Raw genomic sequence first — 54,545 nt, 5'->3', positions numbered from 1 at the left:
TGTCAAACAGGAAGACGACGATCAGGATCAGGATGACCATATAAGCGACGTTCTCCCAGTTGGAGTTCGTACGCATGGCTTCCCAAAGCTTCAGGCCGATGCCGCCGGCACCGACGGCGCCGATGATCGTCGCGCCGCGGACATTCGACTCCCACTGGTAGAGCGTCTGGCTGACGATGACGGGGACGATCTGCGGGATGATTCCGTAGCGATGTACGAGCATGGTCGAGGCACCCGTCGATTTGATGCCTTCGCGCGGCTTGTTGTCGATATTCTCGAGGCCTTCCGAATAGAGCTTTCCCAGCGTTCCCGTCTCCGTCAGGAAGATGGCGCCGGAACCGGCAAGCGGCCCGGGGCCGAAAGCACGCGTTAGGAACAGCGCCCAGATCAGCATGTCGACCGAGCGCAGGAAGTCGAAGAAGCGCTTCAGCATCTGGTTCAGCAAGCGGTTCGGCGTGATGTTGCGCGCCGCCAGGAAAGCCAGCGGGAACGCCACGAGCGAGCCGAGCAGCGTGCCGAGGAAGGCCATGACGATGGTCTGGAAAAGCTTGGTCCAGACGTCGCCGTGCTGCCAGGCCGAGTTGTTCCAGATATTGTCGAAGGCAAGCGAGATGTTCGACTGGCTGGGGTCGAGACGCGGGCCCGAAACGATCAGGCTCAGAACTTCGCCGGCCGGCTTGTCGAAGAAGGGCGAATGCGTGTCGAAGACGAAATTCGCCCAGCCGAGGAAGCGCTTGCGTACCTTCACGCGGTCGGAGGCGATGCTGACGTCACCGGCAAAGCCGAGATCGGCAAGCACGTTGTCGTCATAGACGGTCATCCACGGCGGCACTTCGCCGACGACCTTCGGGGCGCCGGATGAGAGATCGACGGGAACGCTGATGCCATGGGCGTTGACTGTCGTCATCGCCTTGGTGACCACGACCGTGCGGTTCGTGCCGCTGACGAAAACCGTGACGCTGCCGGGTTCGTTCTTCACCCAATCAGGATGCGGATCGTCGCCGAGCGGCGAGAAGCGCGGGTAGCGCGTCTCGATCGAGCCGTCCTCTTGAATGCGGAATTCGGGCTGTACGTCATAGCTCACCCATTGGCTCATGTAGATGCCGACGCGCTCCCAATGGGCTTCCGCCAGCAGTTTCGGCAGGTCGAAGAACCAGACGGCATAGAGACCATAGAGCAGCGTTGCGATTACGATCAGCAGGGCACCGAACCGCTGGCGGAACGAGCGGTGGAAATATTCGGGATAGCGCGCCTCGATCTCGTGCATCCGGTTTGCGTCGATCACCGTCATGGCGGGCCTCAATGTTGCAAAAGGAAAGCATGCTCGCCGACAAGACGGCGGCGTAGCCATGCGGAGAACTGATCGACGGCAACGATCGTTACGAAGAGTAACAGCACGAGAGCCACCGTCTTGGCGCCGAAGCCGCGGGAGATGGAAAGCTTCAGCTCCTCGCCGATACCGCCGCCGCCGACTGCGCCGATGATGGTCGAGGCGCGCACGTTGATCTCAAGGCGCAGCAGCGCATAGGAGGCGAAGTTCGGCATGACCTGCGGCATGGCGGCGAAACGGACGCGCTCCAGCCAGTTGGCGCCGACGGCCTTCATGCCTTCATCCGGTTTCATGTCGATATTCTCGACGACTTCGTAGAACAGCTTGCCGAGCGCGCCGATCGTGTGCAGCGACACGGCAATAATCGCGGCCACCGGACCGATCGACAGGATCGCGGAAAACAGGCCGGCGATGACGATCTCCGGAAAGGCGCGCAGGAATTCCATCACCCGCTTCGAAAACACCCGCAGCGGCCAGTTCCTGGTCAGATTGCGGGCGGCAAAGAAGCTCAGCGGCACCGCGAAGATGAAGCCGATGATCGTCGAAACGAGCGCGACGTTGATCGTGATGATCATCAGCTCGAAATATTCAGGAATGTAATAGTCGCCGAAAACATAGACCCGGCCCTTGGCGAAGTTGAACTCCTCGCCGCCCTTGTCGTTCGGGCTCGCCAAATCGAACAGCGCGCGCCAGACGTCGTGCCAGTCCTTCGGGATCAGCCAGCTCAGGAAGTCGAAGAGATGCGGAAGGCGGTCGAAGAAGTGACCGGCGTTGCTTTCGTCGGCGAAGCGCACCGAGCTGACGAAGGCGATCAGAAGCAGGATCAGGCCGATGCCGGTATAGAGGCGGCGGCGCGCCACCATGCGGCCCCAGGCATCGCCAATCTCTCGGCTGCTCTGCTGGGTTTCGTGCGCGTGGATCCGGGAATCGGCAAGGGTCATGGCGTGTCCGCTTCTTCGCAGGAAAAAGGGCGGCCAGTGACGGCCGCCCCCAATGAATGCCGGTCGATCAGCCGCCGATGGCAGCCTTACGAACGTCTACAACGGCGTTGTAGAATTCGTGCGTGACAGGCGCGTAGCCCTTGTAGTCGCCGCCTTCGATGGCGGTGAAGCACTTGTGGTCCTTCTCCGGCAGAGCCGTGAAGAAGGCAGCCAGCTTCTTCTGCCACTCTTCGCCGAGCTCGTTGCGAACGACGAGCGGGCCGTTCGGGATCAGCGGCGAGCGCCAGACTTCAACCAGCTTGTTCGGGTCGACAGCACCCTTGTCGACTTCCTTGCGGAAAGTGCCCGAGGTGTAGCCGTCCTTGAAATCGCCGAGGCCCGAGGAGTCGTCGACAGCAACATCGACCTTGCCGTCATAGGCGGCGAGAAGGTTGTTCTCGTGGCCGCCGTTGAACTGCGTGGAGGCGAAGAACTGGTCGTTCGGCATGCCCGTGTCCTTCGGGATCTGCGTCAGCGGAACGAGATAGCCCGAGGTGGAGTCCGGATCGGCGTAGCCGAGCTTCTTGCCCTTGGCGTCGGCGATCGTCTTGATGCCGGAGGACTTCAGGGCGAGACCGATCGAGTAGTAGCCGGTCGAGCCGTCCTTCTGCTGCGTCGTCAGGATCGGGGTAACGGCCTTTGCGTCCTTCAGGTAGACAGCTGCATAGCCGGAAGCGCCGAGTTCTGCGAAGTCGAGCGTACCGCCGAGCAGGCCCTGGATAACGCCGTCATAGTCGGCGGCCGGGAACAGCGAAACCTTTTCGAAGCCGAACTCGGTCTTCAGGTGGTCGGCGAGGCAGGCGTAGTTACGCAGGCGGTCGGTTTCGTTTTCGCCACCGAGAATGCCGACGCGGAATTCCTTGAGGTCTGCAGCATGCGAAACGCCGGAAAGCGCGAAAAGCGCCGTCGCGGCAAAGAGTGCTTTCTTCAACATGGTACTCTCCTGATTGACCGGTGTCCCCGGTGGTCTCTCTTGATACGAAGAACTGTGCCCTTGACGCGGGCTCTCGATCGCAGCCGTCTCGCTCAGAGACCGGCCAGCGCCAGCGGTTGCAGGCCGGCGGATTGATGGGCGGCAGCTGCCGCCGAAATGTTGATCGATGTCGACGTCATAGTTTCGTCGATACCGGCGCCGTCCTTGTCGGTGCCGTAGATTTCCTTGACAGCAGACGCATCGAGGTCACCGGGCTTGCCGTCGAAGACCACGCGGCCGCCGGCCATGCCGACGATCCGTTCGCAATAGCTGCGGGCGGTGTCGAGCGTGTGCAGGTTGGTGATGACGGTGATGCCTTCGCGCTCGTTGATGTCGCGTAGCGCGTCCATGACGATCTTGGCGTTCAGCGGGTCGAGCGAGGCGATCGGCTCATCGGCGAGAACCATCTTCGGCTTCTGCATCAGCGCGCGGGCAATCGCCACGCGCTGCTGCTGGCCACCCGAAAGCGTGCCCGCAAGCTGCAGCGCCGTCTGCTCGATACCAAGGCGTTCCAGAGCGGCAATCGCATGGATGCGCTCTTCGCGGCTGAAGATGCTGAGCAGCGAGAGCATCGTCGGACGATGGTTCAGGCGGCCGAGCATCACATTCGTCAGCACATCGAGACGCGGCACCAGATTGAACTGCTGGAAGATCATCGCGCAGTCGCGCTGCCAGTTGCGAAGCGCCTCGCCACGAAGCGACGAGACTTCCACACCGCCGAAACGGATGGAGCCGGAGGTCGGCTCCTGCAGGCGGTTGATCATGCGAAGAAGAGTGGACTTGCCGGCGCCCGAACGGCCGATAATGCCGACCATCTGTCCTTGCGGAATATCGAGCGTGACGGAATCCACTGCCAGCTTTTTGCCAAAACGGCGGGTGACATTCTTCAGCTCGAACATCATGCTCTTCCTTGCAATCCAGGACCTTCGTCTCGCAGTGCATTAGTCCCGCTTGATGAACCTCCAATGTCAGTTTTATGTAATGACTGTCACAAACGGCCCAGGCGATGGCGCTTCACGCGCCATGCCGGCTAAGGAAATCTTCTGCCGAAAGCGCGCGGAAATCGTCGAGCGCCGAACGCAGCTTCGAATGCTCCCAATCCCACCAGGCAAGCTTGTCCATGCGCTCGCCGACACCCTTGCCAAACCGCTCGCGGATGAGCTTTGCCGGCACGCCGCCGACGATAGTATAGGGGACGACATCCTTGGAGACGACGGCACCCGCGCCGATCACGGCGCCGTTGCCGACCGTCACGCCGGGAAGGATCGTCGCACCATGGCCGATCCACACGTCATGGCCGATGGTGACGCGATTGGACCGGCGCCACTCGAAGAAATCGGTTTCCATATCCGCATCCGGCCAGTAGTCGGTGGCGCGGTAGGTGAAGTGGTGTAACGTTGCGCGCCAGGTCGGATGGTTGGTGGCGTTGATGCGCACCGCGGCGGCGATATTGACGAACTTGCCGATCGTCGCGCACCAGATCGAGCCGTCCTGCATGATGTAGGAATAGTCGCCGAACTCGACCTCGCTGATCCGGCACCGTTCCGAAACCTCGGTATAGCGGCCAAGCGTGGTGTCACTGACCGATGCCGTCTCGTGGATATAGGGCTTTTCGCCGATCTGCCGGGTCATGCCGCAATGGCCTTTCTGGGAGAGAATTTCTGGACGTCGAGAATGCGGTCGGCGGCGGCTTCGCGCACTTCTTCGTCGTGGAAGATGCCAAGCAGGGCAACGCCGGCCTTCTTCTTGTCGGCGATCATGCCGACGACGACAGCGCGGTTGGTGGCGTCAAGCGATGCCGTCGGCTCGTCGAGAAGCAGGATGGTATGATCGGTGATGAAGCCGCGGGCGATGTTGACGCGCTGTTGCTCGCCGCCCGAGAAAGTCGCGGGCGGCAACTGCCAGAGTGCCTCGGGCAGGTTGAGCTTGGTCAGCAGGACGGCAGCCCGCTCGCGCGCCTCGCTCGCCGCTACGCCGCGGGCAAGCAGCGGCTCGGCAACGACGTCGAGGGCTGCAACGCGCGGCACGGTGCGCAGAAACTGGCTGACATAGCCAAGCGATTGCTTGCGCACCTCGATGATCGTGCGCGGATCGGCCGAGGCGAGATCGACGACCTTGCCCTGGTGATTGACCAGGATCTGGCCGGTATCGACGGCATAGTTGCCGTAGATCATCTTCAGGAGCGAGCTCTTGCCGATGCCCGAGGGGCCGCCGAGCACGACGCATTCGCCTGCGGCAACCGAGAAGGAGACATCCGAGACGACGGGCAGCTTGATGCCGTCGCGCAGATGCATGGTGAAGCTCTTTGCGACTTCCGAAACGACGAGTGGCGTTGCCATGGTCACACCTGCAGGATGGAGGAAACGAGAAGCTGGGTATAGGGCTCGCGCGGATCGTCGAGCACGCGGTCGGTGAGACCATGCTCGATGACATTGCCGTCCTTCATCACCATCATCCGGTGAGACAGCAGGCGCGCGACCGCGAGATCGTGGGTGACGACGATCGCCGCAAGCCCGAGATCGTTGACGAGACCGCGGACGAGATCGAGCAGGCGGGCCTGCACCGAGACGTCGAGGCCGCCGGTCGGCTCGTCCATGAAGACGAGGCGAGGGCCAGTCACCAGATTGCGGGCAATCTGCAGGCGCTGACGCATCCCGCCCGAGAAGGCGCGCGGTTGGTCGTCGATGCGCTCGGCATTGATCTCGACGCGCTCCAGCCAGTCGATGGCCGTCGAGCGGATCTTGCCGTAGTGCCTGTCGCCGATCGCCATCAGCCGTTCGCCGACATTGGCGCCGGCCGAGACCGTCATGCGTAGGCCGTCAGCCGGGTTCTGGTGCACGAAGCCCCAGTCGGTGCGCATCAGGAAGCGGCGCTCGGCCTCGTTCATGCGGTAGAGATCACGGTAGCTGCCGTCGCGCATGTGATACTCAACGCTGCCGGTGGTCGGCATCAGGCGGGTCGAGATGCAGTTGAGCAGCGTCGTCTTGCCCGAACCGGATTCGCCGACGATGGCAAGCACTTCACCGGGCCAGAGATCGAAGGACACGTTCCGGCAGCCGATGCGATTGCCGTAGAATTTAGAGACGTCGTTGACTTTGAGAAGCGGTGTGTCGGTCATTCCGCAGCCTCCTTGGGCGCAAGCATTTCGCCGGCATGGCCGTGCTCGCGGCGGTCTTCGCAATGGTCGGTATCGGAGCAGACGAACATCCGCCCGCCCTTATCGTCGAGGATGACCTCGTCGAGATAGACTTCCTCTGCACCGCAGAGCGCGCAGGGTTTGCCGAAGCGCTGGATCTCGAAGGGATAGTCCTCGAAGTCGAGGCTGACGACGTCGGTATAGGGCGGCACGGCGTAGATGCGCTTTTCGCGACCGGCGCCGAAGAGCTGCAGCGCATCGGACATGTGCATTTTCGGATTATCGAACTTCGGGGTCGGCGACGGGTCCATGACATAGCGCCCGGCAACCTTCACCGGATAGGCGTAGGTCTTCGAGATCCGGCCGTTATGGGCGATGTCCTCGTAGAGTTTCACATGCATGAGGCCGTATTCCTCAAGCGCATGCATCTTGCGGGTCTCGGTCTCGCGCGGTTCGAGGAAACGCAGAGGCTCCGGGATCGGCACCTGGTAAACCAGCACCTGATTGACGCCGAGCTTCTCTTCCGGAATGCGGTGACGCGTCTGGATGATCGTCGCATCCTTGGTATGCGTGGTGACCGCCACATTGGCGACCTTCTGGAAGAAGGCGCGGATCGAGACGGCATTGGTCGTGTCGTCGGCGCCCTGGTCGATGACCTTGAGTACATCGTCGGGGCCGATGATCGAGGCGGTGACCTGCACGCCGCCGGTGCCCCAGCCATAGGGCATCGGCATTTCGCGGCTGGCGAAGGGCACCTGATAGCCGGGGATGGCGATCGCCTTCAGGATCGCGCGGCGGATCATCCGCTTCGTCTGCTCGTCGAGATAGGCGAAGTTGTAGGTGGCGAGATCGGTCATTCGGCTGCTTCCTTCATTGCTTCGCCGTTGCGCCGGCTTGCCTCGAAGTCGCGGCGCATACGGCGCACGAGATCGAGTTCGGCCTGGAAGTCGACGTAATGCGGCAGTTTCAGATGCTCGACGAAGCCGGTCGATTGCACGTTGTCGGCATGCGAGATGACGAATTCCTCGTCCTGTGCCGGTGCCGTGACGTCTTCGCCGAGTTCACCGGCGCGCAGCGCACGATCGACCAGCGACATCGACATCGCCTTGCGCTCGCTCTGGCCGAAGACCAGGCCGTAGCCGCGGGTAAACTGCGGCGGCGCCTTGGCCGAGCCCTTGAACTGGTTGACCATCTGGCACTCAGTCACCTGGATGGTGCCGAGCGAGACGGCAAAGCCGAGTTCGGGAACATCGAATTCGACTTCCGCCTCGCCGATGCGGATTTCACCGGTGAAGGGATGGTTGCGTCCGTAGCCGCGCTGGGTCGAATAGCCGAGGGCCAAGAGGAAGCCCTCGTCGCCACGGGCCAGCGCCTGCAGCCGCAGATCCCGGCTCATCGGGAATTCCATCGGCTCGCGCGTCAGGTCGCCGATCTCGTGATCCTCGGGCATATCCCCGTCACCCTCGATCAGACCTTCCTGTCCTAGGATTTCGGAGACGCGGATGACGCGGCCGCTTTCGGCCTGGCGCTGAGCAGGCTCTTCGACGGCTTCGTCGGTCAGGAGCGACGGGTCAAGCAGGCGGTGCGTATAGTCGAAGGTCGGGCCGAGCAGCTGGCCGCCCGGGAGGTCCTTGTAGGTTGCCGAGATGCGGCGTTCGATTGTCATGCGGCTGGTGTCGAGCGGCTGTGAATAACCGAAGCGCGGCAGCGTCGTACGGTAGGCGCGCAGCAGGAAGATCGCCTCGATCATGTCGCCGCGCGACTGGCGTACGGCGAGAGCCGCCAGCGTCCGATCGTAGAGCGAGGCCTCGGCCATGACGCGATCGACCGCGAGAGCCAGCTGGGCAACGATCTGCTCTATGCCGATGGCCGGAAGCGAGCGGTCGCCGCGGCGCCGGTCGGCGAGCAGGCGGTGAGCATTGGCGATGGCGGCTTCGCCACCTTTGACTGCAACATACATGGCTCACATCTCCGTTGCGGTAATTTTGGTGGTGCGCGGCAGGCAGAGGAAACTGCTGCCCGCCGTCAGAACGATGTCGATGCCCCTCGGGAAGAGGGTGCGGTTCTCGTTCCAGAGGCGGATGAACGTCTCCGGCAATCCCGAAGGCGCGATTTCCGTCACGGTCTTGATCCCCGGTCCCATCAGCGCCAGCGTCTTGCCGCCCTCGAGCGAAGCGATCTCGATAACAACCGTTGTCGAGCGGTCGGGATATTCCTGCGTGCCCGGTGCAAAGAGGCCGAAAGACGAAACTGCCATGCCGCTGTCGACGAAGGCGAAGCGCGCTTCGGCCTTCTCGGTCGTGACGGTCGCACCGGTATGAAAGCTCAGCCAGCCCGGCACCGCAGATTTGTTGAGCGCAGGCGAAAGCCAGACGGGCGTGTCGTGATCGCAGAGCGTCAATGCAATTGCACCGGCCGCGACGCCAAGCGGGGCCGGCGGCGCAGCATCGGGCGCCAGCGTCTGGATAGAGCCGGGGCGGGCCATAGCATCCATCATCGCCTTGAAGACGCTCTGGGCCTGGAAAACCGGCTCGGCAAAGCCGCCGGTCAAAGTATCGGTCTTGAGTTCCATCAGTCTTCTCCCCGCACCATGGTGAAGAAATCGACGCGGGTTGCGGCCGTCTCGTCGGCCTTCTGCTGCGCTGCGGCGGCAATGTGGCGGGCGATCGGCTGAAGCAGCTTTTCCTCGACGAAAGCCCTGCTTGCCTCTTCCTGCCAGAGAGCATCGAAGATAGCGGCAAGCCGTGCCTTCTTCCGATCGGTGCCGAGCGACTGGCCGTGGCCGACGGTCCCGCTTGCCAGCCGGATCGTTGCACGGGTGACCGTCACTTCGCCAAGATTGAAGGGCGATCCACCGCCGCCAATACGGCCGCGAACCATCACCAGCCCGGTTTCGGGGCCGCGCACCGCCTGCACTTCCGGTTTGTCCGCAAGCGCCTCCCAGGCGTCATTTAATTCGGCAAGGTCGGAGCGGGCGAGGAGATCGACCACTCTTTTCCTGCTGTCGGCTGCCTCGATTTTCTCTGCTGCTCTCATCGCCACATCCTTCGAAATGTCTATTGATATAGACAACCATACAAGATATGGTTACGCTTAAATCGGGGACGTGACAAGCGTGTGACACGGCAGGGGTGAAATGGCTGGGCTGAAGCAGGTGCAAAGGCAGACGGGGGTGGCGCTATGGCGTCAGATAGCGGATCGAATCCGCGAGGCAATCACCCGCGGTGCCTATGATGAAACGGGCATGGTGCCACCGGAAACGATGCTCGCCGAGCAGTTCGGCGTCAACCGGCATACGGTTCGAAGTGCCCTTGCCGCGCTGGCGCAGGAAGGGATCGTCCGCGCCGTGCAGGGCCGCGGCACGCTGATCGAGCGCCGGGAGCGGCTGAACTTCCCGATCAGCAAGCGCACCCGTTTCACGGCGGGTATCAGCGGCCAGGCGAGAGAAACGCGCGGTTTCCTGCTGGCGGCTGCCGCAGAACCCGCTGATGCGGAGGTCGCCCGCTGGCTGAAGATGCGCGCGGGCGACGCGGTCATCAGGCTGGAGACAACAAGGGAGGCGGACAAGCGCCCGGTGTCACGGGCGACGAGCTGGTTTCCGGCCACGCGCTTCGGCGATATCGCAGAAACCTATCGCAAGACGGAATCGATCACCAAGGCCTTCGCGCTGCTTGGCTTGCAGGACTATGTGCGCGCAACGACGGAGATCACCGCCGCGCATGCCGACGCCGGGGATATCGCCGATCTTGAGCTCACACCGGGCGCGATCCTGCTGATCACCAAGGCGATGAATACCGATCTCGACGGCGTTCCCGTGCAATATTCCATCACCCGCTTCGCTGCCGACAGGGTACAGTTCACAATCGAAAACTAAAAAAGCCGGGCGCTTGGCCCGGCTTTTCTGATCGATATGAATCCGGCTCAGTGTGCGGCAGACATGTCGCCCAGCACTTCCTTGGAAGCGACGGTGGAATCGGCCTTCAGCTTGTAGACCATCGGAACGCCGGTCGCGAGATTGAGGTCCAGAACCTGCTCGCGGGTCAGGTGGTCGAGCACCATGACCAGCGAACGCAGCGAGTTGCCGTGAGCCGCAACGAGAACCTTCTCGCCACGCAGAACGCGCGGCAGGATTTCCGTCAGGTAGTAAGGCCAGACGCGGGCGCCGGTGTCGCGCAGGCTTTCGCCGCCGGGAGGGGGGACGTCGTAGGAGCGGCGCCAGATATGAACCTGCTCCTCGCCCCACTTGGCCCGGGCATCGTCCTTGTTGAGGCCGGAAAGATCGCCGTAGTCACGTTCGTTGAGAGCCTGATCCTTGATCGTCTGCAGGCCGGGCTGGCCAACCTTGTCGAGGATGAGCTTCAGCGTGTGCTGCGCGCGGGTCAGCGCAGACGTGTAGGCGACGTCGAACTTGATGCCGTAGTCTGCCAGCGCCTGGCCACCGGTCGTGGCTTCCTGAATGCCGAGCTCGGTCAGGTCGGGATCCTTCCAGCCGGTGAAGAGGTTCTTCAGGTTCCAGTCGCTCTGGCCATGCCGAACGAGAACGAGTGTGCCGCTCATAAAAGTCTGCCTCCGTAGGGATTATTGTGAAGAGAGCCCGAGAACATCGAGCATGGAATAGAAACCCGGCTTCTTGTCGCGCGCCCAGAGCGCCGCCTTGATGGCGCCGCGTCCGAAGATCGAACGGTCCGCTGCGCTATGTGACATTGAGACGATCTCGCCTTCGCCGGCAAATAGAACCGAATGTTCGCCGATCACGGACCCGCCGCGCAACGTCGCGAAACCGATCGTACCCGCTTCGCGGGCGCCGGTATGGCCGTCACGAACGCGGACAGACTGGGTCTTCAGGTCGACAGCGCGGCCCTTTGCAGCGGCTTCCCCGAGCAACAGCGCGGTGCCTGAGGGCGCATCGACCTTGCGCTTGTGGTGCATTTCGAGAACTTCGATATCCCAGTCTTCTGGCGAAAGTGCCCGCGCTGCCTGTTCGATGAAAACGCTGAGAAGATTGACGCCGAGGCTCATATTGCCCGACTTGACGATGCGCGCATGGCGCCCGGCCGCCTGGATCTTTGCATCATCGGCATCCGAGCATCCGGTCGTACCGACGACATGGACGATGCGCGCCTGCGCGGCCAATCCGGCAAATTCGACGCTCGCGGTCGGCGAGGTGAAATCGAGTACGCCCTCGGCATGCAGGAAGGCGGAAAGCGGATCATCGCCGATGATCACGCCGTTTGGCCCAAGTCCGGCAAGTTCGCCCGCGTCGCGCCCGACGAAGGGCGAGCCGGCGCGTTCGATGGCCGCATGCAACGTCACGCCGTCGATGGAATCGATCAGCCGGATCAGCGTCTGGCCCATGCGCCCTGCTGCTCCAACCACAACCAGTTTCATAGCAGCGTCGCTCATATCAGTCGTATTCCCGTATCAGATGGAATTCGAGGCCGCCGGCCTCTGGAGATTGTTGAGGCGAGCGTAAAGTCCGTCTTCGAGCTTCGCAAGCGTCTCGTGATTGCCTTCCTCGACGACGCGGCCCTGCTGCATGACAACGATCTTGTCGGCGCGCACCACGGTCGATAGCCGGTGTGCGATGACGACGACGGTTCGTCCGGTCATCGCTTCATCGAGCGCCTTCTGCACGGCAGCTTCCGATTCCGTATCGAGCGCTGAAGTCGCCTCGTCGAGAAGCAGGATCGGCGCATTGCGCACCAGCGCACGGGCGATCGAAAGGCGCTGCCGCTGACCACCGGAAAGCGTCACGCCATTCTCGCCGACCGCTGTGTCGTAGCCGTCGGGCTGGGCCATGATGAAGTCGTGGGCATAAGCGAGGCGGGCTGCTTCCTCGATCTCCGCATCCGTCGCATCCGGACGGCCATAACGGATATTGTCGCGGATCGAACCCTCGAACAGGTAAGGCTGCTGCGAGACATAAGCGAGCTGCTCACGCAGCGACTGCTTCGTCACATGGGCGATGTCCTGCCCATCGACGATGATCTCACCGCTTTTCGGATCGTAGAAGCGCGGGATCAGATTGATGATAGTCGATTTGCCGGCACCCGATGGCCCCACAAGAGCCGTGGTCTTGCCGCCTTCTGCGACAAAGCTCACATCGCTCAGCACCGGGTCGTTGCCATAGGCAAAGGAAACATTGCGGAATTCGATGCGGGCCTCTGTCGCCGTCAGCGGCTTCGCATCCGGCAGATCGCGCTGCCGCGGCTCCATGTCGAGCAGTTCATAGATCATCCGCGCGTTGACGGCGGCGCGCTCCATCTGCACCTGAAGCTTGGCAAGGCGGCGCAGCGGATCGTAGGCAAGCAGCAACGCGGTGATAAACGAGAAGAACGCGCCAGGCGGGACGTTGTAATAGATCGAGCGGTAAGCGGCGTAGGCCAGGACACCGGCCACGGCCAGACCCGCAAAGCTCTCGGTCATCGGCGCATTGCGTTCGGAGAGGCGGGCGATCTTGTTGGCGCGCTGCTCGGCGACCCCGATGATCTGATTGACCCGTTTCTCAAGCTCGCGTTCCATGGTGAACGCCTTGACGATCGCGATGCCCTGGATCGATTCCTGCATTGCCCCGAAAGCACGGCTGTTCAGGTGGATCGATTCTTTTGTGACATCCCGAAGGCGTTTGGAAAGATAGCGAAGTCCTAGAAGCAGCGGCGGCGCCATTACGAAAATGATGACGCTCAGGATCGGATCCTGATAAACCATGACCGCGACCAGCGAGACGAAGGAGAGCAGGTCGCGTGCCGTCGAGGTGATTGTCAGGTTCATTACATCGCGGATACCGCTGACATTCTGGCTGACCTGGGCGGCGATCTGCGCCGAGCGCGTGTCGTTGTAGTAGCCGACCGACAGCGTCATCAGATGCGCATAGATCCGCCGCTGGTAACGCGCGACGATATTATTGCCAACCTTCGACAACGCCACCGCCTGGCCATAACTGGCGAAACCACGCGCCACGAAGGCGATGAAGATTGACAGACAGATGACCCACACGATGTCGGCCCGCCTGTTGGCAAAAGCCTCGTCGATGATCGCGCGCATGATCCAGGCGGTATAGGCCGTCGAGAGCGCGACGATGATCAGGCAGACGATCGCGAAGACGTAGCCCATGACGTGCTCACGGCCGTTCTCGGCGATGATGCGCTTCAGTACGCTTGCGACCGTATCGCTATTCACGCTCTTGTTTGCGGGCGATTCCAAAAATTGCGCTTCCCGTTTCAGATCGTGTGCGTGGCAAGCCCGCGCACTCGCGGGGCTCTATAAAGATTTGCCAGCGGCTTGGCTAGACTGGCGCTAGCTCCGCCAGCGCCGCCCATCCGTCGAAACGCCGAAGGTCTCCGGCGCACGGGCGTAGAAGGAAAGGCCGGCGAGTGCCGCCAGCGGGTGCGTGACGACGAAAGTCGGGATGTCGCGCAGCCAGTGCGAGTGCGGCGCTTTGTCCTCGAAGGCGGCGCGGAATTCCGGTTTGCGGAGCGCCGGCAGGATCTTCTGCGAAATGCCGCCGGAGAGATAGACGCCGCCTTTCGCCATGAAAAGCATGGCGATATCGCCGGCCAGCCGACCGAGATAGGTCGCAAACAGCGAAATGGTTTCGGCAGCAACGGGATCGGTTGCCGCAAGCGCGTGCGACGTCACATCGGCCGGATCGCTGTATTTCGGCTCGATACCATCGGCAATGCAGATGGCGCGATAGAGATGCACGATCCCGCGGCCGCAAAGAATCTGCTCTGCCGAAACACGCCCCTCGATCTGTTCGATATAGGGGAAAATCTGCAGGTCTCGCTCCGAGCGCGGACCGAGATCGACATGGCCGCCTTCGCCGGGAACCGGGATCCACGAGCCGCGCGCATGGACCAGGCCGCCAACGCCAAGACCCGTACCCGGCCCGAGAACGGCACGTGAAGCGATCAGGTCGCCCGAGGCTGGGCCGATCTGTTCACGTTCATCCGGCGCGAGCGCCGAAATCGCCAACGCCTGCGCCTCGAAGTCGTTGACGACGAGAACATCCTCGATGCCGAGGCCTGAGATCATCGTATGCGGACGCACGACCCAGTCGCAGTTGGTGAGCGGGATCTCGTCGCCGTTGATCGGTCCGGCAACGGCGAGAATGGCCGAGCGTGGACGTAGGTCCGTCTTGGCGAAAACACCAGCCTTGATGGCATCGTCGATCGTCTCGAAATCGGCCGTCCGGACATTCGGAAAATTGATCGCTTCGGCGGAGGCGTCGGCGAGGATGGAGAAGCGCGCATTCGTGCCGCCGATATCGCCGATCAGGATCGGAAAGGGCATATGGGCATCGCTGGCATCAAGCATGGATTGGGCCTCTTCCATTCAGGCTTTCAGGGTCGGGATGAGTTTGTCGGCGGTCGCTTCGTTCAGCGCCATCGGAATGTCATAGACGATCGCCAGCCGCATCAGCGCCTTCACATCGACATCATGCGGCATCGGCGTCAGCGGGTCGACGAAGAAGATCAAGGCGCCGATTTCGCCGGTCGAGATCAGCGCGCCGATCTGCTGGTCGCCGCCGAGCGGGCCGCTCTTCAGGCGCGTCACGTCGAGATCGGGCACGGCATCGAGAACGCGGCCGCCAGTCGTGCCTGTCGCGACGATCTTCCACTGTGCGAGAAGGTCGCGGTTGCGGCGGGCAAATTCCGCCATGTCGTCTTTCTTCTGGTCATGCGCAATCAATGCGAGGCATTTGCCGCCGGCCATCAAGAAGGACCTCCATCACGGGTTTCAATCGATTTGGCCGTTTCTATACCAAGCGTGCGATTTGAAACACAAGCCTGCGCTGTGATCATTGCATCGGCTTGTCGGCGGGAACCGGACCAGTGGGCGGCAGACCCTGATCCGAAACGGCAGGCGCCGCAGCTGGTGTCGCCGTCAGCGCGCTTGCCGCCGAAGGGCCACCATAGGTCGCTGCCGCCACCGAGGCTACGGAAGGTGTATCGAGCACGGCCGCACAGGCCTTAGGTAGATCCGAAACTTGGCCCTCGCGCGGCGGCTTCGGCGGCGGTGTGCCGGGCTTCCGCGGTGCGGGTTTTGCCCACGGTTCCTTGGTAAACCACCAGGCGAGCGACTTGTCGCAGCCGTCTCCGGCTGCAACAGGCGCCTGCGGCTTGCAGGCGGTGGCACCCGGCGGGCACTTGATACGGATATGGAAATGCGAGTCGTGGCCATATTCCGGGCGCAGCTTGCCGAGATTGGTGCGGTCGCCGGTCCAGGTGTCGCACATCTTCTTCTTGATCGCGGGATTGACGAAAATCCGCTCGACCTGCGGGTAGCTGGCGGCAAGCATCAGAAGTTCGGCGTGCGACTGCGTCCAGATCTTCGGATCGACGGTCAGGAACTTGCCCTTCTGCAGCATCGTCGTGAAAGGCAGGTTCTCACGCTCCTCGGCATTCATCCGCCGGGACGGCATCGGCGTCAGCCACACATCGGCATCGAGACCAACCTGATGCGAGGCGTGCCCATTGAACATCGGCCCGCCGCGCGGCTGCGCGATATCGCCGACAAGCAGGCCCGGCCAGCCGGCCTGCCGCTGCGCATCATGGGAGAGGCGCTCAAGAAGCGCAATCATTGCCGGATTGCCCCAGCGCCGGTTGCGCGACAGCCGCATGGCCTGCCAGGTCGGGCCGTCGGCCGGAAGCGCAACGGCACCCGACATGCAGCCCTTGGCATAGAAACCGATCGGCTGCGCCGGCCCCTGAGAGGGAAGCGAAACCGACCCGAAGATCGCTTTTGCACTCCCCGGGCTCGGTTGTTTCTGCTGCGCATCGGCTTCAGCCGATATGAGGCCGGCGCTCAATGTGCCCGCCAGGGCGAGTTTGCCGAAAATCTTGGACGAAGCGAGGCGGAGCGTCATGCGGGGTCCCGAAATTGACAGGTGATTTGCGGTTGAATTTACCGTGAAAAACAATTCTGGTGAATCGATGTTTTCATCACGCTTCGCGCGAAAGGCGGGCCGCTTCTGCTTAGAGATTGGCGAGGATATCGGCGGTCTTTCTGACGCGCGACAGCCGCGGCAAGATTTTCTCACACGCAAATCCGTGCATCTCCGCGGTGAAACTCGCCATCGCGTCTTCGGCGGCAATGACCGCGTAGTTATGCGCATAGGCATCGCGAATGGTCGATTCGACGCCGAAATTGGTTGCGATCCCCGCGAGGATGACGGTCCTGATGCCGCGGCGGCGAAGCTGAAGATCGAGATCGGTGCCGTAGAACGCGCTCCATTGACGCTTGACGACATGGGCATCGACAGTCAGTGCCGCAATCTCCGGCGGCGCTTCGAGTGCGGCGGCGGGCAGTCCGCCTTTGGGGAAGCTCGCTGGTTCGTCGGCCGGCTGATTGACGGCATCGGCATAGTCCGCAGAGAACCCGACGGTGACGAGTATGACGGTGCCGCCTTGTGATTTCAGCTGTCTGGCAATCGCCGCGGTGTTTTCAATGACGTGCTGAGCATTGTGAGGAGCAACCGGCCGGCTGGTAATAAAGGCCTGCAGGTCGATCGAGATAAGTGCGGTGGTCTTGGGATCGTAAAGGGACATGGGGGCTCCTAACGGCAGGTCAAAATTTCGCGAGATCGGCAAAAACCAAACTCTCACCTGTTTTTCGCCGCCATTTTCCTTATTCTCGCCCGAACCGAAACAATAGGGGTTGGCGAATGGCGTTTGTGGGGTCGAAGAAAAGTCTGGTTGTTGCTCTCGTGGCACTGAGCGCGCTGGCCTTGCCCGTCAAAGCCCAGGAGCAGAACTTCCAGATCGGCACGTCGACTATCGGCGAACTCAAATACAAGCCGGGCTTCAAGCGCTTTGACTATGTCAATCCGGATGCGCCGAAGGGCGGCACGCTCAATCTGTCGACGACAGGCACTTTCGACACCTTCAATCCCTTGCTTTCGAAGGGCGAACTGGCGGACGGTTCGCCGTTGGTGTTCGAGACGCTGACGAAATCGGCCGACGATGAGCTGCTCGCCAGCTACGGCTTGCTGGCGGAAGGCATTTCCTACCCCGCCGATTTCTCCAGCGCGACCTTCAGGCTGCGTGCGGAAGCGAAATGGGCCGACGGTCAGCCGGTGACGCCTGATGATGTCATCTTCAGCCTGGACAAGGCAAAGGAGCTCAATCCACTCCTCTCGAATTACTACAAGCATGTCACGAAGGCCGAGAAGACCGGCGAACGCGATGTGACCTTCACGTTTGACGAGAAGGGCAACAAGGAGCTTCCGAATATTCTCGGCCAGTTGTCGATCCTGCCGAAGCATTGGTGGGAAGGGACTGGCGCTGACGGCAAGCCGCGCGACATAACCAAGACGACGCTTGAGACGCCCATGGGCTCCGGACCCTATAAGATCGCCGCCTTCACCGCCGGTTCCACAGTGCGCTATGAACTGCGCGACGACTATTGGGGCAAGGACGTCAACGTCAATGTCGGGCAGAACAACTTCCGCAACATCACCTATACGTTTTTCGGAGATCGTGACGTCGAATTCGAGGCATTCCGGGCGGGCAATGTGGATTACCGCCAGGAAAACCAGGCAAGCCGCTGGGCGACCGCCTACGATTTTCCGGCCGTCAAGGATGGCCGGGTAATCCGTGCTGAAGTGCCGAACGCTCTGCGTTCCGTCGGCATCATGCAGGCGCTGACCCCCAATACGCGCCGCGACCAGTTCAAGGATCCACGCGTCCGCGAAGCGCTCAATTACGCTTTCGACTTCGAGGATTTGAACAAGAACCTGGCCTATGGCGCCTTCAAGCGGATCGACAGCTACTTCTGGGGAACGGATCTTGCCTCTTCGGCGCTGCCGCAGGGCCGTGAGCTTGAAATCCTGCAGGGACTGAAGGATCAGGTGCCGCCGGAGGTGTTCACCACGCCTTACACGAACCCTGTCGCGGGCGATCCGCAGAAGCTGCGCGACAACCTCAAGACAGCGATCGGGCTGTTCAAGGAAGCCGGTTACGAGCTGAAGGGCAACAAGATGGTCAACAGCAAGACCGGCCAGCCGATGAGCTTCGAGATCCTACTCTCGAACTCGTCTTTCGAGCGCTCGGTCATGCCCTTCGCCAACAATCTCAAGAAGATCGGTATCGACGCCCGCCTGCGCACGGTTGATGCCTCGCAATACACAAACCGCGTCCGGAGCTTCGACTACGACATGATCTGGTCGATCTGGGGCGAGACGATGAATCCGGGCAATGAGCAGATGGACTATTGGGGTTCCCAAGCCGCCGCCCAACAGGGCTCGCGCAACTATGCCGGTATCACCAATCCGGCGATCGACACGCTGATCAAGATGATCATTTTCGCGCCCAATCGCGACGAGCAGGTGGCGGCGATCAAGGCGATGGACCGGGTGCTGCTCGCCAACCATTATGTCGTGCCGCTCTTCTACAGCAACAACTCGCGTCTCGCCTATTGGGACAAGATCGCTCACCCGGCGGAGCTGCCGGAATATTCCATCGGCTTCCCCGATGTCTGGTGGTCGAAGGACGCGAAATAGCGGACTTGCATTGGCTGGGCCGCTGAGGTCCAAATGGTCCATTCGAATCACCATGAAAAAGCCGGGCTAACCGGTGAAAGGCCCAGCGATTGACGACTTCTGACAGGATGCGCATCCCGGCGAAATTCAAGACCTGGAAGGCCGCGCGCTGATGGGGGCCTATATCCTTCGCCGCCTGCTTCTGATGATACCGACGATCATCGGCATCATGGCGATTTCGTTCACCGTCATCCAGTTCGCGCCGGGTGGTCCGGTCGAGCAGGTGATCGCGCAGCTCACCGGCCAGGCCGACAGCGCCGACCAGCGTCTTTCCGGCGGTGGCGGTGATCTTCTGGGGCAGGGTGGTGACGAGGGATCGCGATATCGCGGCGCCCAGGGCCTCGACCCGGAGCTGATCGCCAAGCTTGAGAAGCAGTTCGGTTTCGACAAGCCGCCGCTCACCCGCTTCGGCGAGATGATGTGGAATTATATCCGCTTCGATTTCGGCGAAAGCTTCTTCCGCAACACGTCGGTTCTCGATCTGATCAAGGACAAGCTGCCGGTGTCGATCTCGCTCGGCGTCTGGATCATGATCTTCTCCTACACGATCTCCATCCCGCTCGGCATCCGCAAGGCGGTCAAGGACGGATCGACCTTCGACGTCTGGACGTCTGGCGTCATCATCGTCGGCTATGCAGTGCCGAGCTTCCTCTTCGGCATCTTGTTGATCGTGCTCTTTGCCGGCGGATCCTTCTACGACTGGTTCCCGCTCCGTGGCCTGGTTTCCGACAATTTCGATCAGCTCGCCTGGTGGCAGAAGCCGCTCGATTACTTCTGGCATCTGGCGCTGCCGCTGATCTCGCTGTCGCTGGCCGCCTTCGCGACGACGACGCTGCTGACCAAGAATTCGTTCATCGATGAGATCAAGAAGCAGTATGTCACGACCGCCCGTGCCAAGGGGCTCAATGAGCGCCAGGTTCTCTACGGGCATGTGTTCCGCAATGCCATGCTGATCGTCATCGCCGGCTTTCCCGGCGCCTTCATCTCGGCCTTCTTCACCGGCTCGCTGCTGATCGAGAATATCTTCTCGCTCGATGGCCTCGGCCGTCTTGGCTACCTCTCGGTGGTCAACCGCGACTACCCGATCGTCTTTGCAACGCTCTACATCTTCTCGTTGCTTGGCCTCTTCGTCGGCCTGATATCGGATCTGATCTATACCTGGATCGACCCGCGTATCGATTTCGAGCGGAGGGATGTGTGATGGATACCGCCGCCAATCCCGCCACCGCCACGCCCGTCAAGCCGCCACGCAAGGGGCTGCTGTCGCCGACCAATATCCGCCGCTGGCGGAATTTCCGCGCCAATGGCCGCGGCTACTGGTCCTTGTGGCTGTTCATGGTGCTGTTCATCCTCAGCCTGTTTGCCGAATTCATCGCCAACGACAAGCCGATCATCGCCTCCTACAAGGGCGAGATTCTCTTTCCTGTCGTCGTCGATTATCCGGAAGAGAAGTTCGGCGGCTTCCTCGCCGAGACCGATTACCGCTCGGATGTCATCACCGATGAGATCAATGCCAATGGCTGGATGATCTGGCCGCCGATCCGCTATTCCTACCGCTCGGTCAATTCGAACATCCCGCATTCCGCCCCGACCGCGCCCTTCTGGCTGATGGGCACCGAGGAACGCTGCGCCGGCTATCCGCAGGGCGTCAACGACCCGAACTGCAACTACGGCAATCTCAACTGGCTGGGCACCGACGATCAGGCGCGCGATGTGCTGGCCCGCGTCATATACGGTTTCCGCATCTCGGTGCTCTTCGGCCTGGCACTGACCATCTGCTCAGCCGTCGTCGGCGTCACCGCTGGCGCGGTGCAAGGCTATTTCGGCGGCTGGACCGACCTGCTCTTGCAGCGCTTCATCGAGATATGGTCGTCGATGCCGGTCCTCTATATCCTGCTGATCATCGCCGCGATCCTGCCGCCCGGCTTCTTCGTGCTGCTTGGCATCATGCTGCTGTTCTCCTGGGTCGGCTTTGTCGGCATTGTCCGCGCCGAATTCCTGCGCGCCAGAAACTTCGAATATGTGCGTGCCGCCCGCGCACTCGGCGTCAACAACCGCACCATCATGTGGCGCCACCTGCTGCCGAACGCCATGGTCGCGACCCTGACCTTCCTGCCCTTCATCCTCTCGGGCTCGATCACCACGCTGACCTCGCTGGACTTCTTGGGCTTCGGCATGCCGCCCGGCTCGCCGTCGCTGGGTGAGATGATCGCCCAGGGCAAGTCCAATCTGCAGGCGCCATGGCTGGGGCTCACCGCCTTCTTCGCCATGTCGATCATGCTCTCGCTGCTGATCTTCATCGGCGAGGCGGTCCGCGATGCCTTCGACCCAAGAAAGACGTTCCAATGAGCGAGAGCCCCGAAACCCTCCTCTCGGTCCGCGATCTCTCGGTTGCCTTTCATCAGGGCGGCGAAACATCGCTGGCTGTGGATCGCATTTCCTTCGATATCCGCAAGGGCGAAGTCGTGGCGCTCGTCGGTGAGTCCGGCTCCGGCAAATCGGTCTCGGCCAACTCCGTCCTGCGGCTGCTTCCCTATCCAACGGCAAGCCACCCGACCGGGCAGATCCTGTTCAAAGGCAGGGACCTGCTGAAGGCATCGGACAAGGAGCTGCGCCAGGTGCGCGGCAACGACATCACGATGATCTTCCAGGAGCCGATGACATCGCTCAATCCGCTCCACTCGATCGAAAAGCAGATTGCCGAAATCCTCGACCTGCATCAGGGCGTGACGGGTGCCGCAGCGCGCAAGCGCGTGCTGGAGCTTCTCAACCAGGTCGGTATCCGCGAGCCGGAAAAGCGTCTCAAGGCCTATCCGCACGAGCTGTCGGGCGGCCAGCGCCAGCGCGTCATGATCGCCATGGCGCTCGCCAACCGCCCGGAACTGCTGATCGCCGACGAGCCGACGACGGCGCTCGACGTCACGGTGCAGGCGCAGATCCTCGAACTGCTGCGCAAGCTGAAGGGCGAGCATGGCATGTCCATGCTGTTCATCACCCATGACCTCGGCATCGTCCGCAAGTTCGCCGACCGTGTCTGCGTCATGACCAAGGGCAAGATCGTCGAGACCGGTACGGTCGAGGAAGTCTTCACCCGGCCGCAGCACGAATATACCCGCCACCTCTTGGCCTCCGAACCGCGCGGCGAGCCGCCGCTGGCCGACCTTACGAAACCTGTCGTCATGGAAGGCTCGGATATCCGCGTCTGGTTCCCGATCAAGGCAGGGCTGATGCGCAGCGTGGTCGATCACGTCAAGGCCGTCGATGGCATCGATCTATCGCTGCGGGCCGGCCAGACGCTCGGCGTCGTCGGCGAATCCGGTTCGGGCAAGACAACGCTCGGTCTGGCGCTGACCCGGCTGATTTCGTCCAAAGGCCGCATCAGCTTCGTCGGCAAGGATATAGCAAGCTACTCGTTCACGCAGATGCGGCCGCTGCGCAATCAGCTGCAGGTGGTCTTCCAGGATCCCTATGGCTCGCTCAGCCCTCGTATGTCGGTAGGCGATATCATCGCCGAAGGACTGAAGGTGCACGAGCGTTCGCTGTCGCATGAGGATCGCGACCAGCGCGTCTGCTGGGCGCTGGAAGAGGTCGGCCTCGATCCGTTGACCCGCTGGCGGTACCCGCACGAGTTCTCTGGCGGCCAGCGCCAGCGCATCGCGATTGCCCGCGCCATGGTGCTGAAGCCGCGCTTCGTCATGCTTGATGAGCCGACATCGGCGCTCGATATGAGCGTGCAGGCCCAGGTGGTCGATCTGCTGCGCGATCTCCAGAAAAAGCATGACCTCGCCTATCTCTTCATCAGCCACGACCTGAAGGTCGTCAAAGCGCTCGCCAACGATGTCATCGTCATGCGCTTCGGCAAGGTGGTGGAGCAGGGGCCGTCTGCAGAGATATTCCAGGCGCCGAAGGACGACTATACCAAAGCGCTGATGGCTGCCGCATTCAACATCGAGGCAGTGCCGACGCCTGCCGTTCAGCAGTAAAGAAGACCATGTCCGCAAGACCGCCCGTTCTCGTCGATCTCAAGTTTAATCCTGAGGGTATCGCCCGCATCTTGAAAACCGCCTTTGCGGGCCGCGGCAGCATCAGCATTGCCGATCCCACGAGCAAGGGCAGGGATCTCAGCGCCTGCGAATACGCGCTGCTCTGGAAGCCGGATGCCGATCTTTTCGACCGGGCGCCAAACCTGAAGATCATTTTTTCCGGTGGTGCCGGCGTCGACAGCATCATGACGCTTCCCGGTCTGCCCGACGTGCCGATCGTCCGCTTCGTCGATCGCAGCCTGACGGTGCGGATGAGCGAATGGGTGGTGATGCAGTGCCTCATGCATCTGCGCGATCAGCGGGGACACGACCAGCATCAGCGTGATCGCGTCTGGGGCAAGATGGCGCCGCCAGAAGCTGCCGAAATCACCGTCGGCGTGATGGGCCTCGGCGTGCTCGGCCAGGATGCCGTCCGCAAGCTCAAGGTCATGGGTTTCGACGTCATCGGCTGGTCGCGCACCAGAAAAGACCTCGACGGCGTCGAGACATTCGATGCAGCCGAACTCGATGTCTTTCTGTCGAAGACCGATATTCTCGTCGGCCTTCTGCCGCTGACGCCCGAAACGATGGGTTTCTATAACGCCGGCCTGTTCAGGAAGCTGCGCCAGGGCGGCGCGCTCGGCAAACCTGTTTTCATCAATGCCGGGCGCGGCAAGAGCCAGATCCAGAGCGATATCGTCGCGGCCATCGAAGGCGGCATACTCGGCGGCGCCTCGCTTGATGTTTTCGAAGTCGAGCCGCTGCCGGCTGACGATCCGCTCTGGGGTCTCGACAGCGTCTTCATCACGCCACACGACGCCGCGATCTCGGAAGAAAACGCGCTCTTCCGGCATGTCGAGCAGCAGATCGTCCGCTTCGAAAAGGGCGAGCCGCTGCAGTTCCTCGTCGATCGCCGCGCGGGATACTGACCGGCCCGGCCGGGAACATTCGCCGTTTCTCTTCGTTGTTCTCACCGGAAGCTTTCGGGCAGGCCGCATTCCGGCTGTCCGCTTACCGGAAGGAGACAGGAATGGCGCATCAGATGGAAACCCGTTGGGAAAAATCCGATGGCAAGCTGCACGAGGAAGAACAGATTTCTCCGGTCAAGGCCAAACAGGGCCGGACCGGCCGCCGTGTCCTGACGGTTCTGATCGTCGCTCTGGTGCTCGCATTCATCGTCTGGATTCCAGTGGAGATCTGGGGCGGGCGTGAGGCGAGCGAGGTCTCTCCGCAGCAGCCCGGCCAGCAGATGCAGTCGCAGCAACCCGCAGCGCCGGCATCGCCATCGCTGCAGAACGGCACCGCGGTGCCGACGGAAACGCCCCCTGCAGGTAGCGCGCAGCCCAACGCACCGGCAACACCTTCCGCGCAATAACCGCATATGGGTCTGGCGGTCATCGCAAGCCCTGTCGTCCCGGACGGCAGGGCTTTGTATTTGCACTGGACTTTAGCCGCTGATTTTTCGATAAGAAGGCGCACGAGCCGGTCGTCGTGTGCCGGCCGCAGCGGTGGCCCCCGACCGGATTGGTATGGGGTGGAGCATGGCCAAGACCGATATCGCAAGACGGGTTTACAACCACGCCTGGAAACTGGACCCCATCGTCCGCAGTCTGATCGACACGGACTTCTACAAGCTTTTGATGTTGCAGATGATCTGGAAGCTCTATCCGGATGTGAATGCGACATTCACGCTGATCAACCGCACCAAGCGCGTGCATCTCGCCGAGGAGATCGATGAGGGCGAGTTGCGCGAGCAGCTGGATCATGCGCGCACGCTGCGTCTCTCCAAGAAGGAGATGATCTGGCTCGCCGGTAACAGCTTCTATGGCCGCGCACAGATCTTCGAGCCTGAATTCCTCGCCTGGTTCTCGCATTTCCAGCTGCCTGAATACGAGCTCTCGAAGAAGGATGGCCAATACGTGCTGGATTTCCACGGCTCCTGGAAAGAGACCACGATGTGGGAAATTCCGGCGCTCGCCATCATCAACGAGCTGCGGTCGCGCTCGGCGATGAAGGCGCTTGGACCGTTCACGCTGGATGTTCTCTATGCCCGCGCCAAGGCGCGGATGTGGTCGAAGGTCGAGCGACTGAAGGAACTGCCCGGATTGCGCATCTCCGATTTCGGCACGCGCCGCCGTCACAGCTTCCTGTGGCAGCGCTGGTGCGTTGAAGCCCTGAAGGAAGGCATCGGCCCGGCCTTCACCGGCACCAGCAACGTTCTGCTTGCCATGGATTCCGATCTCGAAGCGGTCGGTACGAATGCTCATGAACTGCCGATGGTGGCCGCGGCCCTCGCGGAGACCGACGACGACCTGCGCAAGGCGCCCTACAAGGTTCTGCGCGATTGGAACCGGCTTTATGGCGGCAATCTTCTGATCGTTCTGCCGGATGCTTTCGGCACCGCCGCTTTCCTGCGTGATGCGCCGGAATGGGTTGCCGACTGGACGGGTTTCCGCCCGGACAGCGCGCCGCCGGTCGAAGGCGGCGAGAAGATCATCGAATGGTGGAAGAAGATGGGCCGCGATCCGCGCCAGAAGCTTCTGATTTTTTCGGATGGCATGGATGTCGATGCGATTATCGACACCTACAAGCATTTCGAGGGCCGTGTTCGCATGAGCTTCGGTTGGGGGACGAACCTCACTAACGATTTCGTGGGCTGCGCGCCCATCGATATGTCCGGCCTCGATCCGATCTCGATTGTCTGCAAGGTCAGCGACGCGAATGGCCGGCCGGCCGTCAAACTCTCCGACAATCCTCAAAAAGCCACCGGTGAACCGGGCGAGGTTGAGCGGTATCTGAAGATCTTCGGCAGCGAAGATCGCGTTGATCAGGCGGTCTTCGTTTAAGCCTGCGGTTTGCGGTTATTCTCTTCGTCCTCGCGGATCGCATCCTGATGATACCAGCTGTCGAAAGCGGCATCGCAAATATCCGGATCGATATCCAGCGGCTGACGGGCGCCGAAGCGTTCGCCGGCGCGGCGCAATTTCACCGGAAACTGGTAGATCTTGGCGGTTTCGCCATGAACGTTTGTCGGCATCCTATTTGCCTTCCCTTATCGACATTCGTCGTTTAGTCGGACCGTCACAATAGCAGATTGCACATGAATTATGCAAATTGCACAAAATAGCGCCAATTGCTGTGCTCTTCGTAAGCGATTGATAAAGTGCGCGAAATACGATGGTGCTCCTGCATCTTTTTCAGGCGTTTGCACTTTCAAAAGAAAAACGCGCCGTTACCGGCCCGGTTCCCGTCTAACCCCAAGCTTTTATTGAAAGTTAACGCCTTGCGCCGCGGTCTCCCTGCCTGCGCGTTTTGACGCACCCTCAGGCGCATCCGCCAAACTGGCACGCCACGTGCTTGGTACTGTGCATCCGCTGGTGAAACGCACCCTCAGGATTTGTGACACGCACACGTTTGAGAGACTGGCCAATGACAAAGTATAAGCTCGAGTACATCTGGCTCGATGGGTACACTCCGGTACCGAATCTGCGCGGCAAGACGCAGGTCAAGGAATTTGCTGAATTTCCGACCCTGGAACAGCTTCCGCTCTGGGGCTTCGATGGCTCCTCGACAATGCAGGCTGAAGGCCGCAGCTCGGATTGCGTGCTGAAGCCTGTCGCTATCTATCCTGACCCGGCCCGTACCAACGGCGTCCTCGTCATGTGCGAAGTCATGATGCCCGACGGCGTCACCCCGCATCCTTCCAACAGCCGCGCAACCATCCTTGACGACGAAGATGCGTGGTTCGGTTTCGAGCAGGAATATTTCTTCTACGAGAACGGCCGTCCGCTCGGCTTCCCTGAGCAGGGCTACCCGGCTCCGCAGGGTCCGTATTATTGCGGCGTCGGTTCCTCTAACGTTGGCCCGGTCGCTCGCGAAATCGTCGAAGAGCATCTCGACCAGTGCCTTGCTGCCGGCATCAACCATGAAGGCATCAACGCTGAAGTTGCCAAGGGCCAGTGGGAATTCCAGATTTTCGGCAAGGGCTCCAAGCGCGCTGCTGACCAGATCTGGATGGCTCGCTACCTGCTGCAGCGCCTGACTGAACAGTACGGCATCGATATCGAATATCACTGCAAGCCGCTCGGCGACACCGACTGGAACGGCTCGGGCATGCACTGCAACTTCTCGACCAAGTTCATGCGCGAAGTTGGCGGCAAGGCCTATTTCGAGGCTCTGATGGGTCAGTTCGAAAAGAACCTCGAAGCTCATATCGCCGTTTACGGTCCGGACAACGACAAGCGCCTGACCGGCAAGCACGAAACTGCTCCGTGGAACAAGTTCTCCTACGGCGTTGCTGACCGTGGCGCATCGATCCGCGTGCCGCACTCCTTCGTCAAGAACGATTACAAGGGCTACCTGGAAGATCGCCGCCCGAACTCGCAGGGCTGCCCTTACCAGATCGCTTCCCAGGTTCTGAAGACGATTTCGGAAGTGCCGACCGAAAGCTACGCTTCGGCTGCTGCATAATCCAAAGAGGTTTTCCTCCCAAGGGCGCCGGCTGCTTGCAGCCGGCGTTTTCTTTTTGAAGGACCGGTTTCCTTCGGCCGCGCGACGCAGCTATAATTGCGTCCATGGCTCAAAGAGCAGGCAGCGCCGATCTTCCCCTGCATGGCGGCAGGGTTCCCAAATGGCTGGGCGACCGGATGACGAAGCTCGGTGCGGTGATCACCGAAGCGATCGTGCATCACTACGGCCGCGATGAATTCCTGCGCCGCCTCGCACATCCTTTCTGGTTCCAGTCCTTCGGCGCCGTCATGGGCATGGACTGGCATTCATCGGGCATCACCACCAGTGTGCTCGGCGCGCTGAAGCGTGGGCTGACGCCGCTCTCCGGTGAGCTCGGCCTGCATGTCTGCGGCGGTCGTGGCGCGCAATCGCGGCGCACGCCGGATGAGCTTGCCGCGATCGGCAACCGTGTCGGCATCGACGGAATCTCGCTGGCGCAGACAAGCCGCCTTGTCGCCAAGGTCGATAGCGCTGCCCTGCAGGATGGTTTCGATCTCTATCTGCACGGCTTCATCGTCACCGACGACGGCAAATGGGTGGTGGTTCAGCAGGGGATGAACGGCGACAACAGGCAGGCTCGCCGCTACCACTGGCTATCCGAGGGGCTGGAAAGCTTTGTCAACTCGCCGCACGCGGCGATCGAGGGCCGCAGCCAGGGCAATATCGTCAATCTCGCCGACAAGCGGGCGGAACGCTCGCGTGCCGGACAGCTCGATCTCCTCGCAACGCTCGGCCCCGACCGAATCGTCCGCGAAGCCGCCGCGCTGGCGCTCGGCACGGCAAAGCCCGCCCCGCTGCCCGACCAGATGCTCTTGCCGCACCTGATCATGCCCGCGCATCACGATGTCCGCGAAAAGGACGTCAACATGAAGCGGCTGCACGGCAATCTGGCTGCCGCCGCCGATCGTGGCCCTGAAGATTTCGAGCAGCTTCTCCTCGTTCCCGGCGTCGGCGCCCGCACCGTCCAGGCGCTCGCCATGGTCGCCGAAGTGGTGCACGGGGCTCCCTACCGCTTTTCAGACCCCGCCCGCTTCTCGATCGCCCACGGCGGCAAGGACCGGCATCCGTTCCCGGTGCCACTGAAGGTCTATGACGAAACGATCAAGGTCATGAAATCGGCGGTTCACAAGGGCCGCCTCGGGCGCGAGGAAGAGCTTGAGGCCCTCAAGCGCCTTGACGACCAGTCCCGCCAGCTGGAGCGCTACGTGACCGGGCCTGATCTCAAGGAGATCGTTGCCGGAGAATTCAGGAACTCGCCGGAATGGGGCGGCCGCAGTGTGTTCGGCTGGGAGGGTGAGGAGAGGTAATCTGCCTCTCATGCCCCTTCATCGGGAATGTTCAGGATATGGCCGCAGGCCTTGCAATGCACTGCATCGGCATCATGCCGCTGCAACCCGCATTGCGGGCAGGGGAACGTCACTTTGAACGGACGTACGACAGCCTGAGCCAGGCGCACGAACAGAGAGATGCCGATGATCATCGTCACGATCGACGTCAGCTTGCCGAGTGTTCCCGGCAGGGTGATGTCCCCGAAACCCGTTGTCGTTACCGTCGCAACCGTAAAATAAAGAGCATCGACGAGGCCGGTGATGCCGGGAAGGCCGCGGAAAAAGAACGTGTAGACGAAGCCCGTGACGAGAAACAGAAAGACGATGACGTTGATCGAAGCCCGCATCACATCTTCCAGATGCCTCAAACCGCAATAACGAAGCAGAACTTTGAGAAGCGCGCTCTGGCCGATCGTCCAGATGCGGATTGCCCGCAGGAAGGCGAAGTTGAACAGCAACTCCGGCAACAGCAGCGTCAGTAGCACGAATATGTCGATCCAGGTGATCGGCCTCTTCAGCCAGTCGCCGAGATTGCGTTCGATCAGCGCCCGCGCGCAAAGCTCGAGCCCGATCCAGACGGCAATCGAATAGTCGATGATCGGGTAGGATGGGCCTGAGCGCAGATAAGGACCAAGAACGAAGAAGGCGAGGATTGCGAGATCGACGACAGCCAGAACGGCCTGAAACGTGATCGCCTTCTGTTCGCGCCCCAGATAGAGCACGCGCAGTCTCTGGCGAAGGTTGGTGGGCCCTGATGTCTCAGGCGGTCGCGTCCCGTCATTCATCCGCAGGAACATATGCGGCGCAGCACCTGCTTCAAGCACACGTCGAGGAAACGAAAAGGAAAATGGCGGACAAGGTGGGATTCGAACCCACGGTACGCTTTCACGCACACACGCGTTCCAGGCGTGCGCCTTAAACCACTCGGCCACCTGTCCTGCTATTTCGATCCGCATCGTCAAACGCAAATCGTTGGAACGGCGCGATATATACCGATGAATTTTCGGGGATCAACCTAAATCTAACAGTTTTTTGACTTCTTCGGATAAAACTCCGCTCGCGTCATCCATTGCACTTTAGAAGGCTCGGATTTATCCTGCCTTTGAGGGTGGAAAATGGCGTGGCTGGCCGGGGTTTTCGGCATGAGTGCGCCGGAGGGTTTTATGCGTTTCTTGTTGCGTTTGAGTAGTCTTGTCGCGCTTGCCGTTGCGGTGATCGCGGGAACCATCGATTCCATCCAGTCGGTCGCAGCCTCAGCTGTGGTGATGACGCCCATGGGGGATGCCTGGCAGGATGTCAGCCCCGCTTCGCTGGTGGCTCTGCAATCGTCGATCGCCTATTATGTTCATCCGCGCTTCTACACCTTCATTTTCCAGTGGCTGATGTTGCAGCCCGCTTTCGGCGTGTTTCTGGTGCTGGCGCTGCTTCTCTGGATGGTCGGATATAAGAAGCCCCCGGTTGCAGGCCGGTTCACGGCCTGATCACCGAAAAAGCAGTTTGTTGGCGGCTTTTGCGCAGAAATCAGCCTGATTGAACTGTTTTTCGGCATCCCCGGCAAATTTTTACCACCCGAAAAATTTCTCGTGAAATTTTCATTCAGCCATGCAAGGATGCGCGAAGCCAGGTCTCCGGGGGGAGGCCGGTGGTTCCGCAGACATGCCTCGAAGAAGGCTTGCGGGAGGACCCCAAACAAATAGCAACAACAGGGCTGCAACTCATGAAAAAAACCCTCCTTTCGCTTTTGGCCGTGGCCGCGATGTCCACGACGGCGCTCGCCGCCGACGTCAAGCCGGCTCTGGTTTACGGCACCGGCGGAAAGTTCGACAAGTCCTTCAACGAAGCTGCCTACAATGGCGCTGAGAAGTTCAAGAAGGAAACCGGTATCGCTTACCGCGACTTCGAACCAACAGGCGATACGCAAGGCGAGCAGGCAATCCGCAACTTCGCAAGCCGCGGCTTCAATCCGGTTGTCGCCGTTTCCTTCGCCTGGACCTCGGCCGTAGAAAAGGTCGCTGCAGAATTCCCGGACACGAAGTTCATCATCGTTGACGCCGTCGTCGACAAGCCGAACGTCCGCTCGGTCGTCTACAAGGAAGAAGAAGGCTCCTTCCTCGTTGGCGTTCTCGCCGGCCTGGCATCGAAGACCGGCAAGGTCGGCTTCGTTGGCGGCATGGACATCCCGCTGATCCGCAAGTTCGAATGCGGCTATGAGCAGGGCGCGCGCTCGGTCAAGGCCGACGTCGAAGTGTTCCAGAACATGACCGGCACCACCGGTGCTGCATGGAACGACCCGGTTCGCGGTGGCGAGCTCACCAAGAACCAGATCGACCAGGGCGCTGACGTCGTTTACGCGGCAGCTGGCGCAACCGGTCTCGGCGTTCTCCAGACCGCTGCCGACAACAAGAAGCTGTCGATCGGCGTCGATTCCAACCAGAACTACCTGCATCCGGGCTCCGTCCTGACCTCGATGGTCAAGCGCGTCGACCTGGCTGTATACAACGCTTATGCCGACACCAAGGCTGACAAGTTCACCGGTGGCGTTCAGGCTCTCGGCGTCAAGGAAGACGGCGTTGCTGCTGCGATCGACGACAACAACAAGGCGTTGATCACCCCGGAAATGCAGGCTGCTGTCGACAAGGCAAAGGCTGACATCATCGCAGGAACCATCAAGGTTCACGACTACACCACGGACAACGCTTGCCCGAAGTGATCCGCGATTGAGATGGGCGTATGGCGTGTTGATTTTACCGCCATACGCCCTTTTCTTATTTGGAGCCTGCTGTGACAGACACGCCCGCAATCGAACTCGTGGGCATCGATAAGAAATTCGGTGCCGTCCACGCGAACAAGGACATCAATCTTACCGTTGCCAAGGGGTCCATCCATGGCATCATCGGCGAAAACGGTGCCGGTAAGTCGACTTTGATGTCGATCATCTACGGTTTCTATCATGCCGACGCCGGTGAAATCCGCGTCAACGGCACGCCGATCTCGATCCGCGACAGCCAGACGGCGATCGCCGCCGGTATTGGCATGGTGCACCAGCACTTCATGCTGGTCGATAATTTCACGGTGCTCGAGAACATCATGCTCGGCGCTGAAGGCGGAGCGCTGCTCGCCCGTGGCGTTGCTGCGGCGCGCGCCGAGCTGAAGCGGCTGGAAAAGGAATACGGCCTGGAGGTCAACCCGGATGCGCTGATCGAGCAGCTTCCCGTCGGCCTGCAGCAGCGCGTCGAAATCCTGAAAGCGATGTATAGAGGTGCCGAGATCCTGATTCTCGACGAGCCGACGGGCGTGTTGACGCCTGCCGAGGCCGATCACCTTTTCCGCATCCTCAAGGTGCTGCGCGACCAGGGCAAGACCGTTATTCTCATAACCCATAAGCTGCGCGAGATCATGGCGATTACCGATACGGTGTCGGTCATGCGCCGCGGCGAGATGGTGGCGACCCGTAAGACCTCGGAAACGACGGTCGAGGAACTCGCCGAGCTGATGGTCGGACGCCGTGTCCTGCTGCGCGTCCAGAAGGGCGAGGCCAATCCGGGCAAGGTCATCCTGTCGGTCAAGAATCTGACGGTGAAGGACAACCGAGGCGTCACCATGGTCGATAACGTCTCCTTCGACGTCCGCGCCGGAGAAATCGTCGGCATTGCCGGCGTCGCCGGCAACGGCCAGTCGGAATTGCTGGAAGCGATCGCCGGTATCCGCAAGCCCGCCTCGGGAGAAATTCTGCTCGATGGCCAGTCGATCGAAAAGGCAGATCCCGCGCGTCTGCGCGAACTCGGTCTCGCCCATATTCCCGAAGACCGCCATCACATGGGTCTGGTTTTGAAGTTCGAGGAATACGAAAACTCGGTCCTCGGCTATCACCGCAATCCGGCCTACAGCAAAGGTCCGATTCTCGATCTCGATGCGATCCGCAAGGACGCCATGGAAAAGATCGAAAAATACGACATCCGGCCGCCGAATCCGCGGCTGAAGACCGCAAATTTCTCCGGCGGCAACCAGCAGAAGATCGTCGTTGCCCGTGAAATCGAGCGTGATCCGACGGCCCTGATCATTGGTCAGCCGACCCGCGGCGTCGATATCGGCGCCATCGAATTCATCCACCGCCGGATCATAGAAATGCGCGACGCGGGCAAGGCGATCCTGCTCGTCTCCGTCGAGCTCGATGAAATCCGCTCCCTTTCAGACCGTATCCTTGTCATGTTTGCCGGCCATGTCGTCGGTGAGAAGACGCCCGATGCCGGTGAACAGACCCTCGGCCTGATGATGGCCGGCATTGCCGCGTGAGGCCTTTATGAGCACTGCTTCAGTCCCACTGCCCAAATGGATCAATTACGGCCTGATCCCGATCTTGAATCTTCTCGTCGCCTTCCTGATCTCCGGCTTCGTTGTCTGGCTGATCGGCGAGAGCCCGCTCGACGCGCTGTCGCTGCTGATCGAGGGTGCGCTCGGGAGCGGCGAAGGCATCGGCTTCACGCTGTTCTATGCGACGAGCTTCATCTTCACCGGTCTTTCTGTCGCCGTCGCCATCCATGCGGGCCTCTTCAATATCGGCTCCGAAGGACAGGCCTATCTCGGCGGTCTCGGCTGTGCGCTGGTGGCACTCGCCCTTGATAAGTACGTGCCCTGGTACGTGACGATGCCGCTCGCCGTCATCGGCGCTGGCATCTTCGGTGCAGCATGGGCTCTGGTGCCAGCCTATTTGCAGGCCAAGCGCGGCAGCCACATCGTCATCACCACCATCATGTTCAACTATATCGGCGCTGCGCTGATGGTTTACCTGCTGGTGCATGTATTGATCGTGCCGGGCAAGATGGCCCCTGAAACCCGCACCTTCCTCGATGGCGGGCAGCTGCCGAAGCTCGGCTGGGTCATGGAAATGTTCGGCGGCAAGCTCGGCGCGGCCCCGTTCAACGTCTCCTTTGTTATCGCGCTTGTCGTTGCCTGGCTGGTCTGGCTGCTGATCTGGCGCACCAAGCTCGGCTTCGAGATGCGCACGCTCGGCGTCAGCCCGACGGCTGCCGCCTATGCCGGTATTCCCTATGCCCGCACCGTCATGATCGCCATGCTGCTCTCAGGTGCCCTGGCTGGCATGATGGCATTGAACCCGGTCATGGGCGCGTCCGCGCGCCTGCAGGTCGAATTCGTGGGCGGCGCAGGCTTCGTCGGTATCGCCGTATCGCTGATGGGCCGAAACCACCCCGTCGGCATCATTCTGGCGGCAATCCTGTTCGGCATCCTCTATCAGGGCGGCGACTGGATCTCCTTCGAGATGCCGAACATCACCCGCGAGATGATCCTGGTCATCCAGGGTCTGGTCATCCTGTTTGCCGGTGCGCTCGAATATATGTTCCGCCCGGCGCTGGTCCGCATCTATCAGCAGTTCAAGGGCAAGTGAGGGCGCACGATGGATTACTATGACATCTTCATCAGCGTTCTCAGCTCAACGATCCGCCTGTCGATCCCGCTGATTTTCACCGCACTCGCCGGCCTCTTTTCCGAACGCGCCGGCGTCTTCGATATCGGCCTCGAAGGTAAGATGCTGGGCTCGGCCTTCGCCGCTGCCTGTGTTGCCTACATCACGGACTCGGCATGGCTCGGTCTCGTCGCGGGCGTGCTCTGCTCCGTGGCGCTCAGCCTAGTCCACGGTTTTGCCTCGATCACCAATCGCGGCAACCAGATCATCTCGGGCGTCGCCATCAACTTCTTCGTCGCAGGCATCACCATCGTGCTCGGTCAGGCTTGGTTCGGGCAGGGCGGACGTACGCCGCAGCTGGCGGGCGACGCCCGTTTCACGCCGATCACGCTGCCCGGCGCCGATGCGATGCGCGAAGTGCCGGTCATCGGTCCGCTCTATGCCAATGTCATCTCCGGCAACAACATCCTGACCTATCTGGCCTTCGTCGCCGTGCCGCTGTCCTGGTGGGTCCTCTACCGCACGCGTTTCGGCCTTCGCCTGCGCGCCGTCGGTGAAAACCCGGGCGCGGTCGATACTGCCGGCATTTCGGTCACCTGGCTGCGCTACCGCGCCGTGATGTGCGCCGGTATTCTCTGCGGCTTCTCCGGCACCTATCTGGCCATCGCCCAGTCGGCGGCCTTCATCAAGGACATGTCGGCCGGTAAAGGCTATATCGCCCTGGCAGCACTTGTCTTCGCCAAGTGGAAGCCGGTCCCCGTCATGTTCGCCTGCCTGCTTTTCGGCTTCCTCGATGCGCTGGCAAACTTCATGCAGGGCAAGGAAGTGCCGCTGATCGGCGAAGTGCCGGTGCAGATTTTCCAGGCGCTGCCCTATATTCTCACCTGCGTGCTGCTTGCCGGTTTCATCGGCGTTGCAACCCCGCCGAAGGCCGGCGGCGTGCCCTATACGAAAGAACGTTAAACCATGTCCCACGATCTGTTCGAAGCCGCACGCGGCGCCATGGCCTTCGCCCACGCACCATACTCGAAATTTCCCGTCGGCGCGGCGATCCGCGCCGAGGACGGCAAGGTCTATACCGGCGCCAACATCGAGAACCTGTCCTTCCCGCAGGGCTGGTGTGCCGAACCGACGGCAATCAGTGCCATGATCATGGGCGGCGCCAAGAAGATCGTCGAAATGGCCGTCATCGCCGAGAAGCTGCCGCTCTGCCCGCCCTGCGGCGGCTGCCGCCAGAAGATCTCGGAATTTGCCTCGAAGGACACGAAGATCTACCTCTGCGACGAGGTGGGCGTGAAGAAGACCATGACCATGGAGGAGCTTCTGCCCTTCAGCTTCGAGACCGAACTCGGATGAACGCGGCGATCGACCAGCTCGCTGGCAAGCTCGGCGGGCTCGTGCCGCGGCACGGGATCATTCTCGGTTCCGGCCTCGGTTCGCTCGTCGGCGAGCTGGAGAACCCGGTTCGCATTGCCTACAAGGATCTGCCCGGTTTCCCAGTGAGCGCCGTATCCGGCCATGCAGGCGAGGTTGTTGCCGGCCGCCTCGGCGGCGTCCCCGTCATCATGTTGTCCGGCCGCGTGCACTTCTATGAGAAGGGCGATGCCAATGCCATGCGGCTGCCGATCGAGGTGCTGAAAGGCCTAGGCGTCCAGTCGCTGTTTCTGACCAATTCCGCCGGTTCGCTGCGCGAGGACATGCCGCCAGGATCAGTGATGCAGATTACTGACCACATCAACTATTCCGGCATGAATCCGCTGATCGGCGAGGAGAGCGATCACCGCTTCGTCGGCATGACCAATGCCTATGATGCGCAACTCTCCATCTCGATGCGCAAGGCCGCCGAAAAGCTCGGCATCACGCTGTCGCAGGGCGTCTATATGTGGTTCTCCGGGCCGAGCTTCGAAACGCCGGCCGAAATCCGTATGGCGCGCATTCTCGGTGCCGATGCTGTCGGCATGTCGACCGTGCCGGAAGTGATCATCGCCCGAATGTTGGGCCTCAGGGTTGCGGCAGCTTCTGTAATCACCAATTATGGGGCCGGCATGACCGGTGCCGAACTCAGCCACGACGAAACGAAAGACATGGCGCCCGTTGGCGGCGCGCGTCTCGCAGCCGTCCTCAAGGAAATGGTCGCGGGTGGAGGAAGCAACAATGACTAATCATACGCACAAGGAGACAGCGGCTGTCGCGCTCTCCCTGCTCGACCTGACGAACCTCAAGGACGATTGCACCGAAGCGCAGATCGATGCGCTCTGCGAACGCGCGCAAACGCCTTATGGCAATAGCGCTGCGATCTGCATCTGGCCGCGTTTCGTTGCGCGTGCTCGCACAGTACTCGGCAAGGGTCACAAGGTCAGGATCGCAACGGTCGTCAATTTCCCTTCGGGTGACATGGAAATTGCCGATGTCGCGGCCGAAACGCGCGAAGCGATCGCCGATGGCGCCGACGAGATCGATCTGGTCATTCCCTATAAGAAGTTCCTCGTGGGCAACGAAGAAGCCGTGACCCACATGGTCGCGGCGATCCGTGCCGAATGCGGCAGCGCGCTGCTGAAGGTGATCCTCGAGACGGGCGAGATCAAGGATCCCGCACTGATCCGCCGTGCCTCCGAACTGGCGATCGAGGCCGGGGCGGATTTCATCAAGACATCGACAGGTAAAGTCGCTGTCAACGCCACCCTCGAGGCTGCCGATATTATGCTTCGCGCCATTCGCCAGAGCGGCCGGAAGGTCGGTTTCAAGCCTGCCGGTGGCATCGGCTCTGTCGCCGACGCAGCACTCTATCTGAGCCTGGCTGAAACAATCATGACGCCGGACTGGCCGATGCCGTCGACCTTCCGGTTCGGCGCTTCTGGCGTTCTCGACGATATCCTGGCGGTGCTTGGTGGTACGCAGCCGGCGCCCGCCAAGGCCTCGAGCTACTGAGCATGATTCCGCAGGAGATCATCCGGCGCAAGCGCAACGGTGAGACGCTCTCCACCGAAGAGATCGAGGCGTTCATCGCAGCCCTCGCGGCCGGACGTCTATCGGAAGGCCAGATCGGCGCTTTTGCCATGGCCGTCTGGTTCAAGGGCATGACCCGCGCCGAGACGGTGGCGCTGACGCTCTCCATGGCGCGGTCGGGCGATATGCTCGATTGGAGAGACATCGAGCGGCCGATCGCCGACAAGCATTCCACAGGCGGTGTCGGCGATAACGTCTCGCTGATGCTGGCACCGATCGCCGCCGCCTGCGGCCTCGCCGTTCCAATGATATCGGGCCGCGGTCTCGGCCATACCGGTGGAACGCTCGACAAGCTGGAATCCATTCCCGGCTATGGAATTACACCTGATGCAGTCCTGTTCCGAAAAGCCGTCAAGGATGTCGGTTGCGCCATCATCGGCCAGACCGGATCCTTGGCGCCTGCGGATGGCAGGCTTTACGCCGTGCGCGATGTGACCGCGACCGTCGATTCCGTTCCGCTGATCACCGCGTCCATTCTCTCCAAGAAGCTGGCGGCTGGACTGCAGACCCTGGTGCTCGACGTCAAGACCGGAAACGGCGCCTTCATGACCGATCATGAGGAAGCGATGATCCTCGCCGCCGCGCTGGTCGAAGTTGCCAACGGCGCCGGGGTCAAGACATCGGCACTGATCACCGACATGAACCAGCCTCTGGCCGATGCCGCCGGTAATGCCGTCGAAATCTGGAACTGCCTCGATTTTCTCGCCGGCAAGAAGTCCGGCACGCGTTTGGAAGAGATCGTGCTTGCCTTTGCCGCAGAGATCTTGGTGAGCAGCGGCGTTTCCACCTCGTTGCCGGAAGGCGAGGCAATGGCGCGCAGCGCGCTCTCCTCGGGACGCGCCGCCGAAATATTTGGGCGCATGGTGAGCGTGCTCGGCGGCCCAGCTGACTTCGTCGAGAAACCATCCAAGTATCTGAAGGCCGCCGCTGTCCAGAAAACGGTCCTGGCGCCCGAGAGCGGCTGGCTTTCCAGTTGCAACGCCAGAGACGTTGGAATGGCCGTCATCGATCTCGGCGGCGGGCGCAGACACCCTTCGGACAAGATCGACCACAGTGTCGGCTTCTCCGATCTCATGCCGCTTGGAACGCAGGTCGAAAAGGGGCAACCGGTTGCAACAGTTCACGCAGCAGATGAAACTGCGGCCGCAAAGGCTGCAGCCGGTATTCTCGCCACCTATCGCATAGCCAGCGGCAAACCGGATCTGTCTGCCGTCATCTCAGGCCGCGTCTGATTACTGCTTGAGGCTTAGCGAGCCATCGGCGACCGAGTAGGACTGCAGCTTCTTCAGGAAGCTCATGCCGACAAGCGTCTGGGACAGCGCATCGTCCTTCAGCACGAAAGCTTCAACGCCCTGAACGCGAATGCCGCCGATTTCGACGCGGTCGAGCGTCACATGCGCTGCCTTCGTCTGGCCGTTGGCAGTATTGACCGCATAGCGGAAATCGAGCTGGTTGCCGCCGTAGCCGAGACGGCGCGCCAGGCTCTCGTTCAGCGCCACATAGGTGGCGCCTGTATCGATCATGCCCTGCACCGGCTTGCCATTGATCTTGAAGTCGCCATTGAAATGGCCCTGTGCGTCAGCCGGAAGGCGCATGGTGCCGCTGCCGTAAGCGGGCGCAGCAGGGGACGCGGCATCAGGCGCGGCTGAAACGTAATTGGCTGAAATGGGCTGGTTCGCGGGTTCCGGGCTTGTCGCCGTAAACAACGATGGCACCTGGGTCGCCAGCGCCGCAGCAATGCTCGCGAAAATGACCGTACGCATGAGCATGAAACAGAAATCCTTCCTGTATAAACCGCGCATCATGCGAGGCCTCATGCTTCAAGCAGCTACGCCATAATTGCTGACAAGTTGCTAACGCCTGATATCAAAAGGCCCGGATCGACTATCCGGGCCTTGTTTCTGCACTGATTTGGTAAATTCGGCGTTGAAATCACTTCGTTCCGTACATGCGGTCGCCGGCATCGCCGAGGCCAGGCATGATGTAGCCCTGCTCATTGAGATGGCTGTCGATCGAAGCGGTGAAGACCGGCACATCGGGATGCTCATCGCGGAAATTCTTCAGGCCCTCGGGGGCAGCCAGCAGGCAGAGGAAACGGATGTTGCGCGCACCGCGTTCCTTCAGCTTGTCGATCGCCGCGATTGCCGAATTGCCGGTGGCCAGCATAGGATCGACGACGATGATCAGGCGCTCGGAAATGTCTTCGGGTGCCTTGAAGAAATACTCGACAGGCTGCAGCGTTTCGTGATCGCGATAAACGCCGATATGCGAGACGCGAGCCGAGGGCACCAGGTCGAGCATGCCTTCGAGCAGGCCATTGCCGGCGCGCAGGATCGAGGCGAAAACCAGCTTCTTGCCTTCGAGCACCGGAGACTCGATCGTCTGCAGCGGTGTCTCGATGGTTTCCATCGTCAGCTCGAGATCGCGCGTGACCTCGTAGCAGAGCAGGGTGGAAATTTCGCGCAGCAACCGGCGGAAGCTGCCCGTCGATGTCTCCTTGCGCCGCATGATGGTCAGTTTGTGCTGAACAAGCGGGTGATCGATGACGGTGACGCCTTCCATGGCCAAGCCTTCCTCTGATTATCGTTATCGGACGTTTCTTCCATGGAAATCGCCCGGACTGCAAGAGTGCAGGCGATTTTCAGGGGATGATCCCCAGTCCGGCGGCCTCAGAGCTTCTCAAGCAGTGCCCGTCGAGTCTCCTCATCGACAAAGGCCGCCTCGATACCCGTCCGGGTCAGATCGTTGATTTCACTGTCGCTAAAGCCGAAGGCCTCCGAGGCCAGCTCGTATTCCCGCTTCAGCGACGTGTGGAAGAACGGCGGATCGTCGGAGCTGATGGTCACGCGTACGCCCGCTTCCTTCAGCTTTCGCAGAGGATGCGAGGCGAAATCGGGGAAAACCTTGAGCGCGATGTTCGATCCGGGGCAGACTTCCAGAACAGTGCCTTGATCGGCAAGCCGCTTGACGAGGTCGGGGTTCTCGATTGCGCGAACGCCATGGCCGATCCGTGAGGCGCGCACATCATTGAGTGCATCCTCGACGCTGAAGGCGCCGCAGACTTCACCGGCATGGATCGTCAGGCCAAGACCGGCATCGCGCGCAATATCGAAGGCGCGGGCATAATCCGCAACGCGGCCCATCCGCTCTTCGCCGGCGAGGTTGAAGCCTGTAATCAGCGGGTTCCTCGCTTCGGCGGCATATTCTGCTGCCCCGATCACGCTCTCAGGGCCGAAGTGGCGCTCGCCGGTGACGATCAGCCGTGCCTCGATGCCGTGAGTGGCTTTCGCCCGCCGGATACCTTCGCAAACACCGGCAATATAAGCGTCGGCCCCGAGGCCGATGCGCTTGCCATGATCGGGTGACACGATCAGCTCGCTATAGATCGTGCCGATACCGGCAAGTTCTTCGAGATAGGTTTCGGTCAGAAGCGCGTAGTCTTCCTCGGTCTTGTAGACCTCGGAGACCTTGTCATAGCACTCAAGGAAGCTGGCAAAATCATGCCAGACATAGGTGCCGTCGCGCAGATAAGGCGAGATATCGATATTGTATTTGCGCGCTTGCGCCAGCGTCAGCGCCGGTGGTGCCGCCCCTTCCAGGTGGCAGTGCAGTTCGACCTTCTTCAAATGCGATGTCATAGAAAACTTCTCCCATGCGACCCGGCGGCAATACCGAGATGCCGGGCAACCGTCTCGCCGATATCGGCATATGTTCTGCGGATCCCGATATCGCGCGAGCGCAGACCGGGGCCATAGGCAAGGATCGGCACGCGTTCGCGGGTATGGTCGGTTCCCCGCCATGTCGGATCGCAGCCATGATCGGCCGTCAGGATCACGAGATCGCCGGGCGCCAGCTTGCGATGTACATCGGGAAGGCGGGCGTCGAAGGCCTCGAGCGCGGCGGCATAACCCGGCACGTCGCGGCGGTGACCATAGACCATGTCGAAATCGACGAAATTGGTGAAGACCAGGTCGCCATCCTTCGCCTCGTCCATCGCTGCCAGTGACGCGTCCATCAGCGCATCGTTGCCGTTTGCCTTGATGACGCGGGAAACGCCTTGGTGGGCGAAGATATCGCCGATCTTGCCGACGGCGTGCACCTTGCGCTCGGCCTTCACCAGTCGGTCAAGCAGCGTCGGCTCCGGCGGCGGAACCGAGAAATCGCGGCGATTGCCGGTGCGCTCGAATGTCGAGACGGTTTCACCGATGAAGGGGCGGGCGATGACCCGGCCGATATTGTAGCTGTCGAGCAGAGCCCGGGCGATTCGGCAGAAACCAAGCAGGCGCTCGAGCCCGAAATGCTTCTCGTGCGCGGCAACCTGAAACACCGAATCTGCCGACGTGTAGCAGATCGGTTTGCCACTGCGGATATGCTCTTCGCCATACCGCGCGATGATGTCTGTGCCGGACGCGTGGCAATTGCCGAGAATACCGGGCACATCAGCGGCGCCGCAAAGAGCCTCGACGAGATGCGGCGGAAAGGCATCGCCCCCTGTTGGAAAGTAACCCCAGTCGAAAGTGACGGGCGTTCCGGCGATTTCCCAATGACCTGACGGCGTATCCTTGCCGCGGGAAACTTCGTTGGCGCAGCCGTGAATACCATAAACCTTTTCCGGTATCGGCATGCCCGCCGGCAGGCGTCCCGTGGCGGTCTTGGCGATGTCGAACAGACCGAGCGCCGACATGTTCGGCAGAAGCAGCGGCCCTGACCGCAAACCGGCGCGATCTGCAGCACCTGCCGCGCAGAATTCCGCAATATGGCCGAGCGTATCGGCACCCTCGTCGCCATAGCTGGCAGCATCAGGGGCGCCGCCGACACCGAAGGAATCAAGTACGAAGAGAAATGCACGTGCCATCATCAAACCAATCGCTATGCGGCCCGCGGGCCGTGATGGCGCTCAGGCATATAACGGTGTGGCGGGCTTGGCAAATTGCGAAGCAGCGGGCTCAGCAGTCGCTGCAGGCGATACTGTCGTTCTGACGCTGGCGATAATAATAGGTTCGCTGGATTGTCAGCGTCTGCAGATTACCCGGCAGGAAGGCGGGACTGAAGGCAAAGAGCTGGTATGGTATGCTCAACTCGGCGCGAACAAGAAAACTGCTGGCCTTTTGCATATCGGCGGGAACGCCCGTTACGGCCGAGTTCGTTGCATAAGGTGCCGATGTTGTCGAATTTCCCCATGACCAGAGCACTTTCGCATTGGCGCTGGCGTCCATCGTGATGCCGGTCAGCTTGACCTGCATCTGAGACGTATTGTACGGCGCGAAGATCGCGTTGGCGACAGTAGTGATCTGCTGAAGCGAGGTCTTCGTGACACCCTGCTGCTGAGTAACGATGTCGGCGACCGAACCCGCGGCACGCGCTGCCCGTTTGCTCACGCTCAGCCCGACAGTGATCTCGAAGGCACCGATATAGAGCATCACGAGAATTGGAAAGAGGATCGCGAATTCAATAGCACCAACGCCGCTGCGATCGCCGAAAAGTCCGGCCAACTTGGACTTGATTCTGAATTGGAGCGCGCTGGCCATCACGGGTATTGCTCGTTTTGGAAGGCTGCGGTGGCAACGATCAGGAATTCATTGAGGTGGGCGCCGGTCGAACTGCGATAGGGCGTAATATAGGGGCGGACCAGATCGGTAATGACCTGCCATTTGTAATAGGCACGTATCATATTCTTCGTACCTGAGCCGCCAGGGCTATACTGGATCCCGGTTGTATCGAGGCCCGTTGCGTTCATCGGAATGGTCACCGGCATGTCCGAAAAATTCGTGAACGTCCGCACGTCGAGCCAGAGCTTGTTCGGCGTTGCTACCTCGGCAGCGGAGCAATTGATGAGGATGGAAACCTCATTGCAGAACCGCTGCCTGAAGTCCTTCACGTCAGCCACGTCCGTGGCCCGGCCCAAGCTGAATGTGATCTGGCCGGTGCGCATACGGCGGGCCATCGTATCGACGCCGTTGGATACCAACTCTTCGGCCGCGAAGGCGACGAAGGTTTCGATGATCGCGAAGATCACCATGAAATAGGGAATGGCGAGCAGGGCAAATTCGATCGCTGCAGAGCCGTCCTTGGAACGCGCGAACGCTCTAAACCGCCCGCGCTTCTTCGTGCCGGGCATGGCAGGCTGGTCCTGCGGGCAGGGAATTGCGCTTTGGGGCGAGTTTGTCATGCACCGATCCTAGGGCGCGATCGTTGATTTTCCGTTTCAGAGCGAAGCAACAATTTAACGGATGGCGACCGAGGCCGATATGCTAGCCGCCTGTTGCTTCGGTCGCGGCCTGTTGCGTGTGCTGTTCGCAGGCCGGTGAGCAGGATAGAACCGAGCGATCGGTCTGGCGATAAACCCGGACGGTGTTGCCTTCGTCGATCGACACCAGAATTGTCTGGTCGAGGATAGCGTTTCCATCGATGTCCAGCAGAACGATGTTGGTCGTTCCGAAGCTACGTCCCGTCAGCACGATCGTTTTGGAATCGGCGACCGTCGCGTCGGCAACCTTGGCATTGCCGACGATGACCTTGCTGACCGCCCGGTCGAGCTTCAGCACGCGCGCGTGATCCATGTAAACCCGCAGCATGTCTTCTTCCGCTGACGCGGGTTGCAAAAGAGCGAACCACGGCAAGGCAGCGATGCAGGCGACCAATACACTCTTGCCGCGTGATGACATGGAACTCTCTCTTGAATTTCTGCAGAATTTCTCATCAGCATGGAAAAAATTGGTGAATGAAGACTTAAAAGTCTCTGATTTCGCCAAATCGCGGCGTCTGGCATCCCGAAACAGGACGTTTCCGCCAGCATCAACGGGAAGCGTACCATTCCGGGACTGGCTGTTGTATTGAAATGTAACGCCGTGAATGCTTGGCGGCGAACGTCTTTCATGCATAGATAAAATGATAATATATCCGCTAAGAAACTGATTACCATGAGCGGCTCTACTTTAGCATTAACAGTCTGGTAACCCTCTTCTTTAAGCCGATTGAAACAGCGCCTCGCTAGGTTGAGCCAATCCGATCAACGGCAAACAGTTGGCGGACGTGCTGAACATCAACTGGAGTAGGAGTTAGACATGACCAAGCTTGTAAGCCGTTTCCTGAAGGACGAATCTGGTGCGACCGCAATCGAATACGGCCTGATCGCAGCGCTCATCTCTGTAGCGCTCATCGCCGGTGCAACCAGCCTCGGTACCAACATCAACAACGTGTTCCAGAACCTGAGCACGAAGATGAGCAACGCCGCTACGGCCGCTTCCAAGTAAGCTGCTTGATAGGCGATCTTCAAAAGATATGCCGTGCGAAGGCTCACCTGAGACGTGAGCCTTTTCCTTTTCGGGGGTGAAACATGATTGCTGCAGCCGTGTTCGTGATTTTTCCGTTCTGCCTGGCCGTCGCGGCACTCTCCGATCTGTTTACGATGACGATCCCGAACCGGGTGTCGCTCGTTCTCGTTGGCAGCTTCCTGATCGCCGCACCGCTGACCGGTATGCCCTTTGATGCAATCGGGCTTTCACTGCTTGCCGGTGCCGCTGTGTTTCTCGCCTGTTTTGCGATGTTCGCCGTGAACGTCATGGGTGGAGGCGATGCGAAGCTTCTTTCTGCCGCCGCACTGTGGTTCGGCTTCACGCCCTCGCTTGTCATGTTCATCGCCGCTGTTGGCCTGTTTGGCGGACTGCTAACCTTCGCCATCCTCTTGCTGAGAACGCAGTCCAACACCATCCTGGCGATCGGCGTGCCGGTTCCGAATTCGCTGATTCTCGCCAAGAAGATTCCATATGGTATTGCGATCGCAGCGGGAGGTTTTATTGCATTCCCGTCTTCGCCAATCTTTGTGGCAACCCTGGAAGCCCTGAAATAGCGGCGTTTTAATCGCCCGTTAACTTAAAATGTAAGGCTTCCGTTAACTATAATTATACCAATTCCTGACCATTCTGCGGGACGAATATGCATCGTTTCGAGGAATGATCGATGAAGCCCGCGCGTCTTCTCATACTTTCAGTGGCCGTTGTCGCCGCCGGCCTCGCCGGCCTTTTGGCGATGAAGCTCGCTGGACGCGGTGGTGTCGTCACCCAGGTTCAGTCGGTCGTCGAGAAAGAGCCGACGGTCAATGTTCTCGTCTCCAGCTCAAATCTTCCCGTTGGCGCCCGCATCGATGACAAGGCCGCGCACTGGATGCCTTGGCCACAGGGCGGCGTCGTGCAGGGCTTCATCACAGAAACGGACAAGCCCGATGCTCTGAAGGAGCTGCAGGGCGCCGTCGTCCGCCTGCCGATATTCGAAGGCGAACCGATCCGGCCTGAAAAGGTCGCCGATTCCAATAGCCGCATTCTCTCGGCTCTTCTGCCTGCCGGCAAGCGCGCCGTTGCGACTGAAATCTCGGTTGCAACAGGAGCGGGCGGCTTCATCCTCCCCAATGACCGCGTCGACGTGATCATGGTCCGCAAGGGCACGGGTACCGAGAAGTTCATCACCGAGACGGTTCTGAGCAATGTTCGGGTTCTCGCGATCGACCAGCAGATTCAGGAGAAGGACGATGGCTCAAAGGCCGTCGTTGGCACGACTGCCACACTTGAGCTCACCCCTGATCAGACGAAGGTCCTCGTCGTTGCGCAGCAGATGGCGGACCGGCTGTCGCTGGCGTTGCGCTCGATTGCCGACGCGCAGGATCAGGATACGAGCGCCGCTGACTATCTCCTGAGCGGCGACAACGGAAACGCCTTGGTTCAGGTCATCAAGTCTGGATCGATCGTTACCGACAGCAGTGCGCCCAAGGCAGAATGAGGACGTTGAGATGACCAAGACAATGCGGCGCACCAGACTTCTGCTCACCGGCTTCCTGTCGCTGACCACAGCCGTCACGGGCCTGACGCCAGGTTTCATGGCACCAATTCTTGGCGCTTCAAGCGCATTTGCTGATTCCGATGGTATTGTCCGTATCTCGCAAACGGGGCCCGGCGCACATCGCCGTCTCAAGATCGGCCTCAACAAGGCGGTCGTCATCGACCTGCCGGAGGATGCGCACGATATCCTCGTCTCCGATCCCTCGATGGCCGATGCCGTGACGCGGACGTCGCGCCGTATCTATCTGTTCGGCAAGAAGGTTGGCCAGACCAACATCTTCATTTTCGGCGGCGACGGTCAGGAAGTCGTCAGCCTCGACATCGAGATCGAGCGCGATGTCTCCGGTCTTGAAGCCAATCTCAAGCGCTTCATTCAGGACTCGAATATCAATGTCGAGATCGTCTCGGACAACATCGTCCTGACGGGGACGGTCCGTACGCCGCAGGACGCGACCCAGGCTGCCGATCTGGCGCAAGCCTTCTTGAAGGGCGGTGAAGCGACCACGCGCACGGAAACCGCCTCCAGCACCGCACAGCAGGGCGACGTCGCATTGTTCGCTGAAGCCCGGCAGCAGTCGCAAGTGGTCAACCTGCTGCAGATCCAGGGTGAGGATCAAGTCACGCTGAAGGTGACGATTGCCGAAGTGCGCCGTGAGATCCTAAAGCAGATCGGCTTTGACAATCTCATCTCGAACTCTTCGGGGCTGAACGTCGCACAGTTGGGTTCGCCGACTGCCAATTCATCCTCGGCTACGCTTGGCGGCGGCCTCGCGGCTCTCTTCAAGTCGTCGATCGGCCGCTATGATATTTCGACCTATTTGAGCGCCCTCGAACAGGCCAAGGTGGTTCGTACACTGGCCGAGCCGACATTGACGGCGATCTCAGGTCAGGCGGCAACCTTCAACTCCGGCGGCCAGGTTCTGTACTCGACGACAGACAATGACGGAAATACCACTGTTGTCCCGTATAACTACGGCATCAATCTGGCGTTCAAGCCTGTCGTGCTATCCTCTGGCCGTATCAGCCTGGAAATCAAGACGAACGTTTCCGAGCCAGCACCGTCTGCCACCGGATCTGCTCCGACCTATCAGCGCCGCTCTGCTGAAACCTCAGTCGAATTGCCTTCGGGCGGATCGATCGCTCTTGCCGGCCTGATACGCGACAATGTTGCGCAGACGTCGAATGGTACGCCAGGGGTTAACAAGATCCCGCTGCTCGGCACGTTATTCCGCCAGCGCAGCGTCCAGCGTGAGGAAACAGAGCTTGTCATTATCGCGACGCCGTATCTCGTGCGTCCGGTCGCTCGCAATCTGCTCAACCGTCCCGACGACAATTTCAGTCCAGAAAATGATGGCCAGGCGTTCTTCATGAACCGGGTGAACAAGGTCTACGGTGGCCGAGAGGCGCCGGTTGCCGACGCTCAGTTCCACGGCTCCATCGGGTTTATCTACAAATGAAAACGATGCGGCGGGACACAATCATGACGAAGCCCAATCAGGCGGTGGCCGATATGACGAAGATCAAAAGAAGCGCATCGAAATTGCTGACGGCGGCCGGTCTGCTCGCTACGGCCGCGCTGACAAGCTGCGCTGCTCCGCGTGACAATCTCACCACCGGCGGCATCCCGGATGACTATCGTCAGCGTCATCCCATCGTCGTAACCGAAGCCGAACAGGCCGTCGATATTCCTGTCGCAACCACGGACCGCCGTCTGACGATTGCTCAGCGAGATCTGATCCGGGGCTTTGCGACAACCTATACTTCGCGCGCATCCGGTCCGGTCTATCTGATGTCACCGCAGGGCTCGGCAAATGCGTTTGCCGTCAGCCAGGTTCGCGGGCAGGTGCGCGCCGAACTCGCCTCGCGCGGTATCCCCACATCAAAGATCGTTTATGCGTCCTATGCGGCCGCAGGCGGCGGCGATGCAGCCCCGATCCGTCTGACCTTCACCGGGACCACGGCCGTCACGACCCAATGCGGCCAGTGGCCAAAGGATATCGGAGGCGGCTTCGACAACCAGAATTATTACAATTTCGGTTGCGCCTATCAGAACAATCTGGCTGCCCAGGTCGCCAATCCGGAAGATTTCATCGCGCCCCGCGGCATGACGCCGATCGACGCGGCACGGCGTAACGACGCCATCACCGAATATCGCACCTATCGCACGACCATCGAGACGAACGGTAGCTCCGACTTCTAATGCGGAATTGAACGAATGAGCGCAGTCGATTACGAGATCAAGAACACGACCGAACTTCGCAATGCCGAAGAAGCGGTTCGCATGGCCGAGCTCGAGAATATGCGGCCACTTCCGCGTATCTCGGTTCACGCCTTTTGCGAGAGCGAAGGTCTTCAGGAAACGATGGAACGCTGCGGCAACGATCGCCGCATGTCGAAGGTCAGCCTGCGCATAACGAGCGGCGGCATTGCGGCCGCTGCGAATATGTTTCAGACCACTCCGACACCGAATCTGATCATTCTGGAAACAAAGGCGAATGCTGCGAGCCTCATGGCTGAGCTCGCTCCGCTGGCAAGTGTCTGCGATCCCTCGACCAAGGTCGTCGTTGTCGGCTACTACAACGACATCTCCCTCTATCGCGATCTGATCCGCAACGGGATCTCCGAATATATCGTCCAGCCGGTCGCCATGCCGGATCTGATGACGGCTATGGCGGCAATCTTTGTCGATCCGGACGCCGAGCCGCTCGGCAAGAGCATTGCCTTCATTGGCGCCAAGGGTGGTGTCGGCGCCTCGACGATCGCCCATAACTGCGCCTTCGGCATCTCCAACCTGTTCTCGACGGAAACGATCCTCGCCGATCTCGATCTTCCTTACGGAACCGCCAATATCAACTTCGACCAGGATCCAACCGTGGGCATTGCCGAAGCGGTCTTCGCGCCTGAAAGGCTCGACGAAGTTTTCCTGGACCGGTTATTGACGAAGTGCTCCGAACACCTGTCGATGCTTGCGGCTCCATCTCTCCTCGACCGGGTCTATGATTTCGACGGTCAGGCCTTCCAGCCTGTCCTCGATGTGCTGCAGCGCAATGCACCTATAACCGTGCTCGATGTTCCGCATACGTGGTCCGAGTGGACGCGCTCCGTCCTTGGCTCGGTCGATGAGGTGGTGATTTGCGCCGCACCAGACCTGGCTAACCTGCGCAACACCAAGAATATGCTCGACGCCCTGCGCAAGGTGCGGCCAAACGACAAGGCACCGCATCTCATTCTCAATCAGGTCGGCATGCCCAAACGTCCGGAAATTACCCCGGGCGACTTCTGCGAGCCTTTGGAGATCGACCCGATCGCGATCATTCCATTCGACATCAATCTGTTTGGAAACGCTGCAAACAGCGGCCGGATGATCTCCGAAATGGATGCGAAATCACCCACGGCGGAAACCTTCTCGCAGGTTGCCCACATCGTCACCGGCCGGGTTGCCCTCAAGAAGGCCAAACGCGGCAGCCTTCTCGGGCTTTTGAAGCGCGGCAAGTGACAGACGTAAAAGTGTAGATTGGAATCTGGCATGTTCGGAAAACGCGGAAATGAAGGTTTCGGAAAGGCCGGCGGCGTTGCAGCCCCGCCGCCGCCGGCTGCCGCTGCTGTTTCGCCGTCGGCCTCTCCGAGCGTCATCGTCGAACCGAACCGCGAACCCGCACGCTCCCAGGTAACGCCGCCGCCGATGCAGACACCGCAGCGTCGCCGCCCGGCGCGCACGGACGAATATTACGACACCAAAGCGCAGGTCTTCTCCGCGCTGATCGATACGATCGACCTGTCTCAGCTTGCCAAACTCGATGCCGAAAGTGCCCGCGAAGAAATTCGCGATATCGTCAACGACATCATCACGATCAAGAATTTCGCGATGTCGATCTCGGAGCAGGAAGAGCTGCTCGAGGACATCTGCAACGACGTCCTGGGTTACGGCCCGCTGGAGCCGTTGCTGGCACGCGACGATATTGCCGACATCATGGTCAATGGCGCCGGGAAGACCTTCATCGAAGTCGGCGGCAAGACTATCGAATCGGAAATCCGATTCCGCGATAATGGCCAATTGCTGTCGATCTGCCAGCGCATCGTCAGCCAGGTCGGCCGCCGCGTCGATGAATCGAGCCCGATCTGCGATGCGCGCCTTCCCGATGGTTCGCGTGTGAACGTCATCGCGCCGCCGTTGGCAATCGATGGCCCGGCACTGACGATTCGTAAGTTCAAGAAAGACAAGCTGACGCTCGATCAGCTGGTCCGCTTCGGCGCAATCACGCCCGAGGGCGCAACTCTGCTGCAGATCATCGGCCGCGTCCGGTGCAATGTTGTCATTTCGGGCGGTACCGGCTCCGGCAAGACGACACTTCTCAATTGTTTGACGAACTATATCGACCGCGATGAGCGTGTCATCACCTGCGAAGACACGGCCGAATTGCAGCTTCAGCAGCCGCATGTCGTGCGTCTCGAAACCCGCCCGCCTAATATCGAAGGCGAAGGTGAGATCACCATGCGCGACCTGGTCAAGAACTGCCTGCGTATGCGCCCTGAACGCATCATCGTCGGCGAAGTGCGTGGACCTGAAGTGTTCGACCTTCTGCAGGCGATGAACACTGGCCACGACGGCTCGATGGGAACGATCCACTCAAACTCGCCGCGTGAATGCCTGAGCCGTATCGAATCGATGATCGCGATGGGCGGCTTCAGCCTGCCGGCAAAGACCGTCCGCGAAATCATCGCCGGATCGATCGATGTCATCGTTCAGGCGGCCCGCCTTCGCGATGGTTCGCGCCGCATCACGGCGATCACCGAGGTGATCGGCATGGAAGGCGATGTGATCATCACCCAGGACCTGATGCGCTACGAGATCGATGGCGAAGATGCTGCAGGCCGGTTGATTGGCCGTCACATGTCCACGGGCATCGGCAAGCCGAACTTCTGGGATCGCGCCCGCTACTACAACGAAGAGAAGCGGCTGGCCGCAGCCCTTGACGAAATGGAAACGAAGTCGAAGGGGGCGTGATGTTCGGTTTTGATCCCATCGTCCTTGGCATCATTCTCCTCGTGGCTATCGCCGCGGGAGCCGTTTGCTACAGCTTGCTCTTCACCCGCATGGAAACCGAGAAAAAGGCCGCGAGCCGCGTCAGCCGCGTCGGTTCGGCCGAAGCAGACCGGTCGAACGTCAAGGCGGCGCGGGATCGCGTTCAGGAAATGTCCAAACGCCGCAAGTCGGTGCAGGACAACCTGAAGGATCTCGAGAAGCGGCAGCAGGAGAACCACAAGCGCAAGCTCTCCTTGAAGTCGCGCCTGACGCAGGCTGGATTTTCCATCACCCCGGCGAAATTCTACATGTTCAGCGCTGGCTTCGGTTTTTTCCTGATGCTGATTGCGTTCCTGGCTGGCGCTCCCACACTGATGGTTCTGGCTGTGCCCGTCATTGCGGGCCTCGGTCTGCCGCGCTGGATACTGAGCTTCTTGATCAAGCGCCGTCAGAACAACTTTCTGACCGAGTTTCCGAATGCGCTCGATGTCATCGTCCGCTCGATCAAGTCCGGCCTGCCGCTCAACGACGCCATCAGACTGATCGCCAATGAAGGCCGTGATCCGGTCAAGACGGAATTCCGCCGCGTCGTGGAATCGCAGCAGCTCGGTCTCAGTGTGCCCGATGCCTGCGCCCGTATGACAAATTATATGCCGCTGCAGGAAGTCAGTTTCTTTGCCATTGTCATCGCCATTCAGTCTCAGGCCGGTGGTAACCTTTCGGAGGCGATCGGCAATCTTTCGAAGGTCCTTCGGGATCGCAAGAAGATGAAGGCAAAGGTCTCGGCTCTGTCAATGGAAGCGAAGGCCTCAGCCTGCATCATTGGCGCTCTGCCGTTCATCGTCGCGACGCTCGTCTATCTGAGCTCGCCGCAATATATGATGATCCTTTTTACCGATCCGCGCGGCCATCTGATCATGGGCCTGTCGGCCTTCTGGATGTCTATCGGCATCTTCGTGATGAAGAAAATGGTCAGTTTTGATATCTGACGGAGAGGGAAGCAAGCCATGTCTTCAGATCTTGCATCACGTTTGACAGATCCGTCCATGCTGGTCGCGCTGTTCGTCGCGATCGCCGTCTTCGCAACGTTTTATACGATTGCGGTCCCTTTCTTCGAGCGCGGCGATCTCAATAAGCGCATGCGCGCTGTTTCGACCGAACGCGATCAGATCCGGGCACGTGAACGCGCGCGAATGAACTCCGATACCACGTCGAGCAAGGCCTCGCTGAGAACGCAGAACAATCGTTCCGTTCGCCAGATCGTCGAGCGTTTCAATCTGCGCGAAGCGCTGGTCGACGAAAATACCATGAACAAACTGAAGGCCGCAGGCTTCCGGTCTGAAAATGCGCTGAATACCTTTCTCGTGGCGCGTTTCCTTTTGCCGTTTGTGTTTCTTGCGGGCGCCGCATTCTACATCTTCGGCCTTGGCCACATGATCGAAAAGCCTTTCCCGATCAGGCTTCTCGTGGTCATCGGAACGGCCTATCTGGGCTTCTACGCTCCGAATATTTTCATCTCCAACCGTATGGGCAAGCGTCAGCACTCGATCAAGCGCGCCTGGCCGGATGCACTCGATCTGATGCTGATCTGCGTTGAATCGGGTATCTCGATCGAAGCTGCGATGCGCCGTGTCTCGGAAGAACTGGGAGAACAATCGCCAGCGCTCGCCGAGGAAATGGTCCTGACGACCGCAGAGCTGTCCTTCCTGCCCGATCGCCGTCAGGCGCTCGAAAACCTCGGCACCCGAACGCAGATCGATATCGTTCGTTCGGTCACGGCGGCCCTGATCCAGGCCGACCGTTACGGCACGCCGATCTCGCAGGCGCTTCGCGTTCTTGCCCAGGAAGGCCGCGACGAGCGTATGAACGAGGCGGAAAAGAAGGCGGCCGCTCTGCCGCCGAAGCTGACGGTGCCGATGATCCTGTTCTTCCTGCCGGTTCTGGTCGCCGTTATCCTCGGCCCAGCCGGTATCCAGGTCGCCGATCGCTTCTGAGGCCCTTGAAGAGCGTGGCCAACCGGTCTAGCCATAGATCCTGATCGACCGGAAGAGCCGCTATCGCGCTCTTCGGTCACGAGGAGCTCGCATGTCTTCTGCTGCCATTCTCGCCAGTATTTTCGCGGCCATGCTTATCGGGGCAATGAGCCCCGGTCCGAGTTTTGTCGTCGTCTCCCGGATCGCTATTTCCCGATCGCGCCTCGACGGCCTCTGCGCCGCCCTGGGCATGGGCATCGGCGGCGTTATCTTCAGCGCGCTTGCGCTCGCCGGATTGACCGCGCTGCTGACGCAATTCGCGTGGCTTTATCTCGTGTTAAAGATCGCGGGCGGCGCCTATCTCGTCTATATCGCCTACCGGATCTGGCAGGGTGCCGCAGACCCGCTTGAGGTGACAGGCGTTACCGAGGGCCGCTCGTCACTCCGGCGCAGCTTCTCGACGGCACTTCTGACGCAGCTCAGCAATCCGAAGACCATTGTCGTCTACGCCAGCATTTTCGCAGCTTTTCTGCCGAAATCCGTTCCGCTCGCCGTCGCCGTCGGCTTGCCGATCGGAATTTTCGCCATCGAGACGGGCTGGTACACCGTGGTTGCGCTGGCTTTTTCGGCCCGCAGACCGCGTCAGGCCTATCTGGCGGCAAAGGCATGGATCGACCGTGCCGCCGGCTTCGTGATGGGTGGCCTCGGCCTGCGCCTGATTTATGCGGGCGTGATGTTGAGATAGAGAATCGCCGGATCAGTTGGTGTTGTTCGCCGCCTGGCTATCCTTCGAAGCAAGCTTTTGCCAGGAATTCTGCTGCGAAAGCATCGAGCGCAGATAGGCGACATTGGCGTCGGCTTGCTGAGGGGAGAGTTCGCGCCGGGCAATCTGCTCGGCTTCCGGAAAGCGCCCCTGCAGTCCGACGACGAGCGCCAGGTTCTGGCGGACGCGGCTGTCGGCGCTAGGCTGGCCTGCCGCCTGCCGCATGTAGGTTTCCGCCGTGCGGAGATCGCCCGTCAGCACATAGGACATGCCGAGATTGGAAAGAACCGAAGGTTCGTTCGGCATGATATCCAGTGCGTCGCGATAGCGCGCCCGTGCTTCGCTGGCCTTGCCCATCTGGTCGAGGATTGCGCCTTGGGCTGAAACCAGCTTCCAGTCAGGCCGGTCGGGCGTCTGCGCGCGGCTGATGGTGTCGAGCGCCTGCTGAAGCTGTCCGGCCGCCGCCTGCGCCTTGCCGTAGGCGGCCAGAACGTTGCGGTCGCTCGGATTGGAAATCGCCACCTGCTGCATGACGGCCAGCGCCTGCGCGTCACGTCCGGCCGAGCGCAGCAAGCTCGCATAATAGACGCCATTGGTTGGATCGCGCGGGTTTTTCTCGTATATCTGTCCGGCACGCTCGGTGGCAGACCGCATTTCGTTGACGTCCATCGTCTCGACCGGCTTCGCAGAAGCGGGGATCGATCCGGT

Annotated in this window: 58 protein-coding genes and 1 tRNA gene (2 of these 59 only partly in view); 30 read left to right on the top strand and 29 right to left on the bottom strand. The window is 60.6% G+C overall.

Annotated elements, in window-relative coordinates; translation table 11 throughout:
* The 11 genes from phnE (AC1DJO_RS13840) to phnG all read right to left on the bottom strand — a co-directional run.
* A protein-coding gene (phnE, locus tag AC1DJO_RS13840) for a phosphonate ABC transporter, permease protein PhnE (protein WP_477971138.1) crosses the window boundary here: on the bottom strand, positions 1–1,291 show its 5' portion. It extends 50 nt beyond the left edge of the window; the window shows 1,291 of its 1,341 coding nt (coding positions 1–1,291); the start codon lies at positions 1,289–1,291; its stop codon lies off the left edge, out of view.
* 8 nt (positions 1,292–1,299) lie between these two features.
* On the bottom strand, positions 1,300–2,271 hold the full coding sequence (gene phnE, locus AC1DJO_RS13835) for a phosphonate ABC transporter, permease protein PhnE (protein WP_310293606.1): 972 nt from the start codon (positions 2,269–2,271) through the stop codon (positions 1,300–1,302).
* A 67-nt stretch (positions 2,272–2,338) separates the two neighbouring features.
* A complete protein-coding gene (gene phnD / locus AC1DJO_RS13830) occupies positions 2,339–3,244 on the bottom strand; it encodes a phosphonate ABC transporter substrate-binding protein (RefSeq protein WP_112385052.1) in 906 nt (301 codons plus the stop codon).
* Between the two features lie 92 nt (positions 3,245–3,336).
* Positions 3,337–4,182: a phosphonate ABC transporter ATP-binding protein gene (gene phnC, locus AC1DJO_RS13825; protein ID WP_477971135.1), complete on the bottom strand. Its 846-nt coding sequence runs from the start codon at positions 4,180–4,182 to the stop codon at positions 3,337–3,339.
* Between the two features lie 115 nt (positions 4,183–4,297).
* Positions 4,298–4,915, bottom strand: a complete 618-nt coding sequence (locus AC1DJO_RS13820) for a DapH/DapD/GlmU-related protein (protein ID WP_112539945.1) — start codon at positions 4,913–4,915, stop codon at positions 4,298–4,300.
* Positions 4,912–5,622 carry a phosphonate C-P lyase system protein PhnL gene (gene phnL, locus AC1DJO_RS13815; RefSeq protein WP_477971133.1) on the bottom strand — a complete coding sequence of 237 codons (711 nt, stop codon included), beginning with the start codon at positions 5,620–5,622 and terminating at the stop codon, positions 4,912–4,914. The genes AC1DJO_RS13820 and phnL overlap by 4 nt, the downstream gene beginning before the upstream one ends.
* A gap of 2 nt (positions 5,623–5,624) precedes the next feature.
* Positions 5,625–6,401 (bottom strand): phosphonate C-P lyase system protein PhnK, encoded by a 777-nt coding sequence (gene phnK / locus AC1DJO_RS13810; protein WP_112385056.1) that lies wholly within the window; start codon positions 6,399–6,401, stop codon positions 5,625–5,627.
* Positions 6,398–7,276 (bottom strand): alpha-D-ribose 1-methylphosphonate 5-phosphate C-P-lyase PhnJ, encoded by an 879-nt coding sequence (locus AC1DJO_RS13805; RefSeq protein ID WP_477971131.1) that lies wholly within the window; start codon positions 7,274–7,276, stop codon positions 6,398–6,400. The genes phnK and AC1DJO_RS13805 overlap by 4 nt, the downstream gene beginning before the upstream one ends.
* Positions 7,273–8,379: a carbon-phosphorus lyase complex subunit gene (locus AC1DJO_RS13800; protein ID WP_477971129.1), complete on the bottom strand. Its 1,107-nt coding sequence runs from the start codon at positions 8,377–8,379 to the stop codon at positions 7,273–7,275. The genes AC1DJO_RS13805 and AC1DJO_RS13800 overlap by 4 nt, the downstream gene beginning before the upstream one ends.
* Positions 8,380–8,382: 3 nt before the next feature.
* Positions 8,383–8,991: a phosphonate C-P lyase system protein PhnH gene (phnH, locus tag AC1DJO_RS13795; RefSeq protein ID WP_477971127.1), complete on the bottom strand. Its 609-nt coding sequence runs from the start codon at positions 8,989–8,991 to the stop codon at positions 8,383–8,385.
* The gene (gene phnG, locus AC1DJO_RS13790; protein ID WP_112514258.1) at positions 8,991–9,455 is read right to left on the bottom strand and encodes a phosphonate C-P lyase system protein PhnG; all 465 of its coding nucleotides are present in this window, start codon (positions 9,453–9,455) and stop codon (positions 8,991–8,993) included. Before phnG ends, phnH begins: the two co-directional genes overlap by 1 nt.
* A 100-nt stretch (positions 9,456–9,555) precedes the next feature.
* Here phnG and phnF point away from each other — a divergent pair, with 100 nt between their 5' ends.
* Entirely contained in the window at positions 9,556–10,293 is a 738-nt protein-coding gene (gene phnF / locus AC1DJO_RS13785) for a phosphonate metabolism transcriptional regulator PhnF (protein WP_477971124.1), read from the top strand.
* Positions 10,294–10,340: 47 nt separating this feature from the next.
* Here phnF and AC1DJO_RS13780 read toward each other — a convergent pair whose 3' ends face one another.
* The 7 genes from AC1DJO_RS13780 to AC1DJO_RS13750 all read right to left on the bottom strand — a co-directional run bounded on the left by AC1DJO_RS13780 (position 10,341) and on the right by AC1DJO_RS13750 (position 16,969).
* Positions 10,341–10,976 (bottom strand): 2,3-bisphosphoglycerate-dependent phosphoglycerate mutase, encoded by a 636-nt coding sequence (locus AC1DJO_RS13780; protein WP_112385062.1) that lies wholly within the window; start codon positions 10,974–10,976, stop codon positions 10,341–10,343.
* A 21-nt stretch (positions 10,977–10,997) separates the two neighbouring features.
* Complete coding sequence (gene dapB / locus AC1DJO_RS13775) at positions 10,998–11,822, bottom strand: 4-hydroxy-tetrahydrodipicolinate reductase (RefSeq protein WP_477971122.1); 825 nt, start codon at positions 11,820–11,822, stop codon at positions 10,998–11,000.
* A gap of 18 nt (positions 11,823–11,840) precedes the next feature.
* Positions 11,841–13,622: an ABC transporter ATP-binding protein gene (locus AC1DJO_RS13770; RefSeq protein ID WP_112385064.1), complete on the bottom strand. Its 1,782-nt coding sequence runs from the start codon at positions 13,620–13,622 to the stop codon at positions 11,841–11,843.
* 93 nt (positions 13,623–13,715) lie between these two features.
* On the bottom strand, positions 13,716–14,735 hold the full coding sequence (locus tag AC1DJO_RS13765; RefSeq protein WP_477971120.1) for a glucokinase: 1,020 nt from the start codon (positions 14,733–14,735) through the stop codon (positions 13,716–13,718).
* Positions 14,736–14,753: 18 nt separating this feature from the next.
* The gene (locus AC1DJO_RS13760) at positions 14,754–15,134 is read right to left on the bottom strand and encodes a methylglyoxal synthase (RefSeq protein ID WP_112514252.1); all 381 of its coding nucleotides are present in this window, start codon (positions 15,132–15,134) and stop codon (positions 14,754–14,756) included.
* 85 nt (positions 15,135–15,219) lie between these two features.
* On the bottom strand, positions 15,220–16,287 hold the full coding sequence (gene mepA, locus AC1DJO_RS13755) for a penicillin-insensitive murein endopeptidase (RefSeq protein WP_477971118.1): 1,068 nt from the start codon (positions 16,285–16,287) through the stop codon (positions 15,220–15,222).
* Between the two features lie 109 nt (positions 16,288–16,396).
* Complete coding sequence (locus tag AC1DJO_RS13750) at positions 16,397–16,969, bottom strand: hydrolase (RefSeq protein ID WP_477971116.1); 573 nt, start codon at positions 16,967–16,969, stop codon at positions 16,397–16,399.
* A 116-nt stretch (positions 16,970–17,085) separates the two neighbouring features.
* Between AC1DJO_RS13750 and AC1DJO_RS13745 the strand changes: the two genes are divergently transcribed.
* From AC1DJO_RS13745 to pncB, 7 genes are all read left to right on the top strand, one after another.
* Entirely contained in the window at positions 17,086–18,921 is a 1,836-nt protein-coding gene (locus AC1DJO_RS13745) for an extracellular solute-binding protein (protein WP_477971114.1), read from the top strand.
* Positions 18,922–19,072: 151 nt separating this feature from the next.
* Positions 19,073–20,161 (top strand): microcin C ABC transporter permease YejB, encoded by a 1,089-nt coding sequence (locus AC1DJO_RS13740; RefSeq protein WP_477971112.1) that lies wholly within the window; start codon positions 19,073–19,075, stop codon positions 20,159–20,161.
* Entirely contained in the window at positions 20,161–21,309 is a 1,149-nt protein-coding gene (locus tag AC1DJO_RS13735) for an ABC transporter permease (protein ID WP_477971276.1), read from the top strand. The genes AC1DJO_RS13740 and AC1DJO_RS13735 overlap by 1 nt, the downstream gene beginning before the upstream one ends.
* On the top strand, positions 21,306–22,943 hold the full coding sequence (locus AC1DJO_RS13730; protein ID WP_477971110.1) for an ABC transporter ATP-binding protein: 1,638 nt from the start codon (positions 21,306–21,308) through the stop codon (positions 22,941–22,943). The genes AC1DJO_RS13735 and AC1DJO_RS13730 overlap by 4 nt, the downstream gene beginning before the upstream one ends.
* A gap of 8 nt (positions 22,944–22,951) precedes the next feature.
* Positions 22,952–23,911 (top strand): 2-hydroxyacid dehydrogenase, encoded by a 960-nt coding sequence (locus AC1DJO_RS13725; protein WP_477971108.1) that lies wholly within the window; start codon positions 22,952–22,954, stop codon positions 23,909–23,911.
* A 101-nt stretch (positions 23,912–24,012) separates the two neighbouring features.
* Positions 24,013–24,357 carry a hypothetical protein gene (locus AC1DJO_RS13720; protein WP_477971106.1) on the top strand — a complete coding sequence of 115 codons (345 nt, stop codon included), beginning with the start codon at positions 24,013–24,015 and terminating at the stop codon, positions 24,355–24,357.
* A 166-nt stretch (positions 24,358–24,523) separates the two neighbouring features.
* Positions 24,524–25,828 (top strand): nicotinate phosphoribosyltransferase, encoded by a 1,305-nt coding sequence (gene pncB / locus AC1DJO_RS13715; protein WP_112385075.1) that lies wholly within the window; start codon positions 24,524–24,526, stop codon positions 25,826–25,828.
* Here pncB and AC1DJO_RS13710 read toward each other — a convergent pair.
* Entirely contained in the window at positions 25,825–26,019 is a 195-nt protein-coding gene (locus tag AC1DJO_RS13710) for a DUF2735 domain-containing protein (protein ID WP_112514244.1), read from the bottom strand. The two genes, pncB and AC1DJO_RS13710, sit on opposite strands and share 4 nt — an antisense overlap.
* Positions 26,020–26,411: 392 nt before the next feature.
* Here AC1DJO_RS13710 and AC1DJO_RS13705 point away from each other — a divergent pair, with 392 nt between their 5' ends.
* Entirely contained in the window at positions 26,412–27,452 is a 1,041-nt protein-coding gene (locus tag AC1DJO_RS13705) for a glutamine synthetase beta-grasp domain-containing protein (protein ID WP_112385077.1), read from the top strand.
* Positions 27,453–27,556: 104 nt separating this feature from the next.
* A complete protein-coding gene (locus AC1DJO_RS13700) occupies positions 27,557–28,798 on the top strand; it encodes a DUF763 domain-containing protein (RefSeq protein WP_477971104.1) in 1,242 nt (413 codons plus the stop codon).
* A gap of 8 nt (positions 28,799–28,806) precedes the next feature.
* On the opposite strand, the gene AC1DJO_RS13695 is transcribed toward AC1DJO_RS13700, so the two are convergent.
* A complete protein-coding gene (locus tag AC1DJO_RS13695; protein WP_477971102.1) occupies positions 28,807–29,541 on the bottom strand; it encodes a potassium channel family protein in 735 nt (244 codons plus the stop codon).
* Positions 29,542–29,667: 126 nt separating this feature from the next.
* Positions 29,668–29,757 (bottom strand) — tRNA-Ser (locus AC1DJO_RS13690).
* A gap of 225 nt (positions 29,758–29,982) precedes the next feature.
* On the opposite strand from AC1DJO_RS13690, the gene AC1DJO_RS13685 reads away from it, so the two are divergent.
* The 9 genes from AC1DJO_RS13685 (at position 29,983) to deoA (ending at position 38,479) form a co-directional block, all read left to right on the top strand.
* The gene (locus AC1DJO_RS13685; protein WP_112385376.1) at positions 29,983–30,300 is read left to right on the top strand and encodes a hypothetical protein; all 318 of its coding nucleotides are present in this window, start codon (positions 29,983–29,985) and stop codon (positions 30,298–30,300) included.
* Positions 30,301–30,536: 236 nt separating this feature from the next.
* Complete coding sequence (locus tag AC1DJO_RS13680; RefSeq protein WP_310293566.1) at positions 30,537–31,529, top strand: BMP family lipoprotein; 993 nt, start codon at positions 30,537–30,539, stop codon at positions 31,527–31,529.
* 71 nt (positions 31,530–31,600) lie between these two features.
* A complete protein-coding gene (locus AC1DJO_RS13675) occupies positions 31,601–33,112 on the top strand; it encodes an ABC transporter ATP-binding protein (RefSeq protein ID WP_477938776.1) in 1,512 nt (503 codons plus the stop codon).
* A 7-nt stretch (positions 33,113–33,119) separates the two neighbouring features.
* A complete protein-coding gene (locus tag AC1DJO_RS13670; protein ID WP_477971100.1) occupies positions 33,120–34,223 on the top strand; it encodes an ABC transporter permease in 1,104 nt (367 codons plus the stop codon).
* A 9-nt stretch (positions 34,224–34,232) separates the two neighbouring features.
* On the top strand, positions 34,233–35,204 hold the full coding sequence (locus AC1DJO_RS13665) for an ABC transporter permease (protein ID WP_477971098.1): 972 nt from the start codon (positions 34,233–34,235) through the stop codon (positions 35,202–35,204).
* A 3-nt stretch (positions 35,205–35,207) separates the two neighbouring features.
* Positions 35,208–35,597, top strand: a complete 390-nt coding sequence (locus tag AC1DJO_RS13660; RefSeq protein WP_037130908.1) for a cytidine deaminase — start codon at positions 35,208–35,210, stop codon at positions 35,595–35,597.
* A complete protein-coding gene (locus tag AC1DJO_RS13655; RefSeq protein ID WP_477971096.1) occupies positions 35,594–36,403 on the top strand; it encodes a purine-nucleoside phosphorylase in 810 nt (269 codons plus the stop codon). The genes AC1DJO_RS13660 and AC1DJO_RS13655 overlap by 4 nt, the downstream gene beginning before the upstream one ends.
* On the top strand, positions 36,396–37,169 hold the full coding sequence (deoC, locus tag AC1DJO_RS13650) for a deoxyribose-phosphate aldolase (protein ID WP_477971094.1): 774 nt from the start codon (positions 36,396–36,398) through the stop codon (positions 37,167–37,169). Before AC1DJO_RS13655 ends, deoC begins: the two co-directional genes overlap by 8 nt.
* Before the next feature lie 2 nt (positions 37,170–37,171).
* Positions 37,172–38,479, top strand: a complete 1,308-nt coding sequence (deoA, locus tag AC1DJO_RS13645; protein ID WP_477971092.1) for a thymidine phosphorylase — start codon at positions 37,172–37,174, stop codon at positions 38,477–38,479.
* Here the strand turns inward: deoA and AC1DJO_RS13640 are convergent, their stop codons facing one another.
* The 7 genes from AC1DJO_RS13640 to AC1DJO_RS13610 all read right to left on the bottom strand — a co-directional run bounded on the left by AC1DJO_RS13640 (position 38,480) and on the right by AC1DJO_RS13610 (position 43,912).
* Positions 38,480–39,052, bottom strand: a complete 573-nt coding sequence (locus AC1DJO_RS13640) for a TIGR02281 family clan AA aspartic protease (protein WP_112540000.1) — start codon at positions 39,050–39,052, stop codon at positions 38,480–38,482.
* Between the two features lie 127 nt (positions 39,053–39,179).
* The gene (gene upp, locus AC1DJO_RS13635) at positions 39,180–39,809 is read right to left on the bottom strand and encodes a uracil phosphoribosyltransferase (RefSeq protein WP_112385089.1); all 630 of its coding nucleotides are present in this window, start codon (positions 39,807–39,809) and stop codon (positions 39,180–39,182) included.
* 107 nt (positions 39,810–39,916) lie between these two features.
* Entirely contained in the window at positions 39,917–40,885 is a 969-nt protein-coding gene (locus AC1DJO_RS13630) for an adenosine deaminase (RefSeq protein ID WP_477971090.1), read from the bottom strand.
* A complete protein-coding gene (locus AC1DJO_RS13625; protein WP_477971088.1) occupies positions 40,882–42,102 on the bottom strand; it encodes a phosphopentomutase in 1,221 nt (406 codons plus the stop codon). The genes AC1DJO_RS13630 and AC1DJO_RS13625 overlap by 4 nt, the downstream gene beginning before the upstream one ends.
* Positions 42,103–42,193: 91 nt before the next feature.
* Entirely contained in the window at positions 42,194–42,775 is a 582-nt protein-coding gene (locus AC1DJO_RS13620) for a TadE/TadG family type IV pilus assembly protein (protein ID WP_112514237.1), read from the bottom strand.
* Positions 42,775–43,365, bottom strand: a complete 591-nt coding sequence (locus AC1DJO_RS13615) for a TadE/TadG family type IV pilus assembly protein (protein WP_112514236.1) — start codon at positions 43,363–43,365, stop codon at positions 42,775–42,777. Before AC1DJO_RS13615 ends, AC1DJO_RS13620 begins: the two co-directional genes overlap by 1 nt.
* Positions 43,366–43,498: 133 nt before the next feature.
* Complete coding sequence (locus tag AC1DJO_RS13610) at positions 43,499–43,912, bottom strand: pilus assembly protein N-terminal domain-containing protein (protein ID WP_112514235.1); 414 nt, start codon at positions 43,910–43,912, stop codon at positions 43,499–43,501.
* Between AC1DJO_RS13610 and AC1DJO_RS13605 the strand changes: the two genes are divergently transcribed.
* From AC1DJO_RS13605 to AC1DJO_RS13555, 11 genes are all read left to right on the top strand, one after another.
* Complete coding sequence (locus tag AC1DJO_RS13605; protein ID WP_477971281.1) at positions 43,821–44,084, top strand: hypothetical protein; 264 nt, start codon at positions 43,821–43,823, stop codon at positions 44,082–44,084. The genes AC1DJO_RS13610 and AC1DJO_RS13605 overlap by 92 nt on opposite strands.
* A 227-nt stretch (positions 44,085–44,311) precedes the next feature.
* Complete coding sequence (locus AC1DJO_RS13600; RefSeq protein WP_112514234.1) at positions 44,312–44,500, top strand: Flp family type IVb pilin; 189 nt, start codon at positions 44,312–44,314, stop codon at positions 44,498–44,500.
* 83 nt (positions 44,501–44,583) lie between these two features.
* Entirely contained in the window at positions 44,584–45,096 is a 513-nt protein-coding gene (locus AC1DJO_RS13595; protein ID WP_477971085.1) for an A24 family peptidase, read from the top strand.
* A 110-nt stretch (positions 45,097–45,206) separates the two neighbouring features.
* Positions 45,207–46,019 (top strand): Flp pilus assembly protein CpaB, encoded by an 813-nt coding sequence (gene cpaB / locus AC1DJO_RS13590; protein WP_477971083.1) that lies wholly within the window; start codon positions 45,207–45,209, stop codon positions 46,017–46,019.
* A gap of 10 nt (positions 46,020–46,029) precedes the next feature.
* A complete protein-coding gene (locus AC1DJO_RS13585) occupies positions 46,030–47,535 on the top strand; it encodes a type II and III secretion system protein family protein (protein WP_477971081.1) in 1,506 nt (501 codons plus the stop codon).
* A 23-nt stretch (positions 47,536–47,558) separates the two neighbouring features.
* Entirely contained in the window at positions 47,559–48,278 is a 720-nt protein-coding gene (locus tag AC1DJO_RS13580; protein WP_477971079.1) for a CpaD family pilus assembly protein, read from the top strand.
* A 15-nt stretch (positions 48,279–48,293) separates the two neighbouring features.
* Positions 48,294–49,574 carry a CpaE/TadZ family protein gene (locus AC1DJO_RS13575; protein ID WP_112514230.1) on the top strand — a complete coding sequence of 427 codons (1,281 nt, stop codon included), beginning with the start codon at positions 48,294–48,296 and terminating at the stop codon, positions 49,572–49,574.
* 30 nt (positions 49,575–49,604) lie between these two features.
* Positions 49,605–51,083: a TadA family conjugal transfer-associated ATPase gene (locus AC1DJO_RS13570; protein WP_112540008.1), complete on the top strand. Its 1,479-nt coding sequence runs from the start codon at positions 49,605–49,607 to the stop codon at positions 51,081–51,083.
* Positions 51,083–52,090 carry a type II secretion system F family protein gene (locus tag AC1DJO_RS13565; protein ID WP_477947337.1) on the top strand — a complete coding sequence of 336 codons (1,008 nt, stop codon included), beginning with the start codon at positions 51,083–51,085 and terminating at the stop codon, positions 52,088–52,090. Before AC1DJO_RS13570 ends, AC1DJO_RS13565 begins: the two co-directional genes overlap by 1 nt.
* A gap of 18 nt (positions 52,091–52,108) precedes the next feature.
* Positions 52,109–53,095: a type II secretion system F family protein gene (locus AC1DJO_RS13560; RefSeq protein WP_112514227.1), complete on the top strand. Its 987-nt coding sequence runs from the start codon at positions 52,109–52,111 to the stop codon at positions 53,093–53,095.
* A 91-nt stretch (positions 53,096–53,186) separates the two neighbouring features.
* The gene (locus AC1DJO_RS13555; RefSeq protein ID WP_477971077.1) at positions 53,187–53,819 is read left to right on the top strand and encodes a LysE family translocator; all 633 of its coding nucleotides are present in this window, start codon (positions 53,187–53,189) and stop codon (positions 53,817–53,819) included.
* Positions 53,820–53,831: 12 nt separating this feature from the next.
* On the opposite strand, the gene AC1DJO_RS13550 is transcribed toward AC1DJO_RS13555, so the two are convergent.
* Positions 53,832–54,545 carry the 3' portion of a tetratricopeptide repeat protein gene (locus tag AC1DJO_RS13550; protein ID WP_112540014.1) on the bottom strand. It continues 111 nt past the right edge of the window, so the window shows 714 of its 825 coding nt (coding positions 112–825); its start codon lies off the right edge, out of view; its stop codon occupies positions 53,832–53,834.

The organism is Rhizobium sp. 05N430, assembly GCF_056396985.1.
This window is presented reverse-complemented; position numbering and strand designations above follow the sequence as displayed.

What these genes read in the sequence shown, in the direction of transcription:
- AC1DJO_RS13595 (WP_477971085.1), top strand. Translation starts at nt 44,584, where the DNA reads ATGATTGCTGCAGCCGTGTTCGTGATTTTTCCGTTCTGCCTGGCCGTC.
- AC1DJO_RS13605 (WP_477971281.1), top strand. Translation starts at nt 43,821, where the DNA reads ATGTCTTCTTCCGCTGACGCGGGTTGCAAAAGAGCGAACCACGGCAAG.
- phnC (WP_477971135.1), bottom strand. Translation starts at nt 4,182, where the DNA reads ATGTTCGAGCTGAAGAATGTCACCCGCCGTTTTGGCAAAAAGCTGGCA.
- AC1DJO_RS13820 (WP_112539945.1), bottom strand. Translation starts at nt 4,915, where the DNA reads ATGACCCGGCAGATCGGCGAAAAGCCCTATATCCACGAGACGGCATCG.
- AC1DJO_RS13620 (WP_112514237.1), bottom strand. Translation starts at nt 42,775, where the DNA reads ATGGCCAGCGCGCTCCAATTCAGAATCAAGTCCAAGTTGGCCGGACTT.
- AC1DJO_RS13655 (WP_477971096.1), top strand. Translation starts at nt 35,594, where the DNA reads ATGAACGCGGCGATCGACCAGCTCGCTGGCAAGCTCGGCGGGCTCGTG.
- AC1DJO_RS13740 (WP_477971112.1), top strand. Translation starts at nt 19,073, where the DNA reads ATGGGGGCCTATATCCTTCGCCGCCTGCTTCTGATGATACCGACGATC.
- AC1DJO_RS13720 (WP_477971106.1), top strand. Translation starts at nt 24,013, where the DNA reads ATGGCGCATCAGATGGAAACCCGTTGGGAAAAATCCGATGGCAAGCTG.
- AC1DJO_RS13615 (WP_112514236.1), bottom strand. Translation starts at nt 43,365, where the DNA reads ATGCCCGGCACGAAGAAGCGCGGGCGGTTTAGAGCGTTCGCGCGTTCC.
- AC1DJO_RS13570 (WP_112540008.1), top strand. Translation starts at nt 49,605, where the DNA reads ATGTTCGGAAAACGCGGAAATGAAGGTTTCGGAAAGGCCGGCGGCGTT.
- AC1DJO_RS13560 (WP_112514227.1), top strand. Translation starts at nt 52,109, where the DNA reads ATGTCTTCAGATCTTGCATCACGTTTGACAGATCCGTCCATGCTGGTC.
- AC1DJO_RS13705 (WP_112385077.1), top strand. Translation starts at nt 26,412, where the DNA reads ATGACAAAGTATAAGCTCGAGTACATCTGGCTCGATGGGTACACTCCG.
- AC1DJO_RS13735 (WP_477971276.1), top strand. Translation starts at nt 20,161, where the DNA reads ATGGATACCGCCGCCAATCCCGCCACCGCCACGCCCGTCAAGCCGCCA.
- AC1DJO_RS13555 (WP_477971077.1), top strand. Translation starts at nt 53,187, where the DNA reads ATGTCTTCTGCTGCCATTCTCGCCAGTATTTTCGCGGCCATGCTTATC.
- AC1DJO_RS13750 (WP_477971116.1), bottom strand. Translation starts at nt 16,969, where the DNA reads ATGTCCCTTTACGATCCCAAGACCACCGCACTTATCTCGATCGACCTG.
- AC1DJO_RS13575 (WP_112514230.1), top strand. Translation starts at nt 48,294, where the DNA reads ATGAGCGCAGTCGATTACGAGATCAAGAACACGACCGAACTTCGCAAT.
- AC1DJO_RS13585 (WP_477971081.1), top strand. Translation starts at nt 46,030, where the DNA reads ATGACCAAGACAATGCGGCGCACCAGACTTCTGCTCACCGGCTTCCTG.
- AC1DJO_RS13685 (WP_112385376.1), top strand. Translation starts at nt 29,983, where the DNA reads ATGCGTTTCTTGTTGCGTTTGAGTAGTCTTGTCGCGCTTGCCGTTGCG.
- AC1DJO_RS13700 (WP_477971104.1), top strand. Translation starts at nt 27,557, where the DNA reads ATGGCTCAAAGAGCAGGCAGCGCCGATCTTCCCCTGCATGGCGGCAGG.
- AC1DJO_RS13600 (WP_112514234.1), top strand. Translation starts at nt 44,312, where the DNA reads ATGACCAAGCTTGTAAGCCGTTTCCTGAAGGACGAATCTGGTGCGACC.
- AC1DJO_RS13800 (WP_477971129.1), bottom strand. Translation starts at nt 8,379, where the DNA reads ATGTATGTTGCAGTCAAAGGTGGCGAAGCCGCCATCGCCAATGCTCAC.
- AC1DJO_RS13640 (WP_112540000.1), bottom strand. Translation starts at nt 39,052, where the DNA reads ATGATGCGCGGTTTATACAGGAAGGATTTCTGTTTCATGCTCATGCGT.
- AC1DJO_RS13765 (WP_477971120.1), bottom strand. Translation starts at nt 14,735, where the DNA reads ATGCTTGATGCCAGCGATGCCCATATGCCCTTTCCGATCCTGATCGGC.
- AC1DJO_RS13630 (WP_477971090.1), bottom strand. Translation starts at nt 40,885, where the DNA reads ATGACATCGCATTTGAAGAAGGTCGAACTGCACTGCCACCTGGAAGGG.
- AC1DJO_RS13780 (WP_112385062.1), bottom strand. Translation starts at nt 10,976, where the DNA reads ATGAGCGGCACACTCGTTCTCGTTCGGCATGGCCAGAGCGACTGGAAC.
- deoC (WP_477971094.1), top strand. Translation starts at nt 36,396, where the DNA reads ATGACTAATCATACGCACAAGGAGACAGCGGCTGTCGCGCTCTCCCTG.
- deoA (WP_477971092.1), top strand. Translation starts at nt 37,172, where the DNA reads ATGATTCCGCAGGAGATCATCCGGCGCAAGCGCAACGGTGAGACGCTC.
- upp (WP_112385089.1), bottom strand. Translation starts at nt 39,809, where the DNA reads ATGGAAGGCGTCACCGTCATCGATCACCCGCTTGTTCAGCACAAACTG.
- AC1DJO_RS13580 (WP_477971079.1), top strand. Translation starts at nt 47,559, where the DNA reads ATGACGAAGCCCAATCAGGCGGTGGCCGATATGACGAAGATCAAAAGA.
- AC1DJO_RS13730 (WP_477971110.1), top strand. Translation starts at nt 21,306, where the DNA reads ATGAGCGAGAGCCCCGAAACCCTCCTCTCGGTCCGCGATCTCTCGGTT.
- phnE (WP_310293606.1), bottom strand. Translation starts at nt 2,271, where the DNA reads ATGACCCTTGCCGATTCCCGGATCCACGCGCACGAAACCCAGCAGAGC.
- phnL (WP_477971133.1), bottom strand. Translation starts at nt 5,622, where the DNA reads ATGGCAACGCCACTCGTCGTTTCGGAAGTCGCAAAGAGCTTCACCATG.
- AC1DJO_RS13805 (WP_477971131.1), bottom strand. Translation starts at nt 7,276, where the DNA reads ATGACCGATCTCGCCACCTACAACTTCGCCTATCTCGACGAGCAGACG.
- phnK (WP_112385056.1), bottom strand. Translation starts at nt 6,401, where the DNA reads ATGACCGACACACCGCTTCTCAAAGTCAACGACGTCTCTAAATTCTAC.
- pncB (WP_112385075.1), top strand. Translation starts at nt 24,524, where the DNA reads ATGGCCAAGACCGATATCGCAAGACGGGTTTACAACCACGCCTGGAAA.
- phnF (WP_477971124.1), top strand. Translation starts at nt 9,556, where the DNA reads ATGGCTGGGCTGAAGCAGGTGCAAAGGCAGACGGGGGTGGCGCTATGG.
- AC1DJO_RS13725 (WP_477971108.1), top strand. Translation starts at nt 22,952, where the DNA reads ATGTCCGCAAGACCGCCCGTTCTCGTCGATCTCAAGTTTAATCCTGAG.
- AC1DJO_RS13710 (WP_112514244.1), bottom strand. Translation starts at nt 26,019, where the DNA reads ATGCCGACAAACGTTCATGGCGAAACCGCCAAGATCTACCAGTTTCCG.
- cpaB (WP_477971083.1), top strand. Translation starts at nt 45,207, where the DNA reads ATGAAGCCCGCGCGTCTTCTCATACTTTCAGTGGCCGTTGTCGCCGCC.
- mepA (WP_477971118.1), bottom strand. Translation starts at nt 16,287, where the DNA reads ATGACGCTCCGCCTCGCTTCGTCCAAGATTTTCGGCAAACTCGCCCTG.
- AC1DJO_RS13660 (WP_037130908.1), top strand. Translation starts at nt 35,208, where the DNA reads ATGTCCCACGATCTGTTCGAAGCCGCACGCGGCGCCATGGCCTTCGCC.
- phnD (WP_112385052.1), bottom strand. Translation starts at nt 3,244, where the DNA reads ATGTTGAAGAAAGCACTCTTTGCCGCGACGGCGCTTTTCGCGCTTTCC.
- dapB (WP_477971122.1), bottom strand. Translation starts at nt 11,822, where the DNA reads ATGAGCGACGCTGCTATGAAACTGGTTGTGGTTGGAGCAGCAGGGCGC.
- AC1DJO_RS13760 (WP_112514252.1), bottom strand. Translation starts at nt 15,134, where the DNA reads ATGGCCGGCGGCAAATGCCTCGCATTGATTGCGCATGACCAGAAGAAA.
- AC1DJO_RS13745 (WP_477971114.1), top strand. Translation starts at nt 17,086, where the DNA reads ATGGCGTTTGTGGGGTCGAAGAAAAGTCTGGTTGTTGCTCTCGTGGCA.
- phnG (WP_112514258.1), bottom strand. Translation starts at nt 9,455, where the DNA reads ATGAGAGCAGCAGAGAAAATCGAGGCAGCCGACAGCAGGAAAAGAGTG.
- AC1DJO_RS13565 (WP_477947337.1), top strand. Translation starts at nt 51,083, where the DNA reads ATGTTCGGTTTTGATCCCATCGTCCTTGGCATCATTCTCCTCGTGGCT.
- AC1DJO_RS13670 (WP_477971100.1), top strand. Translation starts at nt 33,120, where the DNA reads ATGAGCACTGCTTCAGTCCCACTGCCCAAATGGATCAATTACGGCCTG.
- AC1DJO_RS13680 (WP_310293566.1), top strand. Translation starts at nt 30,537, where the DNA reads ATGAAAAAAACCCTCCTTTCGCTTTTGGCCGTGGCCGCGATGTCCACG.
- AC1DJO_RS13625 (WP_477971088.1), bottom strand. Translation starts at nt 42,102, where the DNA reads ATGGCACGTGCATTTCTCTTCGTACTTGATTCCTTCGGTGTCGGCGGC.
- phnH (WP_477971127.1), bottom strand. Translation starts at nt 8,991, where the DNA reads ATGGAACTCAAGACCGATACTTTGACCGGCGGCTTTGCCGAGCCGGTT.
- AC1DJO_RS13610 (WP_112514235.1), bottom strand. Translation starts at nt 43,912, where the DNA reads ATGTCATCACGCGGCAAGAGTGTATTGGTCGCCTGCATCGCTGCCTTG.
- AC1DJO_RS13665 (WP_477971098.1), top strand. Translation starts at nt 34,233, where the DNA reads ATGGATTACTATGACATCTTCATCAGCGTTCTCAGCTCAACGATCCGC.